This window comes from Planococcus kocurii, assembly GCF_001465835.2.
Taxonomy (GTDB): Bacteria; Bacillota; Bacilli; order Bacillales_A; family Planococcaceae; genus Planococcus; species Planococcus kocurii.
Genome location: NZ_CP013661.2, coordinates 3,362,704 through 3,420,374, shown reverse-complemented (window position 1 = coordinate 3,420,374; position 57,671 = coordinate 3,362,704). Strand labels below are relative to the sequence as shown.

Here is a 57,671-nt window from a genome sequence, read left to right as displayed (position 1 = left end):
AACAAAGAAGCAAATCCAGCTTCTTCTGCTTGTTTCGCTAGTGTCATTTGTGAGGCTATGTCCATTGCAAATGGATTGTCTCTAGCCGATTCTAGAGGAAACGAAATTCCAAGCGTTAATTTATTTTCTTTGAACGTTCGTGCAAAGCCGTTATGAGATTGAAAATCTTTCATTTGTATTCCACCTGTCTGGTACATTTCCTAGTTATGTAAACTGGCCAATAGTAGGCCAGTTATTGCTGTTTTTTCGTGCATGTACATCATCTTTTTTATGAAAAACGAATGTCTCCCAATGTAGATAATATCTATCCACATTAGAATAACATGATTATTTTTGAATGTACATTTTTTTGTCGTTTGCTCACAGGATGCTGGATTTTCTCTTGACCCGTTCACTTTTCAATGTTAAAAGAAGCTTTTTATAGTACTAATTTTTTTAGCAACTTACTCCACTTTCTCTATATAACTTCTTTTATACCTGTGATCGCAAATCATTCCGACTTAGCCATTCACGAATCACTGCTACATATGCCTGCGGTTCTTCGATTGCTGGCATATGAGAACTGTTTTCGAAAATATGGAATTCTGCACCTGGAACGAGCTTTGCATAACGCTCTGTTGCTTCTGGCGTAGCCTCATCATAGCGACCACATGAAAAAAGAGTAGGGATTTCAATTTGATGCAAGCGTCCAGTTGCATCAAAGTTCTTTAATGTGCCGGTAACGGTAAATTCGGAAGCACCCCACATGAAGTTATAAATTTGTTGGTTCATCTTGACCATGTCTTCTAGCATTTCTTCTGGCCATGGATCAACACGGCATACATGACGCTTATAAAAGACCAGCATTGCTTTATTGTATGCTGCAGAGTCTGTCGTACCTTTTAGTTCACTTTGTTTGATTGTATCCCGAATCTCTTGCGGAAATTGTTTCAAGTAATTGCGCTGGTCGCGTTCCCATCTCTGTGCATCTAAAGCGGGACCAGAAAAAATAACACTGCGGATACCGTCTGGCTTTTCGAACAAATAAGAAGCAGCTAGCATCGTTCCCCAGGAGTGTCCCAGAATATGAACTTCTTCAAGTTTCAATGCTTTAATTACTTGCCCTAGCTCTTCTACATAACGCTCGACTGTCCAAAGTTTCGTGTCTGTTGGTCGATCTGATTTTCCGCAGCCTAGTTGGTCGTAGTGAATCACTCGTCGTTCGTCTCCTAATCGACAAAGTGGACTGTTGTCGCTGCTTTTGCCACCTGGACCGCCGTGCAAAACCAAAAGCGGGATACCGGGACCATCACCGCTGACTTGATACCAAATTCGCCCTCCTGTAACAGAGATAAAACCTTCTATAACGTTTTCCATTAAGCGATCCCTCCTTCTCATTAGCCATTCCTCCTCTTAATTCTCTTTAAGATAAAAAACTCCTTTTTTATCGCTCGCAAGAAGCCTCGTTTTACAGAACCATTCTACAACCCAAACGCAACGGTGGCATGGTCGGGTAATTTAGAACCGGATGTCGTCACAGTCAGTTAGCTTAAGAGCTTGTTCGGCAGAGGCAGCGGTGAATCGGTACAAATGAAGTTTCCAAGCAATGGCTTTGTCTTCGCATAGCCTTTTGAGAAAGTTTACCAAGTACAGCAAAAATAATTTTGCTATTGATTTGAGTAAGTGTATTCGTGAAATTTATGAGTGTAGAAATTCAGAAATAATCACAGATAAAATTACTTGTCTTGATTTTGCAGATTATCTTCAGGAAGAAGTGAGTAGCAGAGAGTAAAAGTACCTTTTAGCTTTTAACTCAGCAAGTAAAAAACCTTCGTTTCCTCATGAAAGGAAACGAAGGAACTTTATTTCTTCGCGCGAGTAGTAAAGTCTTTTTCAATATCTTTTTTCCAACTGCGATCGATCTTTTTTCCAGTTCGAAAAGAAGTGACAGCCTCACTCAATACGTCATAGTTTAACTGAGTTCCTTTAGCGTCTGCATGGTAGTTGACCGCGAATTCCTCATTTACTCCAAATTGACGCGCTGTCGCGACTGCGTCGATATTCGCGCCAAGAAAGATGAATTCCCAGTGTGCTTGTTTTTTCTGCATCGCAATCATTTCATGGATTTTTTTATACGTGTATTCACAGCTGGAGTTTTCTAAGCCATCTGTCGTAATCACAACCATTACTTTACCTGCTCGCTGTTCTTGCACTGTGCTTTTTTGCACATTGCTTATTTTCTGTATTGTCGAACCGATTGCATCCAGTAGCGCCGTCATTCCTCCTACCTGGTAGTCTTTTTCAGCTAGTGGAGAAACACTTTTTAGCGAAATTCTGTCATGCAAGAGTTCGTAGCCTTGATTGAACAATACGGTTGTAACATGGATGTCGCCCGAAAGCTTTCGCTGCTTTTCGATCAATGCGTTAAAGCCACCAATGGTATCCTGCTCTAGCCCAGCCATTGATCCACTTTTGTCGAGAATAAACACCAATTCTGTCGTTTCGTTTTTCATCATCTATTCCTCCTCAAGTTTTCTTTACAACTTAAGAATATGATTTTCAACAATCAAATGGGTCGCTTTTAAAGCGACATCTCACGCACCGAGAAGCATTTGGTCAAACGCGAACAACGCTTCGTTGATTTCATGAATATCGTAATTTTTACGTTCAATAAAATAAAGAATAATCAAATCGAATTTATGGCTACGCGATAATCGATATCCTGCTTTTTCAAGTAAATCCTCTGTTTCAGCTAGATCCAGTTCAAGAGCTATCGCAAAAGCGATAATGGTCTTTTTTAAAGGGGTGTAGTCTGTATTGTTCCGAATCTTGGAAAACAGCTTGCGATCAATATTCGCTTTTTTATAGGTTTCAGTATCTGTCATTTCTTTCTCGTCAATAAAGCGGAGTAGTCGTTGTGAAAAAGATTCATTCATACCTTTAAAAATAGCCTGTAAATGGGATGCTACGTTAACTTCTGCTTCTGGACTAGAGGCAGGTTCTAAACTACTTTTCTTACGATAGCGAGTACTCTTCTCCTCTAGCACACTTGCCTCATTATCATCAATAAAAGCCGAAATGGATCGATAAAGTTTTTTACTGATTCCAAAAGATTGTTTGTCGAACACCACAACAGACACATGCATTTCATGCGCCTTCAAAAATAGGTCAATTGCGGAAATAGCAATCTGCAAAGCCGGTTCTTTTGGATAGCCAAATATTCCAGTGGAAATGAGCGGAAAAGAAATCGACTCACAGCCAAGCTCGTAAGCAAGTTCAAGTGAATTTTTATAACAATCTCGTAGCCTTTCTTCTTCGTTGTGGCTACCCCCTTGCCAGACAGGTCCAACCGTATGGATAATGTATTTGGCATTCAGCGCAAAAGCATCTGTATGCACCGCTCTTCCCACAGCGCAATAACCGATCTGGTCGCATACCTTTTGTAATGCTTGAGCTCCTGCCGCATTAAATACAGCACCGCACACACCGCCTCCCCTTTTTAAATGGCTGTTAGCAGCATTGACAATAGCATCCGTCGTCATCTTCGTAATGTCGTTTCGGACGATTTCTAGTGGCATGCGGACATCTCCTTTCCGTTAAGTTAGTTGGCGAATTCCTCTTTCGCAAAATAAACTTTTAGTTTGTCTTTCATCGCGTCTTTGTTGTCTGCAAACTGCTTATGGCGGTGTCCATTGCCTCCTGAAGGGTGCGGAAAACCTGAGAGAATTTGCTCGCTTGAAATCACTCGTTGCTCTACTAAATAATTCAAGGCATTCGAAACGTTTACACCTAAAGGGATAATCAAAGATTCACTTAAATCCGTTAATTCTTCCGCAAAATTCTCTGTCATGTATTTTTTCAACAGCTTGTTTTTCACTAAATTCGGAGTTGAGCCGCTGTAATTTTTGCCATTATAGAATACCGGATAAGCAATTACGGATGTTGTATGTACCAAGTGGCTAGCTTCCTCGAATAATTCTGAACTAGAACACAAACCCAAATGCTCATTCAACTCCAACTCATCTAGCATCTTTACTAAATTATTTCGCATAGGTCCTTCAAAACTAGAGTTGTTTTTTACTTTCCGAAGAATTTCTTCATCATTGTGTTCTGCCCCTGCTGCATCTATCACCGTTGAAAACGATTTTTTCATTTGATGAAATCCAGGTGTGATGCCCACAATCACTATTTTCGCATCTTTATTCACATACTCAAAAGGCGCATAATAAATCGCTAACTTTTTCTTGTCGTCTCTTGCCAGTAAAAATTCTTCAGTAATTAGTTCTTCTTTTGTATATGATGGTGGAAGCGATTGAATCCTTTTTTTGTATTGCTGAAACTTAGCATAGTTGGTGATTGACATGGATATTGCTCTCCTTTTTACTGAACATACTTGTAACTTACCACTAGTTGGAAAACTGTACTTTAATATCTTAACTTTTCAGAAGTTGTTCAACACTCTTTCAGATTTTACCTTTCCTCTTTTTTACTAATCATTTTAGTATAAAAATGATTTTTTAACATATAGATAAAATTTCTACTAACTTTTTTTAATACTGTGTGAAGTCAATGACACTAGGGTATTCTTATAATGAAGACCCTAGTGTCAAAGTATTGAGTTAATCGCTTGATGACAAACTTCACGGGCTAGCAAAAACAGAAAGGAGGCCCTATGTGGAACAATTCGCTATTATTATTCCTGCATATAAACCAGATCAAAAATGCTTGAATGTAGTCCGACAAATAATCGAAGCTGGTTTCCAAAACATTATCGTTATTGATGATGGCAGCGGCAAAGAATATTCGACTATATTTAAGTCACTGGAATTACATAAAGAAATAACGGTAGTGAGCCATGCCGTTAACCAAGGAAAAGGGCGCGCTTTAAAAACCGCTTTTCACTACATACTCACAAAGAAACTTCCATTTAAAGCTGTCATCACAGCGGATGCAGATGGTCAGCATTCAGCCAATGACATGGTAAAATTAGCGCAATATTTACTCAAGACACCTGATCAAGTTGTGCTTGGTGTTCGAGACTTCACTGGAAAAAACATTCCATTTAGAAGTCGATTTGGCAATCGCTTTACGCGGTTGCTGTTTAGACTTTCAACCGGCGTTGTCCTCTCTGACACACAGACCGGTTTAAGAGGCATTCCGGTCAACTACCTACCCCAAATGCTTACGGTAATCGGTGAGCGATTTGAATATGAAATGAATGTGTTGGCGTATTTAGGAAAAAATAAGATGGGTGTAGGAGAAGTGACAATTGACACCATCTATTTAGATGACAACCAAACCTCCCATTTCCACCCGTTGAGAGATTCCTACCATATTTATAAAGTATTTATCTTTTATGGGTTGTCAGGAGGAGCATCTTTTGCACTGGACATCGGACTTTATTGGGTGTTTATCCAACTGCTTAAAGATCCCGCTCCAGAGCTGTTCATTATTTTAGCAACCATTGCGGCACGCATTTTGTCTTCATTGTTTAATTATTACGTCAACCGCAATAAAGTCTTTAAACAAGGATCCAGCAAGTCGCTTGTTCGTTATTATATACTGGCTGCGTTTATCATGCTAACTTCTGCTGGTTCAGTTCATTTGCTTTATGCCGAGTGGCTCGGACGTGGAGAAATGATTTTGAAAGTTGGTGTGGATGCCATTCTCTTTATCGTTGGCTTTGTGGCTCAGCGTGCTTGGGTATTTCGTAAAGAATAATTTAACGAATTTTACTAGCCAGAACAGAAATGAATTTTCTGTTCTGGCTATTTTTCATGACTGAACGTCGACCTTACACAAGAATTTTTTATTTATTTGCGCGAGAACTATAGTCACTTTCACAGTCTTTTTTCTCGTACGATAAGAAGTGACAGACTCACTCTATACACTATATTTTGACTGAGTTCTTTTAGCGCTTACATGGAAGTCGACCGTGTCACTATTCGCTCCATGAAAGATGATTTCCAAACAGACTTGATTTTTCTTCATCATGCTCATTTCATGGATGTTTTTAAACATATATTCACTGCTGAAATTTCCCATGCCATTTGTCGCAATGACAACCAGTACTTTATCTGCGCGTTGTTCTTTCATCGCACTTTTCTTGCACATTTCTTATTTTCTGTATCGTCGAACCGATCGCATCTAGAAGCACCGTCATTCCCTCTCTTAGTAGTCTTTTTAAGCCAGTGGAGAAACGCTTCTTAGCGATATTTTATCATGCAGTAGTTTGTATCCTAGATCGAGCAGCATCGTCGTAACATAGACTATAACAGAAAGCTTACATGCTTTTCGATTAATGAGTTAAAGCCCACTTGTATCCTGCTCTAACCCAGCTATTAAATTACTTTTGTCGAAAATTATGCAAATTTTTTGAAGTAACGATTAAATGCAATATACCATTCTCTTTCGCATCGGCTTTTATTTCTTCCAGTTTTTGCGTGAAATCTTTTTTTGTAGAAGTCATCAATCTCACCAAATTCCTTAATTATTTTAATCGTTAAATTCTTTAAGTGCAGACTTATTTCTAATTATAAAGAATAATGAGGAGTCAAGAAATCGATAGTTGGCTGGTGGTTCAGTTTACAGACGACATTTGGGTTTGCGAATATCCCGGCATCGTCACCGCAGCTTCTTTTGGCATGGCTTTCAGCCACTTAACACCAACTGTCCAATCTGCGAGTTCTGCATCCTCTTTGTTTTGCTCGATATTCGGCTGTTTTAACGGTTGATCCAAAAGCAACGAACCTTCGTTATCGATTTCAAAATCCTTTACCATCACCGCACTTGACGTTACTTCTCCGGACCCAACGTATCCGTGCCCTTTTAAGTACGCAAGGATGCGATCTCCAGGCTTTAACTTTTTCATGGAACTGCTGTATCTTTTTCCCTACCCAGCACTCATAAAGCCGTATTTTCTGCAGTCTTCCCAGCTTCGGTGCTCTCCATCTCCGACGAGGACAATTCTTTCTGAAGACGCATCCAACTCAGATGCCATAATGACAATGCTATGCTCTTTGTTGAGCTCTTCTGGCAAGGACGTTAAAACCCGTTCAGCAAATGCATCTGCCAGGCTTTTGTCCAAATAGTTTAAAACAATAGACTCGATTTCTTTATAACTAAGGTCTTTCACCCATGACGCATAATCCAATGCCTGTGCCACGACATCCCTCGGCGCTTTGATCTGGATACTTCTTTCAAGCCGGTCGCTTCCACTTTCCTCAAGTTCATATTTATCGTCACTAAGTAAACAAACCTCTCAATTTGAAGATTTTTGGTTTTTTGATCTATAATAGTAGAATATTGTAAATTCTCACTAATCTATTATACCTACTATTCAGTGAAGATATACTTCTTCTTTTCTTTCATCGCCCTTTTGGGATAAAAGAAAACAGCCACCTTCGAAATCAAAAGATTTCAAAGATGGCTGCATAAAGATAGTTATTTAGCTGCTATGTCATTTAGTATATTTTTCAATGATCGCTTGTTTTACTTGGTTGGCAGTTACCTCACCAGTTTCATACTGTTCCAGCAAATTCTGCGTATACGTCGTTGGCTTTCCGCCATCAATAGCAGCCAAGCCAACAGCAAATTGCACTCTTTTTTTGCGCTCTTCATGCGGGTTTGAATTTACTGGTTTCATAAAAATACCCCCATAGTTTAGTTCTTAGAAGCATTCAGCAGACTCTTTTGATTGTGACATTTTATTTCTTTCTAACTCTGCAGCATTTTTATTACTGACTAACTTTTGATTTTAAAGCTTGGAGAAGCAGCTCTCTTCTTTGCTCAATGAATTCTTTGAAATTAACAATGCTTAAGTCTACATGAGGTATAAAATGCTTATTGAAATAATCATTTTTAGATTGGTCATCTTTGTAGACTTTATTGATCCATTCCTCAAAATTCTGATCTGATTTTTCTATATTAGGTATTCCTTCAAGCAGTTGAAGATTAACAATCGAGTCGATATTCTCAATCGCAAAATTGATGTCATCTTCGCTCATACCGCTTTTCACTAAATTCTTTTTCTTCATCAAGTTCTTTGCAAATATATGATCCACGTGGAATATATTTCTAAAATCTAAGCTCGGATACAAAAGTGCTAGCGTTGAGAAAGTTTGCTTTTGACCATATTTGTAAGTAAGTAAATTATGAAGTTCATCTTCATTGAAAGTGAACGATTTAGTGCCACCTTTAAATTTTTCAATAATAAGTTTCAGGGGAAACTCGTTATGATTCCCCATTAGGATTTTTCTAATCGGCACAATGACATTATCCGGTTGTCCACTAAAGGCTTGTTTTAACATCCCTAGTACAAGCCATTTTTTAACAAGTTGCCGATCATCTTTGTACAGCTGAGATTGCAAATACTGATGTGGCGATCCTTTCTTCATCAAATAGTATGCGATGGGAATTATGGCATTATTGGAAGTCAAAGTTTCTTGATTATAGCCAAAACTAGATACTAAATTGACTGCCAGTCTTATTGCCTCTTTAACATCATCCCAGTTTTCTTCAATTTTCCTCATAGCTTTTTTATTGAAATTATGGACTTTAAAAGCAATGTCTCTAAAATCGCCAAGAACTAAACAAGACTTAAGAACGAAATCTTTATTGAAATTGAATCCGTTGCCAATTTGATTTATCTCATCCACGAAAGAATTTATTTCTTGTCGGGCATCCTTGTCTTTCCACTGAGCAGTCGCTATCGAAAGCAACAAATCAGAATAACTTAGCTTTGTCCCACCGCTGTTAACACGTATAAAAATATTTAATACCTTCTCCAAATTCTGTTCTTCTTCTAAAAAGAAATTGATATTAGGCTTTTCATTTATTGACTGATAAAGCTTATGCAATGTTTGATTCGCAAACAGTGCCTTTTCTTTTTCAATCGAACTCAAATCATGTTCAATCAAATACTGAGCAATTTCATAAGTATCGTTAAAAGTTAAGATGTCTGAAACTTTAAACCAATACGCATCTTCATATTCATTAACTGCATCTTCCGCCGTTAAAAATCGGAAATCGTATTTGATATCGTACTCCTCAGAAGGGCCCAACAAATCAACATATAAATGCTGCGTAGGATATGCCAGTGGATTTTCGCGTCTCATTCTAGGTAATTTATATGTATAGGACCCTTTAAGCGCTATATACAAGGAAGTTAATCTTTGTTGTCCATCTAATATAGCTGTTACATCATCCCGTCCACTGACGCTCGCAATTGGGTTGTGACGATTGTTTTTTTCATGATAATTGCGAATGAACTCGTAAAACTGAAACTCTTTACTTTTATCTTTTTCAACGTTCCAAAAAAGGAATGATCTTACAGGATAGCCTTGCATCAATGAATCAAAAAGTCTCTCAACTTGAGCGGTGTCCCAAACAAACTCCCTTTGAATCGCCGGTAGAAGATATTTGTTTTTATGTATATTGTCTACTGCCTTTTTAATTGTAATGGGTGTCTGAAATGACATGGAAAGTCCTACCTTCTCTTATGTTTTTAAAATAAATAAGCTGAAATTCTTTATTATGTATTTTAGTAAATGGTAACATATCCCTAGGTCTTATTGACAAAAATTCAAAATTATCAATTCATTATTTTTCCATATTTCTTAGGAAAGGACTTATGCCTATGTATATAATTTCAGGTTCTACTTCAGAAAAGATTGAAGCAATCAGTTTTTCAGAACTGGATATCACAGAAAATCAAATTGAAGAATTACTGAGGAAAAACATTGAAATGATATGCGATGAGGAAGAATCTATGCTTGTTGTTGGCCAGCAAGTCCGCAACGCTTCGAACGGACGAAGCGATCTGACTGCCGTAGATGATAAGGGCAATATCGTGGTGATCGAAATCAAGCGAGACCGTAAAGATATAGAGAACCGTAAAGAAGCATTTGAATTCTAAGCTATTCGCTATGCTGCCAGTTATGCCACCATCGTGGACATGGAGGATCTAGTGAATAAAGTTTTCAGTCCCTATGTTGAAAAACATAGGTCTGAATATGATTATCCTTCTTTGACAAGCAGTGAACTGGGTACAAGAATTTTAAATAATTTCTTGGAAGTCAATTCAGCAATCGAACAATTTAACAAAAAACAGAAAATCGTCTTGGTTGCTTCTGATTTCGATGAACAGACTTTATCAGCAGTTGCGTGGTTAAATGACAGCGGCGTGGACATCAGCTGTTTTAAATTGATCCCTTACAGAATTCAGGGATCAATTGTTTTGAATGTTGCCAAGATGTTGCCAAGATCTTGCCGTTAAATGAATACACCGATTACTATATAAACTTCTTAGAGAAAAGCATTTCAACCAAAAAACAGAAATCTGGATTGACCAAGCGAGTATTACCTAAGATAGACGCTATGCTTGAATGGGGTGTGGTAAAGCCTGGTGATACCATCAGAGCCAAAGATCGTTCTGAGACAGCGATATTGCTGGACAATGGGCTGGTTGAAACTAACGGGGAGATTTCCTCTATGCAAAAATGGTTAAAAGGTCTATATGGCTGGTCTAGTATCCAAACCTATGTATTTGCTGTCCATGAAGCATCAGGGAAAACCTTAGCGGAAATACGACAGAAGTGTAAGCGTCCAATAGGTTCTTTCCACTGTTAGTTGAATTATCGGTATATTCTGTTATAGTGGAGAAAAAATCATAGGAGAGATGCCCTGTGGAAGAACTCATGACATTACTGGATGAACATCTAAGTTGTAGCGGTATCGATATCTCGGACGATATTATTCGTTTTTCTGTGATTTCTACCCGAAAAGAATGTGTATGTCCTTCTTGCCAACAAACTTCTTCTCGCGTTCACTCTCGTTATAGCCGAAGTTTTCAAGATTTACCCATTCAAGATAAAAAGGTAATCATTACACTTTTGAACCGGAAACTGTTTTGCGATAATATGGCCTGTCACCGGACAACATTTGCCGAAACTTTTCATTTTATAGACCATAATGCGAAGAAAACTCAGAGACTGAAAGAAACGATACTTGAGGTTTCCCTTACTCAAAGTTCTGTTTCGGCCGCGGCCTATCTATCGCAACATGTAGTCGATGTCAAAAAGAGTACCATCTGTAATTATCAAAAAAAAAAGCATTATCCCGATCAATAAAGAGGCGATTAAAGCCATCTGTATTGATGATTTCGCACTAAAAAAAAGACAAAACTATGGAACACTCATGATAGATCTGAAAAATGGCCGGGTCATTGATTTGATTGAATCAAGAGAAAGAAAAGACGTGGCTATATGGCTTTCGCTATTTCCCAATATCCAATTTGTTTCAAGGGACGGTTCTCCGGCTTATGCTGCTGCAATTCGGCAAGCTCATCCCGACGCCCATCATATCAGTGATCGATTTCATTTGATTAAAAGGTTGATCGATGCTCTCACACTCTGTATGCAGAACACGGTAGCTGGACGGATTATTATCCCCTTAACCAAGGGACAGCATGCGATGAACGAACTACTCGTTCATACCCCTTCAAGACGCACAAAAATTTTATTGGTTAAATCTTTGGCGTCCGAAGGACGCACCCTGCAAGATATCCGATCTCAAACAAAATTCAGCCTTCAGACCATTCGTAAATATATGAACATGCGTGAAGAAGACATCCCGGAAGATGCAGCTGATCAACGTGGCCGCGAACATCAAGAAGCTATCCGCAAAGTCATGGAGAAAGCTGAAGAAGTAAGAAGTATGCATAAAAAGGGTTACAGCACGCGGAAGATAGTCGACAAAACAGGCTATACCCATAAGACCATAACCAACTATTTAGCTTCTGATTTCAATCCAATTAATGGTCAATACGGCGTACGGCGGCCTGGGAAATTATCTCCTTTCAGAAATGAAGTGCTGACCTTGCGGACAAAAGGAACCACATATAAAGAAATCCATGCTTTCATTCGTCAGAAAGGATACACGGGCTCAGAAGCGGCGATTAGACAATTCATTGCGAAAGAAAAAAGGCTGGGAAGAGATTTTAAAAAAGAGGCCTCTACTGATGCCACAGAGGTTATTGAGAGAAAGTGGCTAATAAAGTTACTCTACAAGCCACTTAACAAAGTGAAAGATATTTCTTTTGAACAAGTTGAAAATAGTATTCAGCAGTATCCATTGATCGGTACATTACTCGATCTAATTTGGGATTTCAAAAAGATTCTTAAATCAGGTAAGAAAGAGATCCTCCATACATGGATTGCAGAGACGGAAAGCCTAGAATTAGCTGAATTGAAAAGTTTCCTAAATGGAATGAAAAAAGATATCAAGGCAGTTGAAAATGCCTGTACACTTCCCTATAGTAACGGATTAGCTGAGGGCAGTGTCAATAAGTTGAAAACCATCAAGCGAATCATGTATGACCGCAATAGTTTCGCTCTTCTACGAAATAAGCTTCTATTACTAGAAGTCCGCAAATTCAACTAACGTTGGAAAGAACCTATTGGACGCTTACACAGAAGTATATGGACGAGCAAAGTAATATCGAAATTTGATAGATGGCTGTATTATAGAATATTTTTCATTACTTAACAATTGGTCTTTTTGAAAGAATATTAGCTCCCCACAACTCCTCTAAAATCAAAAAAAAAGCCCCTACTGGAAAAAAATTCGTTTCCAGTAGGAGCTTTTAGGCTATGAGAATTCTTTCGATAGTAAGAAAAATGTACAAATAGCTACTTAGAAATTTCACTTTTTATCACATTATTAGTAATTGGTATAATTTTATTAGATTCTTTTAGTACTCTATTTAAAGAGTGGATGTTTTGAGACACTGATTTATGAAAGTCAGCAGAATTTTTATGGCCTTTAATTTTTACTACAGGGGAACGTTTAACAACTACAGATCCTGAACTTTTATAATTGACAGTTTCTTTGTTCATATTCTCCCTCCTATTAATAACCTTATAAAATCTAAAAAATATTCATTTTTATTTATTATAGCATGCTCTATCTCTTCTGCATACGCTATGACCTGTTCTTCTGTCCATTTTTCCTCTAATGAGAAATGGAGACAAAGAACCGATTCACCCAAAGGCTCGGTAATATATAGAGTTTGTTTTTCTTCCCGATATGCAATTAATTTTTCATTCTTAGTGTATGCGTCTACTACGAAAACATTGCTTTCAGTTAATTTAAATGCATTCTGAGCAGAAATATCACCAGCAATTCCAATGCACATTAGACTATCTTCTTGATCGTATGCATAAAGCGAAGCAGCAAAACAACCTGTAATAGTATTAACTATTGTTGGATTAAAAGTAGCCGCCTGGATGATATTCGCAGGTCTATTTAAGAATAAAATTGCTTGAGTTAAAAATTCGGACCAATCATTTTTCCCATTTCTTGTGATAAGGTTTCTTTCGCTCAACATTTCTAAACTCTGTTCTGCATAATTTAATAAATAAGAAGTTTGATTTTGTAATTGTTCTAAAACTTCCCTATTGGCAATTAAATCTACAACTGAACGCAACGAAGTGCTTAGTAATTCGGATATTTTTATTGCATTCTTTTCTGATTCCGAAATATCAAATTCATAAAGCCAATTTCTATCTTTGTAAACATCGAAAAGAAAGGCCCATACAAAAGGGTCTGCTATTTTTAGAAAGTTACTAATAAATCCACCATCATTTAATTCTTTTTCTATCCATTTTTCAAACGGATCAAATGGTGAATCCGGTAAACGGTGGTTAGTTTCTAAGAACTCCTGATTTATTCTTTCTAAATCATCTTTGAGATACATGAAATTCTTCTTTATTTCAGGGGTAACAAACGTTAATATATGCTTTTTTTCTGCTAAAGCTGCTTTGTATTCTAAATATGTTGGAGTAACATTTCCTTGCAACAACTGCTGACCTGCACCAGCCTTTTTATTAACCAAGAGAACAAACACATCGCTCGACTTTACAACAGTCAAACATTGTTCCAACGTATCTTTTTCCCATGATCCGAAATCTCCATCTTCAAAAATCGGCACCTCATGTCCGCTAATTTCTAGATGGGTCTTTATAAACTTTCTTGGTTTCTTTAAATCTTCCTCAAAAGCAGAGCTGATGAATATTCTCGTTTTATTTATCAGTGTTATCCCTCCCTCTTAAATTGAAATAATTCAATTTACCCCCAAAGCCTTATAAACCGCATCAACAGGATCCGAATAAAACACAGGTTGCACTTTCACCAACAAGTCAGGCGGTACCGTCTGCAAGTCCATGACCGATGCAGCTGGGATCAAGACTTTCTTGGCTCCCGCATCTACACACACCTGCAATACATTGGCGAACTCTTCTACTTTCGCAATCGTTCCGCCAACGGTCATGTTCCCAATGACGATGGTGCTTTCTTGGACCGGTTTATCGAGTGCACCTGAACACAGGCCGATCAATTCCGCGATTGCCAGTTCATCGGTAAGGCCGATTCCTTGAAGATCACTGATATGCATCAGGTAATCCTTCGTTTTGATTGCGATGGTATTACTGATGCTTTTGCTGTTGGCTGTAAAGAAACGGAAGGCGGTATCTAAGCTTTCCCTCGCCTCTCGTGAAGAACTTACACCAGACTTATCAAACTTCCCTGTTCCGCTCACCACTTCATTTTCGAGTTTATAGACACCAATCATCCCTGAGTGCCCATGTCCAGCCACGTACACATGGCCCGGCTTGCCCATGCCTTCAGGTATCAGTTTGCCGCCGCCCTGTTCTGGCACTGATGTATATTCTTCCTCTAATGATTCCTTATCGATATAAGAGAACATGACATCGTAAAACTCCATGCCACCGATTTTCTTCAGCTGCTCTTTGACGCGGCGGCGTCCTTCCAAAGCATATTTCAAGATTTCTTCGATGTCTTCTTTTGTATAAATGCCATTTGGATAAATCAATTTGACCATACCAGATACGGTCTTACGGACCGCAATAGTGTCCCGCTGGTTCAAGTTATTCCCTAATTTAAAGTATTTGTCTACCGAATCGGCAAATGAACGTTTGCGCATTTCCCGAAAAAACTCCGCGATATAATCCACAATAAAGCCGTATTTATCCGTAAAGAAATCCGGACGCATTTTCGGAATTTCCCAACCTGGCAGGTAATAATGCATACGGTCAAAGAATGCCGAGTCATTTGCCATCTCTTCAGGGAAAGGTGCAAACAAATGAGAAGTTTTCAATAAAACATCGACGCTTTGGTTGATGTTTCCGACGAAAACCATTGACGCACTGGCATTTTTTTCTTCTTTGCCTCGAGCAAAAGAACCCGATGCCATATAGTCTTTCATGATTTGAATACCGTCTTTGTCTTTGAAACGGATGCCAGCCACTTCGTCAAACGTGACACAATCCCACATGCCAACAAGCCCGATTTTTCGGGATGTCATATTGTAAAACAGATTGGCTACTGTAGATTGCCCACCTGAAACCAAAATAGAGTTAGGTGAAATTTCTTTATAGACATGTGACTTCCCGGTACCTCGTGGCCCCAGCTCACACATATTGTAGTTATTCTCAACCAAAGGTACGAGACGCAGCAACAAATGCCATTTAACACGGTCTTCCAATTGCGTCGGCTCCATGCCTGTCGAGCGGATCAAGACATCAATCCACTCATCCTTAGTAAATTCTTTTCTGCCTTCGAAAATCTCTTGGATATCCATATTCGGCATCTGAATCGGCTGCAGGCTGCTGACGCTGAAAGGATTATTATTACGTGCTTCTTCATCGTAATAATAATCCACTTTCACCATACACCAAATCCCCCCGACCAATAGCTTGTCGAATTCTTTGACGAAATTGGAGCCGACTGGCACCCCTTTTAAGCCTAAATTGGAGAATTCAGCTTCGTAAATATCCAACTTCGGATTCAGAACAACGGAGACTTTATCGATAATGGAGTATTGGCCCAGCTCGCGTATGCGAGATTTAATTTTTTCCGCTTCATCCGGACGGACAAAATTATCTGAAAGGATTTTTTTAACACGTTCAACGCCTTCTTTGATGCTGTCTTCATCATCAGTCGCTGCATACATGCCGAGTAAATACTCCAGCACATAGACCGGCACATTGGCGCCTTCTTTGATTAGCTTGGTCAAGTCTTTTCGAACCACACGTCCCGCAAATGTGTGATTCAGCTTTTTATCCAGATCAACTGTTAAAGACACTTCCGTTTTCCCTTCCATTTACACACCTCTTCTATTAAAAATCAAAATCACTCACTATCCCAAGATTGATGGTAAAAGGTATTTTGTCAGTGACCAATCCTGTTTCAGTATCTTTAATAAGTAAATAATAGCTCTTGTTGCGATCGTAGGTAATGCTTCTTAACACAAAGCGAAGTTTGAATGTGCGATCAGACGGATTCTCAAAAGGACGATCCCCGATAATCGTTTCTTCATTCGATAAGATCGTTCCTTCTTCATCAGTCATATGAATCGCGACGGTCCGTGGTGCCGTTTTGTCTCCGACTTTTTCTGTCTGGAAGAATTCCAAATTGAAGATGCTGTTTGTGATTTTTCTTGTCGTATTCGTTAATTTAATGTCGATCTTCCGAATGGCTTGCGAACCTTTTTGCCCCGTCCGCTTGTTTTTGAACGATATGAGCGGAATGACCACTTCTTGCAAGCTTGCTCCACCGTGAACAAAATTGACACCCGAACCTTGAATTTTATAGCGGATCGTTGCATTCGGTACATACGCTGTCAATTGCTGATCGTTTTTCACTACAGATGATAGATCAATCGCTAATTGACCGGATACATCCCGCTTTTCCTTCGCCAGGATATAACGACGCTTGATTTCCAATGCATCCAAGGATTCTTTATCCATCTTATCGCTTTCTTCCAAAGCATCACGTTGATACAAGAAGCCATGATCAGCTGTGATATAGATATTCGTTCCGCTTAAATCATCTTTGATCATTTTCACTAAGTCATAAAGTTGGTTCAAGGCAGCTTCCACTGCATTGAATGTATAAATTTCTGTTGATGCTTTATCGCCCATCGCATCAATCGTGTCATGATACAGGTAAACCAGCTTTTTCCCCTTAAAGGTTTCTCTGCGCGCAGCTTTATTCATTGAAAAGACATCTTGGAAATGAAATGCAGTACTGTCTTCTATTTGAGATTCGATGATTTTTCTGCGATTCTCCAGCCCCGACGAATCTTTGCCATCAACCAGCACTTTCCCGCCTGCATCAAAATCTAAATTCCGATGAGGTAAAAGAGCGGCCATTCCAAGCTTTGTCACTGAAGGCACAACGCCAAGCATGTTTTGGATTTCAGAAATCCCGGTAGTTTCGGCATTTAAGCGTTCCGCTAGTTCAACCCCTACTTCATATCTCATCGCATCCGAGATAATGACGAATACTCGTTCATTATTCCGCATATGAGGAGCGATGACAGAAGAATAGAAGTTTTGCTGTTTTAGGACTCCCGGCAATGACCAATCTGTAGTTAATGTCGGACGTACTGCTTGTGACCAATGGGAACTTAGCTCCCCCATATACCAATTTGTATACAGGTTTTCGACCATGTCTTTAAGTTTTTTCAACAATTCATGATCGGTTTCGTCATCATAAGCCACATAAAACTTCCGGTAGTACGTATCCATTTTATGATAATCGTTAAGATAAGCTTCATATAAATCTATTGCTTGAGACTGTGGGATACCTTGTTTGTGATTGTTATAAAACTCATGCATTTCTACTGTATAGAATAAGGCCTCATAAACGGCTTCATAGTCATCATAATAATGTTTCACTCTTCTGAGTTTGATCAGCTTTTTGTATTCCTCGTAATCTTCCAGCTTTTCTAAAAGGCTATTGGCAATATGGATAATGATTGCCCGGTCAATATAAGGAAAGATATCCGCTTGTTTAAACTGGTCCAACGGAATCGTCTGGATCACTTTTGGCAGATTGATTTCCTGCTCGACCATCTCGATGTAGTCATTGAATTTAACGTAATCACTTTTGTGATGCATCCAATGATCGACGAAGACCAAAGCGTTGGTTTTACTGCGCTTCGCAATAAAGTCATTCAACTCCGCCAAATATTTTTCATCGACAGAGTGGCTGAATGCCGTTATGGATAGATGAATAAATAGGTTCTTTAAGGTCTTGACTTCCTGCTCATATCCACAGTAATTCGCTACGGACGACCAGAAAACGTCCAAGTCAAAGAACCGCTCAATCAGCGAAAGGTATTTATTTTCAGCATCATCTAAAGTGTCCATTAAGATAGTTTTCAAGACATCTTCAAAATTTGGCGTCTTCAAATTACACAAGACACTCATAATCGACAGTTCGATCAGTTCTTCTGTAAATGAACCAATGCCAAAAGCGGAGAATTTTCTAAAACGATCTTTGTTATTGAAGAAACGTTCGTATTTTTTCACCGTTGCGCGTAAGGAAGGTTCTATATGTAAATCACTCAAAATGAGCGATATGCGATCTGCATAAAATGTTTTCGAATACATGACCGTATCAGCCAGCCAGTTGTCTTCAATCGTTAAGTCCAAATTTGTGTAGATGAGGTATGAAGAAGTTGGATCTTCTTCCTCCAGCAAATACTTTGTATAAAACTGATTTTGATCAGTCAATGTATGGATTTTCGCCTTATCTATTACAAGAGTTTCAATTTCTTCAGTAAACTCATTATCTTTATCCACCCAAAAAACAAGCTTGCGCTGCTCTTCTTCTTTTAGTGGTGCATTAAAAATGTCCGATAGCGCAGACACGATTTGTCCCATGTTCATGGCAGTCACCTGCTTTCTCTTTCCATTATAGAACAAAGATACATCAGAAATCTCTGATGTATCTCTGTTTGTTTATATTTTAGCAACCAGGCCTTCAAACTTCGCATAGTTGACAACAACACCGTCATCCAGGTCAATTTCAATCTGCATATCGGCCATGTGGTGTAACTTCTCATCGTAAGCTTTTAATTCATCGATTTTCTTGTCTAGAACTTTTAGTTCCTTTTTAGCATCACTGATTTCTTTTGTTGAAGAATCTCCGTTAATAATATTCAGTAAATCCTTCTTCTCTGAATCCATACGAATTTGAACTTCATGTAAATAGTCAGTTCGTATACGAGAGAGTGTTGTTTTATCATATCGATGCATATAAACGAGACAGTTAAATGCTTTTTCTTTGCCGGATGTGAATAGCCAATAAATTGGACGTTTCTTATAGACTTGGAGATGATCTTTATAAAAATCATTCAAAAAATAACGACGTAAGGCTTCTCTTACAGTTTCATTGCTCCGTCTACCAAGTGCCTTTGTAACAAAATTGAGATTTTCTTCAAGTACATCTTCACTATAAGTTACACGAACGAATTCAATGAATCTTGCAACAATATCATCCTCAAAATATGATCTTGAAAGCATAGGCAAGATATTATCTTCATCTACTAAGAATTTTCTATAGCGAGAAGAATCAAATTTACCACCTGCATAGATTAGCCCTTCTTCATCAAGCGAATATCGACCAAAAGAACATCCTATTGCATACGATATAAAATTTTTAATTTCTTTTTTGAATTCTGCCCGATTTATAGTCACATTTTTTTCTTCAACTTCAGAATTCATATCATTCTTCAAATTATATGCTTCTATAAAAATACGATTTAACTCTTCTTCGTTTGATTTAAGTTGATTAAATTGTTTAATAGTGAAATTTTCCCAATAGATAAATGAAGATTCCATTGTTTTTGAGGGAAACTTTATTAAAGAATTTTTTTCGAATTTCCATGATGTTTCTTTCGAATTCCAATCACTTTTGGATATTTGAATATTTTGTTTAACTATTTCTTTTGATTCATTATCATTTAATATAGCCCCTGGAAGATTTTTGAAATACCCAACATGGAAATGCAATGTAGGATTAAGCATTTTAATAATAGAATCGAAAAACTTATTATTACAGATTGCCAGTATCTGATAAACATCCACTTCTTCATTTGCAAAACAACAATGGCCTGTTGAGTCAAATATAAATCCTTTTTCATAAAATCTAAAAGCACTACTACTAGAAGTTATATCAGACCACGAAACACTTTCCTTAAAATAATAACCCGGATTTCTTACAACAGCTTTTTTATCATTGAAAATTTCTTCACCATCATTTCCCCATTTTATTACATATTCTTGATTTCCGTACCATTTTCTATAAGCCCCACCTTTGTTGTACGGGAACCACATTTTACCAGATTCTTTAGATTCTTGTCTAGAACCTATATTAAATCCAATATTATTAAAGTTACACTCATACCATAATCTCAAATATTTATTATTGTTCGCAGTTGCACAGCCTTGTTTTGCCTCTATAATATTTCCCAAAGAATCATTTTTTTCAAAAACTTTAATTGTTTCTTCACTTACCCAATAAGCAATTGGACTTCCTGGGATTTTACTAAAATTGTCTTGATCAAATGATGAGCGATAGGAAACTGATGGATTACTAACTGCTTCTATCACTTTAATAGGTTGGTTCAAAGAACCTTTGAAATCTGAAAGTTTTATATATTCACCTTCAAACCCACTATGATAATTTCTCAAGGTAAAAGTGCAAATTGGAACAGTCGCTCCGTCAAAACCTGAATACTCTAGTTGTATTAAACTGCTAAGGGTTCGGTTAGTAATAATATTATCCCGCAACTTTTCAAAGGAAGATATAAACATCCATACAAAGGGAGACATGAATCCAATCTGGCCATTTTCTTTTGTTGCAAAGAAACTATACTCGATAAATGCTGAAAATAAATCTGATTTAACCTCAGGATAATTTTTAGCTAAATAGTTTGAAACTTCTGTTGTAACATATTTGTTCCCAGCATATGGTGGATTAGTAATGAAGATATCATATTGCCGGGCCATAATACTACCTTGTTTAATCAAACTAGCGAATAAGGGGACCAACCTATTTCTCATATCCATTTCGAAAAGATTCCCGTATTGTTCTTCCATTTCTTTCATTCGCTGGTTTAGCCATTCTTTATCGAAAGACTTTAATTTTATTAGTGATCCAATTGATTTAGCATGATGGAATTGTTCTATAAAGTCTTTCATGTTTTCATAATTTTCACCTAACGATTCATTCGCTAAAAATGTGATTTCTTCATCAGTTAGTGAATTTGTCTCTTGTAGAGCTGCTAGGTTCATTTTTAAACCCTCTAATTCAATACTTTGCAAGAAACGTTTGTTATATTCCAATGCCTTCATAACAACTGAAAAGCTGGCCAGTTGATACGAGCGAATATCGATATCTAAACCATACAAATTATTTTCAATGATTAATCTAGGAATTTCTCTCTCAATATAGCCGGCTTTGCTATAAATTTCATATAGAACGTCGAACATATAAACAAGAATATGTCCACTTCCCATAGCAGGATCAAAGCATTTTATCTCTTCAATGTTTAATTTTTTGTTTGCATAGAGAGCTAGATTTTCTTTAAATGTAGGATCAACGTTTTGGTTTTCTAAATAAAACTCCCAATTTTCAACTAAATCATGATCTTCAGGATGTGATTCAATCCAGTAACGTCCTAAAGCATTTTGGACCATGTAACGAACAATCCATTCTGGAGTGAACAATTGTGTAGCAAAAGGCAGTTCTTCTGCTTTATAGCGTTTTTTCGCTTGTATTACACGCTCATTTTCTTCTGAAATATAATATTGATACAGCCAACCAATTACTTCAACTTTTCTCCAATTGTCTTCAGGAAGAATTTCTGTGTTTGTTAGTTCATGGACAAATGCATTAGTCCCAAGTAACCCTTCAGGAAAAAGAATTTCTGTATAATCATCAATCGTCTCAAACATAAATGGCATATAACGATTCAAGTCATTACAATGTTTGATAATAAGATATTTGAAAAGTTCTTCATCTTTATTGTTCATTTTCAGATCGTACACATACTATTTATCCAAATCTAAACCCAGCGTTAGAGCTTCTTTAATCATATCCGGTTCTTTACTCTCTATATTAGAGGAAGATAATACTCTTACTTTGGTTGGAAGATAATCGTTAACTTCCATAAAACGAAGAGCTGTAAAACGGTTAAACCATGTATAAGAAACCTCTTCCATCACTCGGTCAAAACCAATTTCCCGAATACGATTTATTAATTTGTTACGTTGAACTCTTTCTTTTTCACTAAGCTGCTTTCCGTCTACAAATATTGCATCCGAGCTTTCAATCGCTACTTTTTGTATGCCTTCAGAGGTGATACCGACTTTTCTTGCTTGAAGTTCCACTCGTTCCAGCAGCTCTCTTCTGGCTTCTGTAGCAAACTTTTTCAACGCTGGTTTATTCACTGTTTTCCCCCACTTACTTTTGGAATTCTATATGTTTATTATCTTTTATGATTTCTTTTAGTTTCTGAGATAGATTCTTAATATACTCGTCTACTTCATTTTCTGTAGTTAATGGTGTAAGACTAACTAATTCTGATGATTTAATAAATCTTTTCTGAATAGGAGTAGATGGTGAACCTCCTCCCTCTTTAATAGATATATCTTCTTGTTCTTCCTGTTTTTTTCTTAACCATTCTCCAATTTCTCTGTTAATGCTGCTTTCTTCTTTTTCTTTAAAGTTTGTACTTCTTGGAATGGTTGCTTCCACTTTGAATATGTCTGTATAAGACTCTAGAACTTCCAACAAATGAGAATAAAATTTATCGATTTGCTGTTTTGTTTCATCACTTACTCCGTATTGGCTGGCAAACGAGATTAAATTTTCTTGATCTTCTATAATCTTATTTTTAGCATTGTTTTTCTTTTCAAACAAAACCGTTTTGATTTGATTATCGATTATGTGCGCCAATTCAGGAATATCTTTAATCTTTCTATAAGGAAGTGGATCTGCTAGAATCGATTCCAAATCTTCTACTTCATTTTCGATTTCTCCACCGCCTAAATAGGCCTTGTTTTCTTCGTATTTAGCAAATTGCACTAGTCCTTTATCAAATATATTTTTTTGATTGCTTGCGAAGAAGTCCTTTACATAAACTATATCTTTTTCCCAATAGCCAAGGTCTTTTTCCAGCTCTTTTAACTTAGTAAAGAAAGAGGCGTTATCTAATCCATTATGGAATTGATCGAAATATTCAAGGCCTTTATTCAAGAGGCTTTTCCCAGGGTACTTCTTGCCTTCGTATTTGGCTTTTAAATCGTTAATCTCAGCGATTTGTTTTTCAATTAGTAGTTTTAAATCTTTTACTAAACCGTCTTCATCATCTGCTAAATCAACTTTGTTGAACACTTCTTTTGCAACTCGTTTTGCTGCACGAATTAGATCTTCATCTACATGCGCACGTTTAAGGACGATGGCTTTATCTGAGTCAGCCGTTTTGGTGAATACAGAAATCAAGGTATTGGTATTCTGGTCCGGCTCCAAATATTCCGCATTATAGCGTATGCGAATGGCTTGGTCCTTCAATAGCTTTGCAATCATGGCTGCGATGTCTAAAGGTCTCCAACCATAAGGTTTTTCCTGGAATCGATCATAGAGTGTTTTCACACGCACTTGCTTTTGAATGTCACTTTGTAAGCTGATAAAATCGAAGATTTCCTTTTTAGCCAAGTTATTCGCATAGGTATCTTGGGGTTCTCCAAAAGACATCTGCTCATTACCTGGTGACAAGATATGAATTAGTCCTCTTTCGTTTTCTAAATGTTCTTTTACATAACCGAGTTTCGTATAGATGTTATCAACAAGGATTTTAAAAGCTGCATTAAATTTCTCTTTAACAGAGGAACCTTTTATCTCCACTTTGTCGCCATTGATGAAAAAAGATCCGTATTTAATAGCTTCTTCTAACAACTCACGGCTTCTGCGTGTCCGCTCTTTTATCTCTGTTTGTTTACTATTTAAGATATTTTGAATATTTTCGGGAAGTTGCGTAATATTCTTTTTTGCTTTGTAATCTTTAATCCTTAAAGCTTCTTCTATTTCCTCTACATACAACTCACTGCCACCCAGTTTAACGACCAATTCACCGCTGCCACTCGTCATCATCATCAGTTCTTGATCGGATTTTTGATAATGATCGGAAAGAGGCGATATGATGTGGACGCCAATACTTGAAGATTGGTTTCCGTAATTTTTCTCATCCATTTTCTGATTATAAGAGAACAGATATTCATTAGAGTAACGATACTTTTTTTCATCATAAAAATCTTGGAAAACAGTCGTCGCTAACTCTCTTTTAATAACATCTTCTTCAATGTGCAAGGCCTTGATTTCACGGTTAATGTCTTGTTCATCGTCTGTGAGGAAGAGATAGAAATCACCATTCTTCTGAATAAGCGTTTCTGAGATCAACTTTCTTAATGACACTTTTATCTTTTCTTTTAATGCCAATTTATCTTCGTCAATATTTGTAATCATTAATGTCGCAAGATTATCGATGTTGGCCGGCAGCTCTTTGATGTATTTGACCATAAATAAGACTTTCAATAGCTCCATATTAAAAGGATCGTCTTTTAATGAAGGGTTTTCATACGCCCCTTCGATAACACGTGAAATGGTTGGATTTAAAAACTCTCTAACCGTTTCGTAAAATGCGGGAAACGGGATTAGCAAGCCTTCTTCTTCGGTTTTATATCGTAATGCGGTTTCTTTATAAGCGGATAGCATCGAACGTTCACCTTCAGATAAACTCTTGCCTGAAGATCCATGTTTTCTGATCTGCTCGAACACGTTTTGCAGAAGTTTAAATTGATAAGGAACAAATGGATAGACATCCGAAAATTCCTGTTCGTTGTCATAGCCACGCAAATCAGCGGTGCTGTCACGGAAACTGATCAAGTTTTTCAAGATGGCGCTTTTTTCAGGATAAAGTAATCTCAATCTGTCATTTACATAATCCTTTTTCAATAGAATCCGTTTTTTCAATACCTCATCTACAGAAATGGAAGAAAGGGAAAGTCTTGTATCAAAGCGCCCTTGTATCCGCGAAAAGTCGTCGCCTTTTACTTTGACAATACTGTCAATGCTTTCCTGCGAAGTTACGATAACCCATGCTTTTCCTCTAGCATGTGTACCTAGTTCTTCTGTAAGTGTTTGAAGGTTTAACATAAGGCTCCTGCTGTCACCTATGTATTGTCCGATTTCATCCACTAAGAAAATAAGATGGAAGTTCCGGCCTTTTTGTTCGATGTATTCATTAACGTCTTTTGCAAACTTTTCAATACTGATTTCATAATTATTGACCCCATTATCAAACCAGTTACCAGCAGATTCTTCTGTCATTTCTGTAGCTTCGGAGAGGGCTGTAACGATATAATCTCTATCAAAATAAAAACTGTTTCTCCGCTCTTCCCATGACTCGCCTGCCAGATTTCTAAAGGCAGATTTAAACCCTTCATATGTACCTTGTTTGTCCAAGTATTTTTCCATTTCAGCTACTCCTGAAATATCTCCGTAATAACCTCTGTGTTCATAAAATACTTTCATGAAGACACGCAAGATCGCATCTTCTTTTGATTTATTGTCCAGCTGTGCTTTTGCATCAATATTAAAGAGAATAGTCTCTGTTTCAATACCAGCCGTACGCTGCATATTCGCCAGTACAATTGGGTCCTGAATTTTTCCATCAAAGTATTCAACTGCAGTTTTATTTTCTACTTCCTTGTTCTCTAGTAAGTAAGCCAGTATTTTTAGAAAATGCGATTTACCTGATCCGAAGAACCCAGAAATCCAAACACCCATTTTATCGGTTGAACCATTTACGCCTTTTTGGTAATTCTCGTAAAATTTAGATAGGTGTTTCTGAAGTTCCCGAGTAACAACATATTCATCCAATTCCTGTTGAATGCTATCATTATCTGTTTGGGCCACTTTTATGACTCCACGAATATCACGTTCTATACTTTTTTCAAACATGTCCTTCAATAACATGGATAAACCCCCTATTTATTTAGTTGACTAATCGGAATGCACGGTAGTAGTTATCGTCCTTAAACTTGCCGAACAAATGCAAATCTTGTTCACTATATTCACCTGGATAGAACATAATGACTGGCGTCTTATCAATCACTTCCTGTAAATTGTTCAAGATATTATGTGAGCGCACAAAAGGAAAGACCTTTCCTACGCCAGTAATAATGACGATGTTGTGTCCGTCCATCTGTTCTTTAATTCTTTGCAAGAATATCTGCGGATTTGCAAAAGTTCTCAAAGCTTTGAACAAGGCGTCTTTACCCTGCTTTTTTTCCATCTCAAAAATGCGTTCAAAGATTCTTTTATCTTTTGTAATGTCCAACAGCATTTTATATAAATCGAATTCAATAATCTTTCTGTTTGAACCTTCGTAACTGAACTCTTTTTTGATGATTTTTATATAGTCCCGGACAGCTAGTTCGTCTTCCGGTTTATAATCGAAGACATAGAAACTTATCTCATTTCCCAGTCCTCGTCCTTCTATGAATTTATCTTCTTTGATTTTAGGGATAATTTTTTCGAGTCTGCTATTTAGATTAGACATATGCTCCCACTCCTATTCCCCCATTGCCTGTAGATACTTAGAGTCACAAATTTCTATCAGATGACTTTTAATTTCATCATCTATTATAATTCGATTCAGCTCGCCTGATTTCATGTCTTTTAACATGCCGGCATCAATCAGTATTTTTGAATGTACATGTTTTAATTTTTTTATAGTTGCTTCTGTCCAGCTTGCAATACTTTCGTTTTGCTCCGCTTTTGCGGTGAAATACATGTTTAAATCCTTTTTCTCAAGAATATAATTGTTCGACTGTAATTTTTCATAAATTACTTCTTCCATGAATTCAAAGAAAAGGCGATTTGTTTTCATAATCGCATATAGATTAATAATTTTCCCAATCTCAGTTCCTTCTTCAATTACCATACTACGTAATTTTTCATCTAGCACATTAACTCGTCTTAATATATATGGAAGTCCTCTTTTTAAACTAGAAATTTTTTCATGTTGAAATATATTTTCAGTGATAACTTTCGCACGTATTTCTTTGTCAGACAACCCTTGTTCTTTAAGTATCACCACCTGCTTAAATTCATAAAACATGAATGCTGCTCCTGTTAAAGCAGATGTATATTCTAGTCTTGTTTCCATACTTATCAAGCCTTTCATTAATTCAATTCTTTAATTTATATCTAATACTTTTCGAACGATGATTAATCTTCTTTTTCCACATTGTTGTTGAATTACTTTTGTGAAATCATTATTTTTCAACAATTTTTCATGATTATTCTTGTATATATCTTTTAGTCCGATGATTAATTTATGTTCTGTAATTTCTTCTTTCCAATATGCATCAACCAATTGATTTAACGCTGTGGCCAGATCTCGTTGTGTTCGGTAAAACATTTTAATCTCCACATAGTTCCCCTCACATTTAACTTATACTTAGTTCTTATTTTACTTTAGTTTTAAGTTATTGCAATAACAGTTCGTTCTCACGCTAAAATACCTATGTAACCTCTTCATGAGAGATTACATAGGTTAAATTTTAGTCATTTTGAAATTATATGGGTTAATACTTTTGATGATCAATCCTATCGTTTTCTAATTATTAATGACCTCATAGAATCGATCATTCACATAGTCTTTTTTGACCAGCTTAATCTTTCCGGAAGATTCAATATCATTTAAAGCGATGCAGACATCTTTATAGATTTGATATCTACCTGTAGCAAAAGTATCTGATGGAGCTCCGCATTCTTCAACTAAGTATTTACTTACGTTGCTTGCAGAAATTTCTTTTACTTCTCCAATGTATTCATTTATTAGTTCAGGAATTTCATATTCGCCATATTTTTTTGTAATATTAACAAGTTTATTAACCTGTGATTTATCTATATTTATTAATCCCGCTGCTGCTAAAGGTATGTATTCTTTATCTCTTATACGTGCTTCTTTTAAAAAGTGCTTTCTTTGCTGATCTTCTATAAGTGGATCGCTTAATTGTATAGTGTCATCAGCCAACAAAGCGGTAGACATTTTAATCTCATAAGAATCATTTAACGCAAAAGCTCTGTATGGATAACTTTTTTGATCTTTTATAAAACGCTGTACAGTAAAAGTGATATTTGTTTCTGTAGATTTTACGTAATATAAACTGAACGCTTCATAGTTACTTGGAATACCTTGATAATGGTAGTTAAAAATATCAAATAGATTATTTTGAATTTCTAAATCGTTAATATCTTCTTCCCATTTTATATCTTCATCCATTTTTACAGCAATATCTAATTCTGCTTCCCACAAGTGTATAACACGACGCTCCATATCAATAGATTGCTCAGTTTCTTCAACAAACCAAATCGGCTTTAAGTTCTTTGTTTTAAAATATTCGTTTCTTTTTTTTATTTGTTGTACAAGTCTTGAATCTTGAATAGCAGTAACATCAGTCAATATAGTAATTGCAATTTCATTTTTATCATTACCGACTATAATGTCAGGATAGTATTTCCATTTTTCATCTGCTTTTTCAATGTAACCATATTCTACATGGAGATGGTCATTAATCTTTTCTTGCGTTTTCAATTCATCATATATGATTTCCTTCATTACTGAATGTTTCTTAGACTCCCTTTTTATTTGTTTTTGGTAAGTCTCGCTGGCTTCTGAAATAGTACAAGAATTGCTCGGATGAAAGAAATGTTTTTCGTATACATCTCCAGCTTTTAACTTTAAAATCCCACTGCAATATGGGCAGGTAAATGCACCTTTATCCGCAGCTTTCTTGAGCCTCCTCACTTCTTCCTTAGCCGAGCCTTCCATAATTTTATAACTTTGAAGATTAAATCTTTCCCCCTCATAAAGTGCTTCAAACATCTTATATCCTCCTTTAGATTTAACTAGGCTATTTTATCGATTTATTAATTATTGTATATTTATAGTATCATTAAAATCCTAAAATTTTCAATTAAATTAATCTTTATACCTATAAATTTATGAAAAATTTGTATTTGCAATGCTATGAAAAAGATTTATAGACGCTGTTTCATTTAACATAGCTTTATATAATTAAAACTGGCTTTTAAAATAAAAAAGAAGCCTTTCATTTAACTGAAAGACTTCTCTCCAAACTCAAAACCACTACTTAATTAACTGATGACCCCTCACTGGCTCAATCCCAAGTCTATCCAACTGCGCCCAAAGACTTTCCAGCGCTTTCGGCTTATCAAAGTAAAACTCCCTGCCACGCACTCGCCAGAATTTCCAACCTGAACGTTCTAGAGATTCCTGGCGCTTCATGTCTTCTTCGAATTTTTTGGACCGTGCCATTTTTCTCCGTCACATTCAACGGCTAATCGGTCACGAAGTCCTTCAATGACCAAATCGATTCGGTATTGGCCGACCTTGACCTGTGGCGTCACTTTATAGCCTTTTGCCAAAATCATGCGAAGAACGTCGACTTCGAAAGGCGAGTCGCATAATTCTTCCAGGTTTTGTACTTCCGTATTAACACGGGTTGGATTTTGGCAATAGCTTAATAAACTATAGCGTAAATCCATGGAATTAAGTTCTTCTAAATCCACTGAATGATACAACTTCATTTGATTTTTCGCACGGCTGGCAGCTACAGTACATCTTTGCTTGTCGGAAGTCTTTGTCAAAAACATAACTCTTCGGTTTGGTGCTGTCACCATCGACAAGAAGATGATGTCTCTTTCATACACTTGCAGTATAGAGATTTTATAACACTAACAGCATTATTACCGTGCTTTTGTTCCTAATACTACCAACAATTAAAGATATAGAAAAAATGACGTTTTACGTGTTACAAGTTCATTCTGTGTAAAAAAAAAGAGAAACCAAAAAAGTTTTTCACTCTTTTGGTTTCTCTAAAATATGATCTATATAAGTTGAATATATGATTCCGCATGATTTGTTACTCAAGGAGCCCTAGAAGAAAGAGCGGAAGACGGCGACTCCTGCGGAAAAACGGAGTGATGAGACCCCGCAGGAGCTTGCGACGAGGAGGCTCACCGCTTCGTCCGCGGAAAGCGTCCGTCTGAAGCGATTTCTTCGTTTCTCTACCTCATTGAGTTGAAAAAGCTGTTTCTTTAATTCAACTTATCTAGTTTGAGAAATGAAACTATTAAAGTGATTTCTGAAGACCAAGTTAGTTTAGATACCTTCTTCCAACATCTCCAAAAACTCTGCTCTACTCTCAGCTCCCGAATGATCGATTGCACTCAAGCCGTCCGGTCCAGGCAATGCAGGATCTGCTCCGTTTTCCACTAGCAGCAATGCGCTTTCATTTTCACCATAGATCACAGCTGTTCCAAGTGCTGTTGAGTAGTCATCGGCCGTATTGGCATCTGCTCCGGCATCTAATAAATACGCCATCATCGCCAAATCTCCAGAATAAGTGGCGTACATCAAGGCATCTGCTCCTTCAGAATCCCTTGCATTCAACTCTTCCCCATTTGCAATTGCTTCTTCAACTGCTGCAAGGTCACCCATCGAAACAGCAGACATTAAAGCGGTTTGGCCTTCTACTGCGTAATCTTCTTCATAAAGAGCATCTTCAAAATCTGGCAAAAACTGTGAAAACGCAAATGCGCTTCCTGCAAAAAGAGCAACCGTCAGCAAGTAAGCAGCACCGAGCACACCGAGCATTGCTGCAGCACCCAGAACGATTTTGCCGTGAGCAGGCTCGTAAAACTTGGCATCCTTATTATCAAATTGGCTGATAGCCTGAATACGTTTTGGTAAGCGAGGATGCGTCGATAACACTTCACTTAACCACACAACAGCGTTTGATTCTGTAGCGATTTGCTCGCAATAAGCATCTTCGTTTACTTCTACATATGTCTTCTTGCCAATTCCAAGAAGCGTTAATGCACGTTTCGCAGCTAATGCGTTTTGAATCGTAAACGCAGCGTGGCGATCACACGTGTATTCGCAAGAACGGCTATATGCTTCAGCAAGAAAAGGAATAAAACCAGCCGGCATTATTAATAGATTTTTCCAAACGTGACGACGTTTAATATGTGCCAGTTCGTGAGCAATGATAAAGTCTAACTCTTCTTGCCCCTGCTCGCGTGCCAGTTCAAACACTTCAGAATACAAAACGACCATGTCGCGACCGAAGAAACGAGTTGCGAAAGCATTAAGTGCCCCTTCCGATTGAATGACAAAAACATCCGGCACTTTTTTCAGTTCCATTTGTTTCGCTAAAACTTGGACACGCTCATAAACGTCTGGAAACTGCCGCTCATGAATCCGGACTCCATTTCCGCGAATCGAACCAAGCATAATTGCGTTTGTGAAAAGTAAAATGATAAAAATGGTTAAGGCAATGGCAATACCGATAATCGATACAGCTGCTAGTGCGTAAATAACAATGCTGAAAACTAAGCTAATAATAAAATACGCGGTTTCTCTGTTTGACTGAATACTCGTCTGATTCATCGTATACTTCCTTTCAAATTGGAATATCTTACATATAATAGCACATAGTGACCATCTAGAGAATGTAATTTTAAATTATATAAATTGAATTAAAGAATCCAACAAATATGCCGCTTCGGCGCCATGGACAAGCCTTTGCTGGGAAGTGTCTCTGAAGAGATGGAACAAAATAGCGAAAACGCCTTGGGGAGCAAGCGAAGTGCTGAAATCCATTCGGGTGTTTAGCCCGAGTTAGTTCAGCGCGAGCCCCCGGCAAGCGAGCTGTTTTGCGGAATATCGACTGCTATAGGTTTATTAGTTCAACATATATAGTTGAATAATTATTTTCATTATAGATTTCGAGCTTTTGATTAGCATACTTGCAGAAACTTCTAAACTGTAGTAATATTTTAACGTACTTATTATATGCATCTGTATAACCTTAAGGGTATGGCTTAGGGGTCTCTACCAGGAGCCGAAAAATCCTGATTACAGAAAACGACTTGTTCGTTTTTTGTAATCAGGATTTTTTTATGTTTTCTTATAAAAATCTTTGGAAGTTTGATCAATGTACTCAAGAAAGGAAGCGTACGAAAATGAATTTAAAAGTGTATATTTTAGCCTTGTCTACCGTCGCTGTTGGACTTGTCGAATTAATTGTGGGGGGGATTTTGCCGACAATTGCGGAAGAATTCGATGTATCTTTAGCAACTGCCGGACAGCTGATTACCGTATTCGCCATGATTATTGCTATTGCCGGTCCTGTCTTACTTGTTGCTACTAGCAAATTTGAACGAAAAAAAGTTTATTTAGTTTCCATGTTTGTCTTTTTTCTTGGTAACTTACTAACTTATTTCAGCCCTGACTTTACGTGGATGATGATTGCACGCGTGATCACTGCAGCGAGTACAGCACTTATCGTCGTTTTGTCTCTAACCATTGTTGCGAAGCTTGTGGAACCACGTTATCGTGCCAAAGCAATTGGTTTTATTTTTATGGGCATTAGTTCTTCACTGGTTCTTGGTGTGCCGCTCGGAATTCTCATTTCAGACGCTTTTGGATGGCGGTTTATTTTCCTTGGTATCGCCCTGTTGTCAATTGGTTCTATGGTGCTGATTGCACTTTACATCCAACCGATTCCTGGTGGCACTGCAGTTCCACTTAAACAGCAGTTAAAAGCAGTGGCGAGCGCAAAAATTGGCACTGCACACCTTGCAACCTTGTTTATGCTGGCTGGGCATTATACCGTTTATGCTTATTTCACACCCTACTTAGAAGTGAACTTGCAGCTAAACTCGACGTGGATCAGTATTTGTTATTTACTGTTTGGTATAGCGGCAGTAAGTGGGGGCGCAATTGGCGGCGCATTATCTGATTCGATTGGTTCGAAAAAGAGTATCATTCTTGTGATCTCTGCGTTTGCGATCGTGTTGTTTATCCTTCCGTTCACTACATTCTCATTGATCGTCTTCTTACCGGTAATGATCATTTGGGCAGCGCTCAGTTGGACTCTTGCACCTGCTCAGCAAAGCTACTTGATTGAAACGGATCCAGCAACGTCTGACGTTCAGCAAAGTTTTAATAATTCTGCACTTCAAGTAGGTATCGCGCTCGGTTCGGCAATCGGTGGAATCGCTTTGACTCAAACTGGTTCAGTTTCAAGTATGCCGTGGGTTGGCGCTGTTATTGTTCTTGTCGCTCTCGGCTGCGCAGTGTTTTCACTAACACGTCCTGCCATCAAGCGTACTACCGAACCGTCTCCCAATCAAAACTTTAAAGCGAATTTCGAGCGAAAATAAGAAATTCTTATCCAGGTAAAAGAAAGCCCCTTAGAAAATCAGTTGATTTTCTAAGGGGCTTTTGGTTTTTATTTTGCTTAACGCAGAATCCGCTTTTCTTTTGCTTTCTTGAACCACATCTGGAATTCATCCAGCAATTGGCTGTACACCTCTTGATCCGTGACTTGATCGATATCCGGAACATGGAATACTTATCTTTTTAAGTTAAATTATCGAACAGTAAAAACAACCCTGTAAACAGTAAGGTGCCATAGGTAACAAAACGAAATGTACGTTGGTCAATCCACTTGAATAAGAGCTGCCCTAAATACAACCCAGCCAATACAAACGGAATAGCTAAACCACTTGAAATCCAAACAGTTTTGTTTGTACCAGAAAAATAAAGTTGCAATAAGAGACTGATCGAATAGATAAACAGATAAAAAGCGAGCGTCGTTCCCCGTAATTTCTCTTTTTGTATATTCGTTCCTGAAAAGTACAGCAAAAGGGGTGGCCCTGGCATACCAATGCTTGTTGTCAAACTGCCAGACAACCCGCCAAAAAACCTGTCTCTTCTGTTGGTCTGGTTAATCCGGAAAGACAAAATCAACAGCACCGTCAGCAACAAAATAATGAGACTGATTGCTAACTTCAGTTTTTCCAAATCAACTGCCAGAAAAATAACGATTCCGACTGGCATTCCCACGACACTTCCCACAACCAGTCTTTTTAAAACGTCCATACAATGTCAGAGCGAATTTTAAAAATTAATGCTCCTGAAATGACGAGCGAAAGAATCAAATTGATCTGAATGGCATCAGTAACACTAAATAGCAGCAAAAGAAAAGGCGTCGCCAATATCGAGAACCCAAACCCCGTGCTCGTCTGCAATACCGAAGCTCCTAAAATGATGACGATACACAAAATAATTTCCATGACAGCACCTGCTTCTAAAAGATCTAGTTTAAATGGTAACACATCGCGAGAGTCCTACCCAAAAGAGCGACAGCAACTCCCAACAGTATTCTCTTGCACAATTACCATCTCCTTGTCTTCCCTCCGCAGAAAAGGTATGCCTCTTTTGATTAATAGCCTATTCTCTTCACGCATTGTCGACTATTCTACGTCTCCTGTTATAGACTATCCAGACCAGCGGCCATATCTAGTAGCTTAGTCCATTAGGTTTTTTTACTGATTGTCAGCCAGCAAGACGGAATCTCATTACGAGAAATCGTAATTATTCAAAACCCACTTTCTTACATGCTTCTAAGACGTAACGAAGCGCATAAGTTTATCATTCAAGAAAAAAACAACCTCTCAGAAGATAAATCTCAGACACAAGATTTATCTTCTGAAAGGAATTTAGTGGAAAATTTCCGTTTTTCTTACCTTTGTAAATTGCTCATTCTAACGATCTTTCCTATATTAAAGCCTAAACAAGCTGCGGTAAATGGAAAATGATAGCTAGTGTCCAAATAAAATAATATAAAAATTGCTTCAAACTAAACTCTCTCTTGTTATTTCATTAAATAAATCATTCTGATTCATATACGTAAATGGGTGAGAATCATTTCATAAAATCTACTATTACATAATTAGAACTTTCTCCGCCCCGTGTCCATAAGCAAAAACCTTGAAGAACTTCCTTTTTGTACACCTACCAGCTAAAATAATACAGCATTTCGGTTTTGTGGCTTTTCTTTAAAAATCACCTTACCATGTACTTTATGAAAGATCCCATCCGATTTCTTTAAGGAAATCATCAAATGGAGGAAGTTTTTTCTTCAATTGCCGGTTAGGTAAAAGAATTTCTTGCCGGAATTTCATAAATAGGATTGTGTCTATTTCTGGGAATTCCTGATCCAGTCCAAGTTTACTTCTTTCATCAATAGCGCCTAGACAATCAACAATATAGGCTGTCATAATTGGCAATTCTTGCTGAAGGATATTGAAATTAGAATAAAAAGCACTGATATAGCCATTTAGCTCGAAATGAGGTTCAAATGGATTGTAATCACCTGAATACTTTCGTTCATGCTGCGGCACGAACGCCTGGGCACTCCCGGTCTCCCAAATACCGATCATGATAGCAAAAGCCGCAATTGCTGCTCGTCGAATTTCATTATTCGAATCCGTAAAATGAAGGTCATACCGATCAAATTCGAATACCCAGCCCCCGTGGAAATATGTCGGTTCAAAAACTTTTAATACCGTCTCTACTTTTTCTACAATCGGTTTCCCATCTTCTGAATGTTCAACTTCATTAGGAACATTTGCAACAAAATTTTTCATGATATGTTGAACGTCCAGATTGCTTCCTAGATAACTAATCACTCGTTGGTTCAAGAAAATTTCGGAATCCGTGGAGGAATCTAAAAGAGCGTCTGTCATCCAACGCATCGCTTCTCCCGAGTTTCCCAAGTCGTACATGGTAAACGCATAAAAGGCTTTAAGAAGACCCACATCCCAAAATCGCAGCATCCCTTCCATTAAAATCTTTTCAGATTCCATAAACTGCCCCTTTAATCGGTATAATGAGCCGAGTTGGGCATAGGCATTTACCGCTGTCGCTATGGGCAAATCCAGTTCGATTGCCTGTCGGTATAAAGAAATCGCTTTCTCTGGTTTTGCCAAAATATCAAAGCTCCATGCAAGTTCATAATGCAGCATTGCATGTTCTGGATGCTGCAAAACAAGTTTCTGAAGAAGCTGATTTGAATCTAGTAGGTTACCATCCCTGCGCAATTCCAAAGCAGCTTTTAACGATTCTTCCATTCTGCTCAATCCCTTCATCGGATTCAAAAATTTTAGTATACTATTCACAATTTCCACTATAATCTTAGCGGATTATATCAACTTCTAAAAAAAACAAATATCCAATAGTTTTTTAAAAAGAAATTAAAATTGAGATTTTAAAACCTCTTCGTATAACGAATTGAATGTATCATTTTTTCTAGAGAAATGACTTCCTCTTGTTACTCGTCGAATTTCACGAAAACTAGTATTCTGAATGTAACTTATTTACACTTATGTTACCCCTCTTTTTAGAAAAAATGAAACTTTCCTGGAAGTTTATTAGTATATTAAGAAACTAATAAAACTGGAATGAGGAAAACACATGCACTTTATCATTATTTTCTTTAGCATATTAATTCTTATGGTCCTTCTGAATATCGGAAGTGAAATTTTAATCATGAGAAATGGCTTTACCAAAAAGAACACTTGAAAATTTTACTCGCCTCTTTTGTTGGCAGTCTGGTAATCAGTCTTTATTAATATTTTACACAAGGTTTTGAATTTTAAGTGGGTAAACATCTGGTAAAAAAAGGTGGCATAACATTGGGGAAGTACATCGCAGTATTGAGATGGGTTACTTTATTTATGTATTTCTACAACATAGTATTTCCTAAAACGGATTTTACATTGTGATTGGCGTCCCTGTACTGTTAGCTACTTCTTTTTCAATTCTAAAGTTTTTTGAAGAAAGAGAAGTTGTTAAAAATCAAAGATAAGTTGATTACCCATCCAAGAATTCCGAAAGAAAGTTCTTTTTCAAAAAAGGAACCTTCTTTTTAATTTTTTTGATCCCTCTATTCATCTGTAATTTTAATTATTTTAATTGAGTTAGGAAAGAAAAAAGTATATATTTAAGAAAGTAAGAAAGTTGGATTCCATCAAAGTGATACAAAAATGAAAGGTGGTTTATCGGATGCCAAAACTTCAGGAACATTCACAAGACAATGAATTGGGTAAGTATGTCCGTTTGCGGAACAAAGGTCAAATCACGATTCCCAATGAAATACTGGAACAGCTGGAGTTAACCGCGAATACTAATCTAAAAGTAACCGTGGTAGACGGGCGGATCGTTCTAATTCCCATGATTGAAATCGCTAAAGACCAGGCTTGGTATTGGACCAAAACGTGGCAGCAAGACGAAAAAGAAGCCCAACAGGAGATCGACAAAGGGCAAACCAGTGGACCATTGGCGGTAGAAGATGCGCTTGCCTGGTTAGACGAAGAGGAATGAAGGTGACCGTTGCTTGTTTGAACTAGAAATCACGAATAAATTTAAGAAATCCTATAAAAAGTTTCACAAAAATGAGCAAAAGGCCGTCAGTGAGGCCCTTAAGCTCTTGGCAGCTGCACCACCTTTTCAACCTTCTCTGAGAACCAAGCGTATTGAAGGAACAAAAGCCATCTTTGAAGCCAGTGCTAATATGGATATTCGGATTTCGTGGGAATACAGCCAGACAGCTGAACAAACGCTAATTTTGCGCAATTGTGGTCACCACGACGATTTACTAAGAAACCCTTAAAAAACAAGAAGTCATGAAGAAATCCCTCCAGCAATGGAGGGATTTTGAACGTTACTTACTTGCTAATAAGTTACATTCATATCTGATTTTCAAGTCCAGATTTCTCTTACAAGAAATTTTCCCTTAAAATTCCACTAATGAAACTTTTTTCAATTCTAGCCGTCTGCTTCAATGAGTAAATTTTACTCAGACCCTTAAGTACATTGGGAGGAAAATCATGAAAAAATATTTACAAGGTACTTTAGGTATTTTAGTGTTCCTTTTACTCTTGACGGGTTGTCAGAAAGCTGAATCGCAACCGGCTCTTGAAGAGTCTTTTGTCACAGAAGATCAATCACTTCTTTCCGATAAAGCCCCTTTAGAACGCCCGACATCAGAAAAAGGTGTAATGATTAAGACAGAAAAAAGTGAATACCCAACAACAGTTGAAAATATTAAAATTGTAATTACGAATGACAGTACGCAAGAATACTCCACGGGTCTTGATGTATTTCTTGAAAAAAAGGTGGAAGATAGATGGTTTCGGGTTCCAATGAAAGAAGAATTTTTTACGGAACCGGCAATAGTTCACGATCCAGGCACTTCAACTAAAATGACACTTAATGTTGAAGATTTAAACTATGATCTGACTCCTGGAGAATATCGAGCCACTCTCAGTGGATTAGGAGCTCCATTTACAATAATAAATTATTAAAAATGCAACTCATATTAAACTGAATGTAACTTAACTGCACTTAAGTTACATTCAAATGCAGGAATTCCCTGATTATTTCCCCTCTAACTCAGCCGTCCATTTTTCAAACCATTCATGTGGTAATTCAAATTTGGAGAGGCCCGTTTTCATGAGCCTGTTCTTTTTACGAGAATAAAACTCAGAAAAATGCACATCCCATTAAGCTTCAATATCCCGTGCAACACCCAAAGTTAATTGATCCTGGTCATCTAAATCTTCTTCATACCAAGCCATCGTTAAATTATCGCACCACATGCAAAAATTGATTTGAGGAAATTGTTTTTCTTTCTTGCAAACTGTATCCAAAAGAAGCTTAAAATTTTCATGAGAATATAGAAGAATGATGCTTGTCTTATTCCAATTCCATCTCACAGTGCAGTTCTTCCATTTTATACAAGTATTAAGCAAAGTAATCTTGTGATTTTCATTTTTACTAATACTATCCTATCGAAAAGCTACGTATGATGCTGCCCGATATTTCATTAGCAAAAAACATTCGTAAAAGTTTTGAAAACCTGTTTGTTATTCTATGAACTAATTGCTTTGAAGGATTTTCGCAAGCTATTACAAACTATAAGCTCATGAGAAATCACAAAAAAATAACTTTACTTCTCCCCTACTATCAACTTACCAAGCGAGGCGCGTCCACGGGCTCGGGGAAGCACTAAGACAGGTGTTCTTTCCTGACTTAGTGCGAGAGCCATGCCCAAAGCGATCGGAGCGACTTTCACCTGTTTCTCTTTCTTAACCCCCTCTCTCCACTTCTACTGTCTCCAAATCCCCTCTTTACTTCCTCAGTCACTTCCTCTACACTAAACTCATCGGGAACAACCCGAACACAAAAACCGCATACCGTTTTCTGCACTAGGGGTGCCCACTTTGGCTGAGATGCAAGCGCAAGCTTCGATCCCTCAAAACTCGATCAGGATAATACCTGCGTGAGGAAGTGCGGCGCATTTCTGAAATAATTTCTTTTATTAATTATTTGTAGACTATGGCTGCATCTTCACGGATGCGGTCTTTTTTGTGCACATTTTTAAGGAGGAATTATTCATGGACTCACTGCAATGCGGCACGAGCCCAATCGTTGGATTTCGCTTTTCACTGCATCCGATGACTGGCGATTTTATCAAAGTAATTAAAAGGGCGTTAAACGATACCGACACATCGAACGTTTGGATGCATACGGACGACGTCTCTACAGTAATACGAGGCAAGCAAGTTCACGTCTTTAATGTCGCTAAAGCTCTAGCCTTGCAGACGGCAAAGACAGGCGAACATGTCGCACTGTCCGGCACTTTTTCAATTGGTTGTCCTGGTGATTCGTCAGGTGATGTCTATTTAGAAAAAGACGATGTGCTAGTAAATACCGACAACACACAACAATACGTATCTTCACAATTTGCGCTATACCCGATGAACAATCCAGATTACATGGCAGTAATTTACCGTGAAGTCGAGCGCGCTAAACATCAAGGCGTTTTCAACGATTCCATGCATTACGCAAGCGGTATTCATGGCGATATTCATGAGGTATTCGATTTTTATGAAGAAGCATTCACCAATGCCCGCTCTGATAAACATCGCCATTTGGTCATGACCATATCCATGAGCATCAATAGTCCGTCTCATGGAGGTGCATAATATGTTGAAGTCGTGGAAATTAAAAGAAGTGGTATTGATGTCGTTATTTGCGGTCGTTTTCGGCATCGTCTATTTATTGTTTGTTCACGCAGCGAATATTTGGGCAGCTGTAATTGGACCACTTGCTTATGAATGGATGTTCGGTATTTGGTTTATTGTATCAATAATCTGCATGTATATTATCCGCAAGCCGGGTGCTGCCTTTCTTTCTGAAACGATGGCTGCGGCAATTGAAGTCCTAATTGGCAATGCTGTCGGCCCGCGTCTCATTTTATCTGGTGTTATTCAAGGGCTCGGTGCTGAAGCGGCATTTGCATTAACCGGTTATAAGCATTTCACTATTTTGGTGCTTATGCTTGCAGGAATCGGATCAGCTGTTTTCAGCTTTGTTTACGGCTACTTCATTTCTGGTTATGCAGCACTGGATCCATCATTCGTCGCGTTAATGTTTACGATTCGCGTTCTTAGTGGGGCAATAATTGCGGGTATTGGTGGAAAGTATATCGGAGACGCTTTACTTGCGACCGGATCACTCCGCGGTTACGCCATTGCCCGAACGAAAAAAGGTGATATCAATGCCTGAAGAGATTTTCTCTTTAAATGGAGTGTCGTTTCACTTTCCTGAAGACTCTAAAAAAACCTTAGAAAATCTTTCGTTCTCGGTTTGTCGAGGCGAAAAGCTAGTCATTTCTGGACCCAGTGGTTGCGGCAAAAGCACGCTTTTGTATATATTAAATCGCTTGTATCCTGACAACTGCGATGGCTCAATAGACGGTGAAATTCGTCTATTCGGAAAACCAGCTAGTGATTATGCCCCTGGAGAAATCAATCACCGCGTTGCAACAGTTTTTCAAGATCCTGATTCACAGTTTTGCATGCCTACCGTTGAAGAAGAACTGGCGTTTACGTTAGAAAACTTGCATACACCTTTTGAAGACATGGACATTCGCATTACCGCGGTTTTAGAATTGACGGACCTGACCTATCTGCGAAAAGCCGTCATTCAGTCGTTGTCAGGTGGAACAAAACAACGAGTTGCAACTGCTTGTGCGTTAATCATGGACCCGGAAGTGTTATTGCTAGATGAACCGCTTTCTCACTTGGATCCGTATACAGCACAACAATTTGTCGACTGGCTAGAGAAACTACAGACAAGATCTTCTTTAACAATTGTTGCGGTTGAGCACAGGTTAAGCAGTTGGGGTTCCTTTTTCGAACGAGAAATCCAACTGGATGGGGATGGTCGTCTAGTAGTGGACCAGTCTTTTACACAGAGAGAGCCGGTTTTATTCCCCAAACGCTATTCTGCAATACGAGAGACCACAGCATTACGAGCTGAAGAACTGTCATTCACGATTAACAACCGCCAATTGCTGTCGTCTTTATCCTTTTCAGTTGAACGCGGTGAAATAGTCGTTATTGCGGGACCTAATGGCAGCGGTAAATCCACACTCGTCAAATCACTATGTGGTATTTACAAAAAGTCGACCGGTACTGTTGAGTCAAAAGGCATTGGCTATGTTCCACAATCTCCTGAGTATTTGTTTTTGACGCAACAAGTCGCTCAAGAAGTCGCTTATTCAGGAGCCTCTAGTCGCTCAGAACTCGATAGATTAATGACAAACTTGCGTCTAGATGAAATTCACAACGCTCATCCTTTCGCCATTAGCCACGGACAAAAACGCCGTGTAGCGATTGCCGCTATGCTCGCCGATAAACGCCCAGTACTATTGATGGACGAACCGACTTCTGGGCAGGATGCTGCCGCGCTGCTCGAACTCTTTGAATTGATTGACCAGCGCTCTCGGGAAGGTACAACGCTTTTGATTGTGACACACGATATGGAATTTGCGGCGAGCCTTGCTGATTCGGTGCTACTCATTAAAGGTGGCGAGCTGACAGGTAAATTTGCAGCAAAAGACGTATGGCAGAACGAAAGACTGCTAACGTTACACCATTTACTAGCACCAAAAGGAGTGGCTGACCTTGCAAAATCTTTTGCATGACATGAATCCTTCAATCAAATTTATCTTAGTGACGATTTCAATGCTTATTATTGCGTTCTTTTTTAATCCGTGGACGCCCCTGTTGTTTTGGCTAGGCATCATTCTTTTACAACTCACAATGAGTCGTACAAATTGGAAGCTATGGTTGGTCTTCATGCTCCCTTTTTCGATTGGTGCTTTTGGTTATTTATGGACTACTGTCGTATTCGGCGCAAATACTGGCGGTACCGTTATTTGGTCATTTGCTGGAATTGATGTGACTGATACACAATGGGCATACGCTTTGTCACTAGCTTTTCGCGTTATGGCGTTCTCGACTTTGTCTTTGTTATTCGCTTTTACGACCGATCCGGTTAAGTTTATTATGAGTCTCATGCAACAGTTAAAGCTTTCCCCGAAGCTTGCGTATGGTGTAATGGTCGGCTATCAATTTTTACCGGTTATGAAAGAAGAATTTTTACAAATCCAACAAGCTCAAAGACTGCGCGTTGTTGAAACGAAGAAATACAGTTGGCAACGAATACTAGCTATGCGCCGTGTGTTAATTCCCATGCTTGCTGGAGCCGTTAGAAAGGCTGAACGATCAGCATTTGCTATGGAAGCACGCGGGTTTACAGGTAACATTAGAAGCGCTTATTACTGCCCCATTCGATTAGGTCGCATAGATATCTTCATGTCTGGTGTTTTTATGACGATTTTACTTATTAGCTGTCTTGGCGGCGTTTGGTTGAGCTAAAAATCTTTTCAAAAAAGGAAATCTCTTTAAAGAGAATTTCCTTTTTTTCGTCTTTCTTGTATTGCATGTTTTTTGTTTTGAATTTCAATTAATAACCTTATGTAATATTTTACATAGTAAATAAAAACAGAGCCTCTGTAACTTTTCAGTTGATTTGTATGGGATAAATAGGCTCTTTTGAGTTCACATAATATTATTATTAACACATTTGACTGTATTGCTTTTCAATTAAGAAATTCTTTCGCTTTCATTACATAAAAAAAAGAGAGCTGTATTTCAGCTCTCTAACGGCCCATATGTGATAAGGTCTTCATCTCTTGCATTAACGCCATTTTTGACATGGACAATAGTTCGTAAAATCAATTTAGCTTTTGGGTGTTCTAACATCCAACGCTCATCTGGAACAATTTCAAATTGCTGCATGACCGTGTCTTTTGACTTGACCGATCCTGCAAACTCCATTGATTGTTTCGCAATGATGGTTTCAAAAAAATCAAAGTCGCTGTCATCTCGTGTATCTTCAACGAGTCTTATGACATTCAATTCGATAAAATCAATTGTCTGTTCTCCGTCCCCACCATCAAGATAAATCGTACCATTCAGTGTTTCGCCTTCTTCTAAATGTGGCATTTCAACCACTGTATTCACTTTTAGTGACCCAATGCCAATAGATGATAAAAAATCTTTAAACTTCATATCGTGGAAACCCCCAACTTTTGTTAGTACTTATATACCACAATTCGATCATTTTGAAACACGACTAAAAATCTGTATAATCGTATTGATTTTCTAAATTGATTTCGTGTCGATTATAGCGACGTTTAAACAATTTATAAAAATGAGAAACCAATACCCGCACTAAAGCGTACATCGGTATTCCTAGAATTACACCGACGACGCCAAACAAGGAACCTGCTGTTAATAAGACGAAAATAATTGTCACTGGATGGATAAACATGGTCTTGCCCATGACTTGCGGTGAAATCAAGTTGCCTTCAACTAATTGTACAACAGTCCAAACAACCGCCAGCTTGACGAGCATGAATGGTGACGTTACTAAAGCAATAATAGCAGCTGGTGCAATAGCAATTGCCGGACCGATATAAGGAACAACACTCGTAACCATTGCTAGGACTCCTAATAATAATGCATACTCCATACCGATAATCAAAAATCCAATATAAACCATGACACCAATACAAAATGCAACAATTAACTGACCTTGAATATAAGCACCTAGTTGCTTATCTGCTTCTGCGAATACTTCACGTGTATCATCGCGGAATCTTGGCGGCAAAAGTTTCAAGAAATAATCCGGCAATTTTTCGCCATCTTTTAAAAGATAAAACAAGATAAATGGAACAATAACAATCGACAAAATAACGCCCGTAATCGTCGAAATTAACCCCGTAATCCCAGTAATGACACTGGTTACTGTATTTTGCAACGTATCTGCTATATTTGCAGGCAACGTAGCAAGTAAGGTATCAATCGTGAAATTAGATTCACTATAGTAGTCGCCGACAAATGATGTTCTCAAAAATCCATCTACATTCGTCAATAATTGCATAAAATATGTTGGGAAATCAACGATTAATGTTTCAAATTGGGAGCGTAAAAAAGGAAAAACCAAGACGATTAGTAAGGTGATTAGTCCAATTACGCCAAGAAAAATAATAACGATTCCCCAAATACGCGCTATTTTAAAATTCTCCAACATACGCAAAATCGGTCGCAATAAATAGAAGAAAACCAATGCCAATACAATCGGCAGCACGACTGTTTTCATGAAAACGCTAATAGGATGAAACAAGAATGAAACTTCTCTAAAAATATATACCACCAATCCGAGCAAAAGCAACGAAATTAGCGTGAATAGGGTGTTTCTTCCCCCTAAAAAGCGAATATAACTAGTAGCAAAGAATGATGGCTTGTCCTCTGACTGCATAAGCTTCCTCTTTTCTGAATAAACTTTATAGTCTCATATTAGCATAATTATAACAAAGTTAGTCTAAGGGTTGCGACAAATATTCGCGTAACGCCTGTTTGTTTTGTTCAACATCGATATCCAAAACTGAGCCCGCGTGAGAATAATTCCCATAGCTATAGCTGTTTTCAACCGGCAAAGTCAATCGTTCAACTTCCCCGCCTCCTCCAGTTGCTAATTGCGCCGCTAACTTCACTTGGTCCAGTAACGGCATATCGGTTTGGACATAACCTTGTAATGCTCCAGCTAACTTAGGAAGTTTTGGAATAGCCGTAACACTAGCCATTTCATCTTTCATCGCTGTAATAACTTGCTGTTGACGACGTACTCGTCCAAAATCTCCTTCGTTATCGGCACGAAAACGAGCATATCCTAAAAGTTCTTTACCAGTTAATTTTTGAACACCTGGTGTTAAAGAAACACCGATATGTTCAGACATTTCTTTTTCGACATCAATTTCCACACCATTTGGTGCAGCTACATCAACAAGACTTTCAAAACTCGAAAAATCGATCAGTGCATAGTGATGAATTTCTACACCAAACATACCTCTTAACGTTTCTGCAAGTAAATCAACACCGCCCAAATAATAAGCGGTATTAAGTTTATAAGATTGATAGCCCGGAATATCTGCATAAATGTCCCGCATAAATGAAGTTAATTTAATTTCGCCGTTCACTTTGTCATGTGTTACGAGCATCATCGTATCTGTACGAGACTTCTCCTCCCCGCGTGAATCCACACCTAGCACTAAAATATTTTCATATTCTCCATTTGCTTCGTCTTCATTGAAGATAACAGGGTCTTGTTGTGATTGATCTGCCAAACTTTCACCATTTTTAAATTGTATGAATGCATAAGTACCAATAGCGACCAAGACAATCAGGAGCAGGAAGATGATACCACGCAGTCGAAATCTTCTTTTTCTGCGTCTTTTTCTTTTAATGGGTTGTAATTCTTCTTCCATAAGGAATGCACTCCTTTCTAAACTTTCACGTCAATAAGACGTTATCGTGATTATTAAGTTTCGACATTTTTTAAATAGCGCAGCTGGACATAAAATAAATAGTGCTGGTCCCCATTCCGTGAATATACTTGGCGGTCGTTCACCATCAGCACATTATTATACCGAAATTCAGTAAGCTAAAGGAAGCGTTCCACTGCTAGTATTAATAGAGAAGACATTTTCATTGTCGGAAATCCACTAGAGTGGTAAGATTCTTCTTATCAAGCTGACAGGAGACGATTAAATGACGGAAAAAGCGACATTTGCTGGCGGCTGTTTTTGGTGCATGGTCAAACCGTTCGATCAGTTTGACGGCATTGAACAGATCGTTTCAGGCTATAGTGGGGGACATGTTGAAAATCCTACATACGAACAAGTAAAATCTGGAACAACAGGTCATTTGGAAGTTGTGGAAATCACTTTCCAACCTGATGTCTTTTCTTACGAACAATTACTCGATATTTTTTGGCAACAAATTGATCCGACAGACGACGAAGGTCAATTTCAAGACCGTGGTCCCTCTTATCGTGCATCCATCTTCGTTCATAATGAACGCCAACGTGTGATTGCGGAAAAGTCAAAGCAGGAACTCAACGACAGCGGACGTTTCACTAAACCGGTTGTCACTGAAATCCGCGAGGCCACACCTTTTTACCCAGCTGAAGATTATCATCAAGACTTTCACAAGAAAAATCCCGAACACTACAAAAACGACCGAGCAGCATCTGGTCGCGATGAATTTCTTACCTCTACTTGGGAAAAAGTTGACGCTTAATGTGTCAGCTTTTTTTACCCATTAAAATAAACTGATTATTCAACTAATAAAACAATTGATTTAGATTTTCTTACTTTATTCTTCGTTTTCAGGGAGGTACTCGATTGAAGTTTATTGAATCTATTGACCCAATCATTATGCAATTGCTAGTCGTTCCCATCATTGTTATTGGAATCGGAATTTTGCTGTCCATTTTCACTAGACGAATCTACATTGGACCGATTGCAACATTGATTTTAACTTTGAGCTATAATTATTGGTATTTCACAACTTTTTTTCCAGATTCAGAATTGTCATTTACGATGGTCTCGTCCTGGTGTATCATCTTTCCTTTAATATCTCTTTATCTTTCTTGGCTTGTTTCGATGCAATTTAAATCCATAAAAGCTTTGTTTGAGATGGAACCTGGAAAAATCGATTAATCTTTTTTATTGTGCAATAAGAAAAACAAGATAGCAATTATCGCTTTCTACTAAACATGATAAACAAGGCATTCAGAAAAATTCCGCATAGCGAAATAGCAATTACTAAACTCGGTAAGTTACCGACTGCGATAAACGATGCTAGTCTGTTATCATGAAATTTACATAAAAAGGCCTAACTTTTAAGAATTTTAGCAATAATTTATGTGAAAGCAATCCTTTCAAAAAATGTTGGTCAGCATCATTTCTCTATCTTCACTCAATTCTATTATAATCCTACTATAATTTTTATTTTTTACTCAAACTTTCTTTATTTTATAAATGAATACAAACTTGTGTTCCCACCGTCTGTTCATTTAAAATAGAGGTGTGAAAGGCGGGTTGTCAATGAAACTCGTAAATTGGAGTTACGCAAAGCGCTATAATATAAAAGCAATTTTCGATGAATTTCCTCATGTCGTCGTTTTATTCCGTCAAATTGGTGGCTATTATTTTATCTATTCGATGAAAGGCCTGACCCAAGAGCATATTCCCGGTCGACGTGATTATGTTCAGATGGAATACTTATTAAATAAAGAGCTAGGTATGTTGGAAGCTTATTTAGAACGCAAATCCAGATAAAACCTGCTTCTATTTTTAGTTTATCCGAGACCACGGGCGATTGCTATCGATTTCCGTGGATTTCGTGGTATACTAATCTTATTGTGAAATTTGGGAGGTACGTATAAATGATAGCAGTAAACGATGTGAGTCTTCGCTTTGGTGATCGCAAACTATTCGAGGATGTAAATATTCAATTTAACCCTGGTAATTGCTACGGATTAATTGGTGCCAATGGTGCTGGTAAATCGACATTCATCAAAATTCTTTCTGGTGAACTTGAAGCACAGTCTGGAAATGTCTATATGGGTTCTGGTGAACGCTTAGCGGTATTAAAACAAAACCACTTTGAGTACGAAGAGCACGCTGTCCTTGAAACAGTTATTATGGGCCATAAAAAATTATATGAAGTCATGTCTGAGAAAAACGCTATTTATATGAAAGAAGATTTTTCTGACGAAGATGGCATGCGCGCAGCTGAACTTGAAGGCGAATTCGCTGAACTTAACGGATGGGAAGCAGAATCTGAAGCAGCTATTCTTTTGCAAGGACTTGGCATTTCTGAGGATCTTCACGACAAAACAATGGCTGAACTTTCAGGGTCAGATAAAGTAAAAGTGCTTTTGGCACAAGCTTTGTTTGGTAAACCAGATGTTCTATTACTGGATGAGCCAACAAACCATCTAGATTTGAAAGCTATTCAATGGCTAGAAGACTTCTTAATGAACTTCACGAACACAGTCATCGTTGTATCACATGACCGTCACTTTTTGAACAAAGTGTGCACGAATATCGCCGATCTTGATTTCGGTAAAATTCAGCTGTATGTAGGTAACTATGATTTCTGGTACGAATCAAGTCAATTAGCGACGCGTTTAGCATCAGATCAAAACTCGAAAAAAGAAGAAAAAATCAAAGAACTTCAAGCCTTTATCGCCCGCTTTTCTGCCAATGCATCTAAATCGAAGCAAGCGACATCACGGAAAAAAATGCTTGATAAAATTGAGCTGGATGATATTCGTCCGTCTTCTCGTAAATACCCGTTTGTTAACTTTACGGTCGGCCGTGAAATCGGCAACGATGTGTTGACAGTTAGAGATCTTAGTCAAACTGTAGACGGCAAGAAATTGTTAAACAACATTAGCTTTAATATGAGCAAAGAAGACAAAATTGTCTTGATTGGCGATCCACTTGCTAAATCCGCGCTTCTTCGTATTCTTGCTGAAGAAGACCAACCCGAAACAGGCGACAGCCGTTGGGGTGTGACAACGTCACGTGCTTACTTGCCACTCGACAACACATCCTACTTTGAAGGCAGCGAAACATCCTTAGTAGACTGGCTTCGTCAGTACTCACCTGAAGACGAAAGCGAAACTTTCTTGCGCGGCTTCCTTGGTAGAATGCTATTCTCCGGTGAAGAAGTGAAAAAGAAACCTTCTGTTTTATCTGGTGGCGAAAAAGTACGTTGTATGCTTTCGAAAATGATGCTTTCTCATTCTAACGTTCTATTATTAGATGAGCCAACAAACCACTTGGACCTTGAATCGATTCAAGCATTAAATAACGGCATGATTGCTTTTAAAGGCGCCATGGTCTTTACTTCTCATGATCATCAGTTTATCCAAACCGTTGCAAACCGTGTCATTGAAATCCGTGAAGACGGTTCAATTCTTGATAAGCAATTAGGCTACGATGAATATTTAGAATGGAAAGAAACGCAAGGCATTGCAAACTAATCAATCGTTTAGTTGACTTAAAACAGGCTCCTCTCGCACGACTGAGGGAGCCTGTTTTTTTCTGTTAGGCAAAAAAAAGCTGAAGATCTGTACAGATCTTTAGCTTTTTTTATTGTTTATTTGGTGAAACGTTTTACTAATCTACCTGCAGGTAATTTGGAAACGTATTTGTTTCCTGAATTTGATACTTTTTTAACAAGCGCTAATAGATCTTCGTCGCCTGCCCAGTGGTCGGTAATGACTTCTGTTGGGAATTTGTTTAACATCGTATTGATAACGAATACCGCAACAACAACATCATCCAAAAATCCACCAGGTCCTACGAGAATCTCTGGCAAGAAATCAATGGGTGCGATAAAATACATAATCCCAGCACCAATAGCCGCTTTACTTTTCGAATCAATTCGGCTATCTAGCATTAACCTCGTTAACAAATGGAACAAATCAGGAGCAAACAAAACATACCCGCTCACTGTTCCGACAACCCCCGGTTTACTATCTACCCAGTTCTGCACTTTTAACCGTAACTTCTGGTAAAAGTCATGCTGCTTTTCTTCACTTGGCATCGGTTTTTTCAAATACTCATTCGTCATTTGCTTGTCCCCCTTGGGCATTCTGTTAACCATTAAAATACTAAGGTAATATTAGTGGCTACACGTTCTTTATCAGCTACACCTTCAAAAATGGTGAATTTTACTGGTTGACCTGGATTCAATTTTCGGAATCCTTCTACGTTAATATTCATTTCCTCGAAAAAAAAGTCTTCCCCGTTGTCACCTAGGATCATACCGATCCCTTTATTTTCATCAAATGATTTCACTTTGCCTTCCATTTTGAAAACCTCCCATATCGTCTTTATCCAGTCATCTTTTTATACCCTTCTGACACTTAATAAAAACCTTACCGATTAAAGCTAATCAATTGCTAACGGACATTACCTTTTTTCATTCCATTAAAAAGAACCGCTCCCGAAAGAGCGGTTCTTGGTTATTATGCTTTAGTTACGTTTGTCGCTTGTGGTCCACGGTTGCCTTCTTCTACTTCGAATTCAACACGTTGCCCTTCGTCAAGCGTTTTAAAGCCGTCACCTTGAATTGCTGAGAAATGTACGAATACATCGTCTCCGCCTTCAACTTCGATAAAACCAAAGCCTTTTTCTGAGTTAAACCATTTTACTGTTCCTTCTTGCATGTAAATTACCTCCTGTAGTAAGAAAAATTTTAATATGGAATCTTTTTCAATAAAAAAATTCACATATTCCCTAAAGTACCATTACTTGCTGATCACTTTTGGGAATATGTGAATAGCTGTGATTGGTCAAGATTTCATATTGTTTCATTTATTATATCAAATTGACTACAAATGTCAAACAAATCTAAAAACTTGTTTGAGGATTCCCATTAAATAACCAAATCAAGCCGTGAAATATTTGCAAATCTTCTTCACATGATTCACAGTACTCTACTTCTTCTTCATTCCAATAGCAGGAAAAAGCTACCTCTCTTTGCTCATTTTCAGCAAATCGTTGGCTGAATTCTTTTTTTAATTCTTCAAGGCAGTTTCTAGCGTTTTCCGCTAAAGTGAACTGTTGTTGCGAAATAATTTGATCTTGCCATCCCTCAAACATCCACCACGGTTCAAAATTTGCTCTTATGTAAATAATGTCATGCATGCAACAGCCTCATTTCTCCCTAGTTAGCATTGTGCCAAATCTTAATAGGCTTGTAAAGTGTTTCATTCATTTTTTTACGAGTTTCGAAAGTTTGTATTGACTTCTTGTTTCACGTAAAATATAGAGTAGCAAGTGCAGTGAAATGAAACTTTTCAATGCGCAGGACGTATAGATTAAGTAGCAGTGAAGGAGGTCCTTTGCATGAAGCCCTTAAAGCCAATTGAAAATTTTATTAAGAGACAATCCGTGAGCCTGCCGATAATGGCTGTGATGTTCCCAGTCCTTTATTTAGGTGCAGAAATTGGGTTGATTGCTTCTGGAGCAGTTGCAGCCGGAACTTATATCGCTAGCAACAGCACCCTTAAGCAAGTTCAAATTTCTACGGACTCCAAAAGTCTTGGCATGACGCGCAGCGAGTTAAAAAATGTGCGAACCCAAATAAAAGAAGGCAAAGAAAAAATCAAACAGTTGCAAGGCAATTATTATAAAGTTCGTTCGATTTCTTCTTTTAAGCAGTTGATGGATATGACGAAAATTGCCAATAAAATCATACTCATCGTGCAACAAAACCCAAGGAAGTTCTATTTAGCTGAACCGTTTTTTTATTCTCATTTAGATTCAGCAATTGAATTGACAGAAAAATATACGTTGCTTGTTGGACAACCAGTTAAAGACCAAGAAATGCGCATTGCTTTGCAAGACACACGGGAAATGCTGCTATCACTTAACAAAGTAATGGAGCAGGATTTAAAACGTGTGTTGTCCAGCGACATTGAAAAATTGCGTATGGAATTAGATTATGCACAATTGGCTGTCGACCAGCATAACAATCAGAAATTACTCGTTCAGCCAGAATCTGAACATGAGGGAGACGTGGAAGATGACAGAAAAACCTTCAACTCGAAGTGAGTTAGATGATTTATTGGAATCCCCTTTTGGTATGCAAATGAAAACGCAGGAACAAACACTTGGAGAGATAGCAGAAGAACGTCCTGTTACGTTGATGGATCGTTTATCAAAAGACGAGCAAGCGAAAGCGCGTGAGCTTGCTAAACAAATTCCTATTGGGAACAATGAAGCGATTCTTACTTATGGTGCCAATGCTCAAAACCAACTCAGCCAGTTTTCGCATAAAATGCTTGATCATGTGCAGAGCAAGGACATTGGTCCTGTCGGTGATGTGTTAAATGATTTGATGAAAAAGTTACAAGAACTGAATCCTGAAGAGTTGACACAAAGTAAAAAATCAGGAATTCGCAAGATTTTTTCAAAAGCTAAGTATTCGATCCAAGAAATGATGACGAAATACCAAAAGCTTAGTAGTCAAGTGGACCGCATCAGCATCCAACTGGATCATTCCAAACGTGGACTTCTCGATGATGTGCAAATGCTCGAACAGCTTTATGACCAAAACAAGACTTATTTCCAAGCATTAAATGTCTACATCGCTGCTGCAGAAATTAAGCGTGATGAAATTATGAGCGAAACGATTCCAGCACTACGTAAAAAAGCAGAAATGTCACAGGACCAAATGGTTTATCAAGAAGTTAATGATATGGTTCAGTATGTAGACCGTTTGGAAAAACGCCTTTATGATTTACAATTATCACGCCAAATTACCATTCAAAGCGCGCCACAGATTCGTATGATTCAACAAACCAACCAGACGCTCGCAGAGAAGATTCAGTCATCTATCATGACATCCATTCCATTATGGAAAAATCAAATCGCCATTGCTTTAACTTTAAACAAACAGTTAAAGGCTGTTGAAGCTCAAAAGCAAGTCACTGCAACTACCAATGACTTACTGTTGAAAAACTCTGAAATGCTGAAAATGAATTCAATCGAAACAGCTCGTGAAAATGAGCGCGGCATTGTTGAAATTGACACCTTGAAAAAAACACAAGAAAATCTATTAGAAACAATTGAAGAAACCTTAAAAATCCAGTCAGAAGGTCGCAGAAACCGGAAAGCTGCTGAGATTGAAATCGGTCGCATGGAAGAAGATTTAAAACAGCGATTGCTCGCCATTCATGATGGTCATGAATCAAATAACAACTGACAAAAATGCCTCTGAAGCTAAAGCTTCAGAGGCATTTTATTCTATAAGGTCGTTTGGACAGTATTTCATCTAAATCCGACAGTATCAGGCTCTATTCCGACAGTATTTCAGCTAAACCCGACAGTATTTGTGTCTGGTCGGACAGTATATCCAATTAACTGGAAATCACTACAATCCATTATACGAAAAAGAGTCAAAAAAGCACTTGCGCTTAGCTTTATACGCCTTCAGCCTGTCTGAATTACCAAATGTAAGCTTCGCTTCAACAAACGCAACGTTTGTTCAACAAACTGTTCTAAAGAATCGGCACTAACGGATTTATTGCCATACATCATCTGATAAAATGCTGCCTGCTCTTCAGAAATCGATTCACTACTTAAAAACAGATGCAACACTTCAATGCCTTGTTTTTTTGCTTCTGCTACAGCGTTTGCTGTATCCACTATGCCGTTCTGCGCGTAATTATAGGCAGATGGCTCACCATCGGAAAAGACCAGTAAAAACCGGTGTTTTTCAGTCCGGCGCTTTAGCCGACCATTCATCCAGCGAATAGCAAATCCATCCCGATTATCTTCATGGGCTTCAAAGGAAGCGATTTCTTTAGCATGGTCTATGCCGCGGTCTTCAAATTTATGCATCCACTCAAAATAGTTCGGCTGCTCAGCATCACTTGCTTCGTATGCATCCTCATAAAACAGCACAATTTCATGTGGCACATTCAAGCCACGCAACACGTCATGAAACAACAACACAGCTTGTTTGGTTTCTTCTAACTTATCAAGCATTGAAGCAGAGCCATCAATCAACAAACAAAAAACCGCATCTAATTCTTTAGAAGGTGCTGTTTTTCGGTAAAATGGTTTGGGTCGTTCTTCGATAGCAAGCGGCACTAACTTTTTTGATAACCTGCCTGCGTTCAGATTACTACGCACACCCTCTTGCCTTTGTGTCATTCGTTTTTTTAATTCTTTTAATAACGCACGTACGTAAGGCGCTTGTTTTTGACGCCAGTCTTCAATTTCTAAGCGATGATCGCCGTCTACTTGACTCCGCGATTCGTAATAAACCACTTGATCATTCGCTGAGCCAAATTGACCTTCTGCTTTTTTAGGCTTGCTTGTCATTTGTCGGTCATCTGCATCACCATCTTCTAAATGTTCGCCTCTTGAATCGCCTTTTGCCGTCTGTTCCACGTCTCCTGTGCCCTCTTCTTCCCTGCCACCTTCAGCAAGCTGCGAGTCGCCACGTTCAAGCTCAAACTCCATCGCAGAGGCCTCACTCATCTCGGTTTCTCGGTGCCAAGACTGAAACCATTCTTCAATGGTGTCAATTTCTTCTGGTTCTTCTGCTCTGTCACTTTCAATCCCTTCATGGTAATGAAAAGGTGGCACTTTTTCCAGCGCTTCGCCAAATGTATAATAGCTGTGGATTGCGTCTGTTTCAAACATAAATTCAGCACGGTCCATTATTTGATCTACGACTCTTATAGAATCCATCGTTGTTTTCGCATCATACAATTCAGTCCAAATTAAAGATAATGCCCGAGGCAGGCCCTCCATTTCTATTTCAACATTACGCAAACGCAAATAGGCCGCATTGATCAAAAAATCCGCTTTAAAGCCTTTTTTAAGATTTTGTTTGGATTGGTCTTTGTGGTATTCCTTATAAACCATGTCTCTTATGTCAAAAGCTGCCACTGTTCCTGGTCGAGCCGCCTTGATCTTTTCAGATAACCGAAATTCTTCTGCACATAACAGTAATTGTTCCCTTAAATTGGGCAAAGTCGTCTTACTTTTCTTAAACTCGCGCCACGCAGCTAAACTGAAATCACGCCAAAATCCACCCGCCATTAAATAAATATCCGATAAATAACCGTTGCGTTCGACTCGCTTAGAACGATGACGCCAAAAGACACTAATCGACATAGCAGCTTCTGACGGTCGCAACTCTACTAGTTTACGGGTTGTTACTTTTAAATAAGGTGCATCGGCCAGTGCACCCGCAAGCATTTCCATTTGGTGAAGCAATTTCGTATCGATGGTTTCATTATTAAACTGAATAAAGCGGTTAACTGATGCCATCATTTCCACCTACTTTTTCCAAGTATGAGCCAAGTCCATGAACAAATCACGTTCACTTTCATCATCTAATTTTTCTGCAATGGCGTATTGTACTGCGCGCAGAGGGTCCATATGTTGAGATAGAGCCGTTGCATCTAGCAAACTTCGAATCGAAGCCGCTTCTTCTGATAATAAGCCATTTTTTACTTGTTTCATTAAATCCTCTGCTAAATTCAGGATAAACGATTTCAAACTTTCTTCTGCATCTGGGAATTCGCGGTCCCATAAGTCAGCTAATTGCTGACCCGTTAAATATGGAATCGGATAAGCAATAAATCGATTTTTTAATGCTTCATTCATAGGAGCAGTCCCAATGTAGCCTTCATTTATCGCTGAAATCACACCGAAATCAGGATGAGCTTCAATCACTTCTCCTGTAAACGGATTGGTCATCATTCGACGATGGTCCAAGGCGCTGTGGAGAATTGGTAAAGTTTCTGCTTTAGCCATATTGATTTCATCAATATAAAGGAAATGGCCTTTTTTCATCGCTGTCACGACAGGTCCTTCAACAAACTCGATGATGCTTTGTCCGTCTCGCTGTACCAACGTTTTAAATCCTAAAAGCGCTTCTGCATCAAGATCTACGGAACAATTGATACTTTGCATCGGCTGGCCAAAAAGCGATGAAATACTTTCTGCAAGCTTTGTCTTGCCGGCGCCCGTTGGTCCTTTTAATAGAACAGGCTTCCGTAACACAATTGCAGATAAAATGTCTTGCCAAAGATGGTCGTCCGGTGCAATATATCCTGACTTACCAATCAATTTATCGTATTCTTCATGATTTCGTTGTTGTCTATTTGCAATATCTTGCTCAATCAATGACATTAGGATTTCCTCTTTTCCACACAAAAAGCCGATGTACGCCATCGACTTTTCATCATTCTATTATGATTCGAAATAAGTTTTATAGAACCCACCAATTTTTCCGGTATTGTCCACTACAAAAATGAATTCTTCGGTTTCGTTTTTAACTTCATATTCTTTACCTGCAGTTAGTACATTCGAAACCAAAAATTTAGCTGCGTCTGTATGCTTACATGTAACGGTTTTGATTGTTTCTTTTGCTAACCATTCGTTATGAATCATTGTCCTCATCCTTTTCTATCTGTCTCTCTTCAGTATAAGGAAAAAGCAGGTTAATTTCAAACAGACTCTTACTAGATGGATATCCTTGTTACTTTTTCGTAAATTTCGCAAGATACAAATAACGCAATAGCACAACCATTACAACAACAAACGACAGTAAAATTAGAAACACTTGTACGTGCTCGAGAATTGTCTCATAGGCATAAGGAAATGTTCTGCCGACATTAAAATAAACGAGCAGCCAGACAAATCCAGCTGTATAGGCAAACATCATATAACGCATAACCGGAAAGCGGTTAGCCCCCACAACATAAGGCATGGCCCAACGAATACCCGGCAGGAAAAAACTAAGAGCAATTGCCCATTCTCCTCTTTTTTCCAGAAACTCACTAAATCGACTGATAGGTTGCTTCAGACGGGTGCCGCTTAATCGCATTAGCAAGCGATGCCCTAAGCTACGACCGATAAAATAAGCAAATGTATTGCTAGTAATCAATCCTGCATACGCTGATAAAAAAGCATACGTTGGCTTAAAGTCACTAATTTCTGTTAACACGCCTGATAAAGCCGCTGCTACTTCATTTGGAACGGGTAAGCCAAATAACAGAAGCCAGTTGAATATGAACATGCTTATGTATCCATGCTTTTGTATCAATTCGATTAAAAATGAAATATCCATAGAACATTCCCGCCTTTAAACTACTCTTTCCTTTATCATGACAAAAAAAAGATAGTCCTGCAATGCAGGACCATCTTTTACATCATTTATTAAGATTCTAGCAATAGATCTTCTGGGTTTTCGATCATGTCTTTGACCATTTTTAAGAAACCAACAGAATCGCTTCCATCAATTACACGGTGATCGTATGAAAGAGCCACGTACATCATTGGACGAATTTCAACTTCATCACCAATAGCTACTGGACGTTTTTGAATTGAGTGCATTCCAAGGATACCTACTTGCGTACCATTTAAAATCGGTGTAGATAGTAATGAACCAAAGACGCCACCGTTCGTAATTGTGAATGAACCGCCTGTCATGTCTGCGATTGAAAGCTTTTTATCGCGAGCTTTTTTAGCAAGTTCGCCAATTGTTGCTTCAATTTCAGCAAAGTTCTTTTTGTCCGTGTCGCGAACGATCGGTACCACAAGTCCTTCTTCAGTTGAAACCGCAATTCCTACATCGTAAAACTGTTTTAGCAATACATCTGTACCTTCTAATTCAGCATTAACATATGGGTATTTTTTTAGTGCAGCAGTAACTGCTTTTGTGAAGAATGACATAAAGCCAAGTTTCACATCGTTATTTTTAAGGAATTGATCTTTTTTGCGGCTACGCAATGCCATAACATTTGTCATGTCGATTTCGTTGAATGTTGTCAACATTGCAGTCGATTGTCTTACTTCAAGAAGACGTTTTGCAATTGTTTGACGGCGTCTTGTCATTTTTTCACGAACAACGCGACCATTTTCTTCATCAGAAGAAGGTTTAGCAGTTTTAGGTGCTTCTGCTTTTGCAGCAGGTGTACTAGCTACAGGTTTTGATCCGTGAGCTTCAACATCTTGAACGCGTACACGGCCCATCGGATCTACTGGAGAAATCGCAGCCAGATC

Annotated in this window: 56 protein-coding genes, 3 pseudogenes and 2 riboswitches (2 of these 61 only partly in view); of the genes and pseudogenes, 22 read left to right on the top strand and 37 right to left on the bottom strand. The window is 38.1% G+C overall.

The window, feature by feature from the left end; all coding sequences use genetic code 11:
• A protein-coding gene (locus tag AUO94_RS16695; RefSeq protein ID WP_058385297.1) for a TIGR03571 family LLM class oxidoreductase crosses the window boundary here: on the bottom strand, positions 1-173 show its 5' portion. The gene continues 814 nt to the left of window position 1, outside the view; the window shows 173 of its 987 coding nt (coding positions 1-173); the start codon lies at positions 171-173; its stop codon lies beyond the left edge, outside the window.
• 298 nt (positions 174-471) lie between these two features.
• Complete coding sequence (locus AUO94_RS16690) at positions 472-1,356, bottom strand: proline iminopeptidase-family hydrolase (protein WP_058385296.1); 885 nt, start codon at positions 1,354-1,356, stop codon at positions 472-474.
• Between the two features lie 102 nt (positions 1,357-1,458).
• On the opposite strand from AUO94_RS16690, the pseudogene AUO94_RS17680 reads away from it, so the two are divergent.
• A pseudogene (locus AUO94_RS17680) lies at positions 1,459-1,605 on the top strand (AIM24 family protein); the annotation flags it as partial.
• Between the two features lie 236 nt (positions 1,606-1,841).
• On the opposite strand, the gene AUO94_RS16685 reads toward AUO94_RS17680, so the two are convergent.
• From AUO94_RS16685 to AUO94_RS16675, 3 genes are all read right to left on the bottom strand, one after another.
• Positions 1,842-2,492, bottom strand: a complete 651-nt coding sequence (locus AUO94_RS16685) for a vWA domain-containing protein (protein WP_058385295.1) — start codon at positions 2,490-2,492, stop codon at positions 1,842-1,844.
• Positions 2,493-2,573: 81 nt separating this feature from the next.
• Positions 2,574-3,557, bottom strand: a complete 984-nt coding sequence (locus AUO94_RS16680; protein WP_058385294.1) for a macro domain-containing protein — start codon at positions 3,555-3,557, stop codon at positions 2,574-2,576.
• A gap of 23 nt (positions 3,558-3,580) precedes the next feature.
• Positions 3,581-4,342 carry a uracil-DNA glycosylase family protein gene (locus AUO94_RS16675; protein WP_058385293.1) on the bottom strand — a complete coding sequence of 254 codons (762 nt, stop codon included), beginning with the start codon at positions 4,340-4,342 and terminating at the stop codon, positions 3,581-3,583.
• Between the two features lie 311 nt (positions 4,343-4,653).
• On the opposite strand from AUO94_RS16675, the gene AUO94_RS16670 reads away from it, so the two are divergent.
• Positions 4,654-5,700, top strand: coding sequence for a bifunctional glycosyltransferase family 2/GtrA family protein (locus tag AUO94_RS16670; protein WP_058385292.1), 1,047 nt, complete (start codon positions 4,654-4,656; stop codon positions 5,698-5,700).
• A gap of 162 nt (positions 5,701-5,862) precedes the next feature.
• On the opposite strand, the gene AUO94_RS17510 is transcribed toward AUO94_RS16670, so the two are convergent.
• A complete protein-coding gene (locus tag AUO94_RS17510) occupies positions 5,863-6,093 on the bottom strand; it encodes a hypothetical protein (RefSeq protein WP_179946123.1) in 231 nt (76 codons plus the stop codon).
• A 454-nt stretch (positions 6,094-6,547) separates the two neighbouring features.
• Between AUO94_RS17510 and AUO94_RS17840 the strand changes: the two genes are divergently transcribed.
• The gene (locus AUO94_RS17840; RefSeq protein WP_418054990.1) at positions 6,548-6,706 is read left to right on the top strand and encodes a Cas8a1 family CRISPR/Cas system-associated protein; all 159 of its coding nucleotides are present in this window, start codon (positions 6,548-6,550) and stop codon (positions 6,704-6,706) included.
• Between the two features lie 165 nt (positions 6,707-6,871).
• Here AUO94_RS17840 and AUO94_RS16655 read toward each other — a convergent pair whose 3' ends face one another.
• The 3 genes from AUO94_RS16655 to AUO94_RS16645 all read right to left on the bottom strand — a co-directional run bounded on the left by AUO94_RS16655 (position 6,872) and on the right by AUO94_RS16645 (position 9,458).
• Positions 6,872-7,144, bottom strand: coding sequence for a hypothetical protein (locus AUO94_RS16655; protein WP_058385289.1), 273 nt, complete (start codon positions 7,142-7,144; stop codon positions 6,872-6,874).
• Positions 7,145-7,438: 294 nt separating this feature from the next.
• The gene (locus AUO94_RS16650; RefSeq protein ID WP_058385288.1) at positions 7,439-7,624 is read right to left on the bottom strand and encodes an antitoxin VbhA family protein; all 186 of its coding nucleotides are present in this window, start codon (positions 7,622-7,624) and stop codon (positions 7,439-7,441) included.
• A 91-nt stretch (positions 7,625-7,715) separates the two neighbouring features.
• Positions 7,716-9,458: a GmrSD restriction endonuclease domain-containing protein gene (locus tag AUO94_RS16645; protein WP_058385287.1), complete on the bottom strand. Its 1,743-nt coding sequence runs from the start codon at positions 9,456-9,458 to the stop codon at positions 7,716-7,718.
• 152 nt (positions 9,459-9,610) lie between these two features.
• On the opposite strand from AUO94_RS16645, the gene AUO94_RS17675 reads away from it, so the two are divergent.
• From AUO94_RS17675 to AUO94_RS16630, 5 genes are all read left to right on the top strand, one after another.
• Entirely contained in the window at positions 9,611-9,895 is a 285-nt protein-coding gene (locus tag AUO94_RS17675) for a PDDEXK family nuclease (protein WP_237150148.1), read from the top strand.
• A 51-nt stretch (positions 9,896-9,946) separates the two neighbouring features.
• Entirely contained in the window at positions 9,947-10,255 is a 309-nt protein-coding gene (locus tag AUO94_RS17670; RefSeq protein ID WP_237150147.1) for a hypothetical protein, read from the top strand.
• Positions 10,256-10,323: 68 nt separating this feature from the next.
• Positions 10,324-10,608 carry a hypothetical protein gene (locus tag AUO94_RS17665; RefSeq protein WP_237150146.1) on the top strand — a complete coding sequence of 95 codons (285 nt, stop codon included), beginning with the start codon at positions 10,324-10,326 and terminating at the stop codon, positions 10,606-10,608.
• Between the two features lie 56 nt (positions 10,609-10,664).
• The gene (locus tag AUO94_RS16635) at positions 10,665-11,108 is read left to right on the top strand and encodes an ISL3 family transposase (protein WP_058385286.1); all 444 of its coding nucleotides are present in this window, start codon (positions 10,665-10,667) and stop codon (positions 11,106-11,108) included.
• A complete protein-coding gene (locus tag AUO94_RS16630; protein WP_058385285.1) occupies positions 11,050-12,420 on the top strand; it encodes an ISL3 family transposase in 1,371 nt (456 codons plus the stop codon). The genes AUO94_RS16635 and AUO94_RS16630 overlap by 59 nt, the downstream gene beginning before the upstream one ends.
• Before the next feature lie 248 nt (positions 12,421-12,668).
• Here AUO94_RS16630 and AUO94_RS16625 read toward each other — a convergent pair whose 3' ends face one another.
• The 13 genes and pseudogenes from AUO94_RS16625 to AUO94_RS16570 form a co-directional block, all read right to left on the bottom strand.
• Positions 12,669-12,875 carry a hypothetical protein gene (locus AUO94_RS16625; protein WP_058385284.1) on the bottom strand — a complete coding sequence of 69 codons (207 nt, stop codon included), beginning with the start codon at positions 12,873-12,875 and terminating at the stop codon, positions 12,669-12,671.
• Entirely contained in the window at positions 12,872-14,002 is a 1,131-nt protein-coding gene (locus AUO94_RS16620; protein ID WP_237150225.1) for a hypothetical protein, read from the bottom strand. The genes AUO94_RS16625 and AUO94_RS16620 overlap by 4 nt, the downstream gene beginning before the upstream one ends.
• Before the next feature lie 99 nt (positions 14,003-14,101).
• Entirely contained in the window at positions 14,102-16,159 is a 2,058-nt protein-coding gene (brxL, locus tag AUO94_RS16615; protein ID WP_058385282.1) for a protease Lon-related BREX system protein BrxL, read from the bottom strand.
• Between the two features lie 16 nt (positions 16,160-16,175).
• The gene (gene pglZ, locus AUO94_RS16610; protein ID WP_058385281.1) at positions 16,176-18,734 is read right to left on the bottom strand and encodes a BREX-1 system phosphatase PglZ type A; all 2,559 of its coding nucleotides are present in this window, start codon (positions 18,732-18,734) and stop codon (positions 16,176-16,178) included.
• Between the two features lie 72 nt (positions 18,735-18,806).
• Positions 18,807-21,884, bottom strand: a complete 3,078-nt coding sequence (gene pglX, locus AUO94_RS16605; protein WP_237150145.1) for a BREX-1 system adenine-specific DNA-methyltransferase PglX — start codon at positions 21,882-21,884, stop codon at positions 18,807-18,809.
• A gap of 18 nt (positions 21,885-21,902) precedes the next feature.
• Positions 21,903-22,301: a BREX-1 system adenine-specific DNA-methyltransferase PglX gene (locus AUO94_RS17660; RefSeq protein ID WP_237150144.1), complete on the bottom strand. Its 399-nt coding sequence runs from the start codon at positions 22,299-22,301 to the stop codon at positions 21,903-21,905.
• Between the two features lie 13 nt (positions 22,302-22,314).
• Positions 22,315-25,887, bottom strand: coding sequence for a BREX system P-loop protein BrxC (gene brxC, locus AUO94_RS16600; protein ID WP_058385280.1), 3,573 nt, complete (start codon positions 25,885-25,887; stop codon positions 22,315-22,317).
• Between the two features lie 19 nt (positions 25,888-25,906).
• Positions 25,907-26,473: a DUF1788 domain-containing protein gene (locus AUO94_RS16595; RefSeq protein WP_058385279.1), complete on the bottom strand. Its 567-nt coding sequence runs from the start codon at positions 26,471-26,473 to the stop codon at positions 25,907-25,909.
• A gap of 12 nt (positions 26,474-26,485) precedes the next feature.
• On the bottom strand, positions 26,486-27,100 hold the full coding sequence (locus tag AUO94_RS16590) for a DUF1819 family protein (protein WP_237150143.1): 615 nt from the start codon (positions 27,098-27,100) through the stop codon (positions 26,486-26,488).
• Positions 27,101-27,112: 12 nt separating this feature from the next.
• On the bottom strand, positions 27,113-27,349 hold the full coding sequence (locus tag AUO94_RS16585) for a TIGR04540 family protein (protein ID WP_058385278.1): 237 nt from the start codon (positions 27,347-27,349) through the stop codon (positions 27,113-27,115).
• A 186-nt stretch (positions 27,350-27,535) separates the two neighbouring features.
• Entirely contained in the window at positions 27,536-28,807 is a 1,272-nt protein-coding gene (locus AUO94_RS16580) for a competence protein CoiA family protein (protein ID WP_058385277.1), read from the bottom strand.
• 264 nt (positions 28,808-29,071) lie between these two features.
• Positions 29,072-29,376, bottom strand: a pseudogene (locus tag AUO94_RS17655) (DUF559 domain-containing protein).
• Positions 29,377-30,106: 730 nt separating this feature from the next.
• On the bottom strand, positions 30,107-31,396 hold the full coding sequence (locus AUO94_RS16570; protein WP_058385275.1) for a M48 family metallopeptidase: 1,290 nt from the start codon (positions 31,394-31,396) through the stop codon (positions 30,107-30,109).
• A 391-nt stretch (positions 31,397-31,787) separates the two neighbouring features.
• Positions 31,788-31,887: riboswitch (purine riboswitch) on the top strand.
• Positions 31,888-31,971: 84 nt separating this feature from the next.
• Between AUO94_RS16570 and AUO94_RS16565 the strand changes: the two genes are divergently transcribed.
• On the top strand, positions 31,972-33,174 hold the full coding sequence (locus tag AUO94_RS16565; protein WP_058385274.1) for an MFS transporter: 1,203 nt from the start codon (positions 31,972-31,974) through the stop codon (positions 33,172-33,174).
• Between the two features lie 77 nt (positions 33,175-33,251).
• Here AUO94_RS16565 and AUO94_RS17150 read toward each other — a convergent pair whose 3' ends face one another.
• The 3 genes and pseudogenes from AUO94_RS17150 to AUO94_RS16555 all read right to left on the bottom strand — a co-directional run bounded on the left by AUO94_RS17150 (position 33,252) and on the right by AUO94_RS16555 (position 35,928).
• Entirely contained in the window at positions 33,252-33,323 is a 72-nt protein-coding gene (locus tag AUO94_RS17150; protein WP_237150224.1) for a hypothetical protein, read from the bottom strand.
• A gap of 50 nt (positions 33,324-33,373) precedes the next feature.
• Positions 33,374-34,089: pseudogene (locus AUO94_RS16560) on the bottom strand (sulfite exporter TauE/SafE family protein).
• Between the two features lie 789 nt (positions 34,090-34,878).
• Entirely contained in the window at positions 34,879-35,928 is a 1,050-nt protein-coding gene (locus AUO94_RS16555; RefSeq protein WP_058385273.1) for a tetratricopeptide repeat protein, read from the bottom strand.
• Positions 35,929-36,862: 934 nt separating this feature from the next.
• Between AUO94_RS16555 and AUO94_RS16550 the strand changes: the two genes are divergently transcribed.
• The 7 genes from AUO94_RS16550 to AUO94_RS16515 all read left to right on the top strand — a co-directional run bounded on the left by AUO94_RS16550 (position 36,863) and on the right by AUO94_RS16515 (position 42,588).
• Entirely contained in the window at positions 36,863-37,180 is a 318-nt protein-coding gene (locus AUO94_RS16550) for an AbrB/MazE/SpoVT family DNA-binding domain-containing protein (RefSeq protein WP_058385272.1), read from the top strand.
• Between the two features lie 13 nt (positions 37,181-37,193).
• Positions 37,194-37,469: a type II toxin-antitoxin system RelE/ParE family toxin gene (locus tag AUO94_RS16545; protein WP_058385271.1), complete on the top strand. Its 276-nt coding sequence runs from the start codon at positions 37,194-37,196 to the stop codon at positions 37,467-37,469.
• Between the two features lie 217 nt (positions 37,470-37,686).
• Positions 37,687-38,163: an immunoglobulin-like domain-containing protein gene (locus AUO94_RS16540; protein WP_058385270.1), complete on the top strand. Its 477-nt coding sequence runs from the start codon at positions 37,687-37,689 to the stop codon at positions 38,161-38,163.
• 895 nt (positions 38,164-39,058) lie between these two features.
• Positions 39,059-39,164, top strand: a riboswitch (TPP riboswitch).
• A gap of 91 nt (positions 39,165-39,255) precedes the next feature.
• Entirely contained in the window at positions 39,256-39,846 is a 591-nt protein-coding gene (locus tag AUO94_RS16530) for a YkoF family thiamine/hydroxymethylpyrimidine-binding protein (RefSeq protein WP_058385268.1), read from the top strand.
• Position 39,847: 1 nt separating this feature from the next.
• Positions 39,848-40,429, top strand: a complete 582-nt coding sequence (locus AUO94_RS16525) for an ECF transporter S component (RefSeq protein ID WP_058385267.1) — start codon at positions 39,848-39,850, stop codon at positions 40,427-40,429.
• Positions 40,422-41,852 (top strand): ABC transporter ATP-binding protein, encoded by a 1,431-nt coding sequence (locus AUO94_RS16520; protein ID WP_058385266.1) that lies wholly within the window; start codon positions 40,422-40,424, stop codon positions 41,850-41,852. The genes AUO94_RS16525 and AUO94_RS16520 overlap by 8 nt, the downstream gene beginning before the upstream one ends.
• Entirely contained in the window at positions 41,833-42,588 is a 756-nt protein-coding gene (locus tag AUO94_RS16515; RefSeq protein ID WP_149456826.1) for an energy-coupling factor transporter transmembrane component T family protein, read from the top strand. The genes AUO94_RS16520 and AUO94_RS16515 overlap by 20 nt, the downstream gene beginning before the upstream one ends.
• Positions 42,589-42,864: 276 nt before the next feature.
• On the opposite strand, the gene AUO94_RS16510 is transcribed toward AUO94_RS16515, so the two are convergent.
• The 3 genes from AUO94_RS16510 to AUO94_RS16500 form a co-directional block, all read right to left on the bottom strand.
• Positions 42,865-43,284 carry a sporulation protein gene (locus AUO94_RS16510; RefSeq protein WP_058385265.1) on the bottom strand — a complete coding sequence of 140 codons (420 nt, stop codon included), beginning with the start codon at positions 43,282-43,284 and terminating at the stop codon, positions 42,865-42,867.
• A gap of 64 nt (positions 43,285-43,348) precedes the next feature.
• Positions 43,349-44,536, bottom strand: coding sequence for an AI-2E family transporter (locus AUO94_RS16505; RefSeq protein WP_058385264.1), 1,188 nt, complete (start codon positions 44,534-44,536; stop codon positions 43,349-43,351).
• A 58-nt stretch (positions 44,537-44,594) separates the two neighbouring features.
• Positions 44,595-45,542: an LCP family protein gene (locus AUO94_RS16500; protein ID WP_058385263.1), complete on the bottom strand. Its 948-nt coding sequence runs from the start codon at positions 45,540-45,542 to the stop codon at positions 44,595-44,597.
• A 283-nt stretch (positions 45,543-45,825) separates the two neighbouring features.
• Between AUO94_RS16500 and msrA the strand changes: the two genes are divergently transcribed.
• From msrA to AUO94_RS16480, 4 genes are all read left to right on the top strand, one after another.
• Positions 45,826-46,356, top strand: a complete 531-nt coding sequence (msrA, locus tag AUO94_RS16495) for a peptide-methionine (S)-S-oxide reductase MsrA (protein ID WP_058385262.1) — start codon at positions 45,826-45,828, stop codon at positions 46,354-46,356.
• A gap of 104 nt (positions 46,357-46,460) precedes the next feature.
• Entirely contained in the window at positions 46,461-46,778 is a 318-nt protein-coding gene (locus AUO94_RS16490) for a hypothetical protein (protein WP_058385261.1), read from the top strand.
• A 387-nt stretch (positions 46,779-47,165) separates the two neighbouring features.
• Positions 47,166-47,399, top strand: coding sequence for a hypothetical protein (locus AUO94_RS16485; RefSeq protein WP_058385260.1), 234 nt, complete (start codon positions 47,166-47,168; stop codon positions 47,397-47,399).
• Positions 47,400-47,506: 107 nt separating this feature from the next.
• Positions 47,507-49,114, top strand: a complete 1,608-nt coding sequence (locus tag AUO94_RS16480; RefSeq protein WP_058385259.1) for an ABC-F family ATP-binding cassette domain-containing protein — start codon at positions 47,507-47,509, stop codon at positions 49,112-49,114.
• A gap of 116 nt (positions 49,115-49,230) precedes the next feature.
• Here AUO94_RS16480 and AUO94_RS16475 read toward each other — a convergent pair whose 3' ends face one another.
• The 4 genes from AUO94_RS16475 to AUO94_RS16460 all read right to left on the bottom strand — a co-directional run bounded on the left by AUO94_RS16475 (position 49,231) and on the right by AUO94_RS16460 (position 50,786).
• Entirely contained in the window at positions 49,231-49,707 is a 477-nt protein-coding gene (locus AUO94_RS16475; RefSeq protein ID WP_058385258.1) for a YkvA family protein, read from the bottom strand.
• Positions 49,708-49,739: 32 nt separating this feature from the next.
• A complete protein-coding gene (locus tag AUO94_RS16470; RefSeq protein ID WP_058385257.1) occupies positions 49,740-49,946 on the bottom strand; it encodes a cold-shock protein in 207 nt (68 codons plus the stop codon).
• Between the two features lie 158 nt (positions 49,947-50,104).
• Positions 50,105-50,305 carry a cold-shock protein gene (locus AUO94_RS16465; protein WP_058385256.1) on the bottom strand — a complete coding sequence of 67 codons (201 nt, stop codon included), beginning with the start codon at positions 50,303-50,305 and terminating at the stop codon, positions 50,105-50,107.
• 184 nt (positions 50,306-50,489) lie between these two features.
• Positions 50,490-50,786, bottom strand: coding sequence for a DUF1033 family protein (locus tag AUO94_RS16460; protein WP_058385255.1), 297 nt, complete (start codon positions 50,784-50,786; stop codon positions 50,490-50,492).
• Positions 50,787-50,987: 201 nt separating this feature from the next.
• On the opposite strand from AUO94_RS16460, the gene AUO94_RS16455 reads away from it, so the two are divergent.
• Together AUO94_RS16455 and AUO94_RS16450 are read left to right on the top strand one after the other, a co-directional pair.
• On the top strand, positions 50,988-51,695 hold the full coding sequence (locus tag AUO94_RS16455) for a 5-bromo-4-chloroindolyl phosphate hydrolysis family protein (RefSeq protein ID WP_058385254.1): 708 nt from the start codon (positions 50,988-50,990) through the stop codon (positions 51,693-51,695).
• Positions 51,667-52,848 carry a toxic anion resistance protein gene (locus tag AUO94_RS16450; protein ID WP_058385253.1) on the top strand — a complete coding sequence of 394 codons (1,182 nt, stop codon included), beginning with the start codon at positions 51,667-51,669 and terminating at the stop codon, positions 52,846-52,848. The genes AUO94_RS16455 and AUO94_RS16450 overlap by 29 nt, the downstream gene beginning before the upstream one ends.
• Positions 52,849-53,075: 227 nt before the next feature.
• Here AUO94_RS16450 and AUO94_RS16445 read toward each other — a convergent pair whose 3' ends face one another.
• The 5 genes from AUO94_RS16445 to odhB all read right to left on the bottom strand — a co-directional run.
• On the bottom strand, positions 53,076-54,929 hold the full coding sequence (locus AUO94_RS16445; protein ID WP_058385252.1) for a vWA domain-containing protein: 1,854 nt from the start codon (positions 54,927-54,929) through the stop codon (positions 53,076-53,078).
• Between the two features lie 9 nt (positions 54,930-54,938).
• Entirely contained in the window at positions 54,939-55,796 is an 858-nt protein-coding gene (locus tag AUO94_RS16440; protein ID WP_058385251.1) for an ATP-binding protein, read from the bottom strand.
• A 60-nt stretch (positions 55,797-55,856) separates the two neighbouring features.
• Positions 55,857-56,057: a DUF6501 family protein gene (locus AUO94_RS16435; RefSeq protein WP_058385250.1), complete on the bottom strand. Its 201-nt coding sequence runs from the start codon at positions 56,055-56,057 to the stop codon at positions 55,857-55,859.
• Between the two features lie 88 nt (positions 56,058-56,145).
• A complete protein-coding gene (locus tag AUO94_RS16430; protein ID WP_058385249.1) occupies positions 56,146-56,736 on the bottom strand; it encodes a DedA family protein in 591 nt (196 codons plus the stop codon).
• A gap of 89 nt (positions 56,737-56,825) precedes the next feature.
• Positions 56,826-57,671: the 3' portion of a 2-oxoglutarate dehydrogenase complex dihydrolipoyllysine-residue succinyltransferase gene (gene odhB, locus AUO94_RS16425; RefSeq protein WP_058385248.1), read on the bottom strand. Its footprint extends 414 nt past the window's final position; only the last 846 of its 1,260 coding nucleotides appear in the window; its start codon lies off the right edge, out of view; the stop codon is at positions 56,826-56,828.

What these genes read in the sequence shown, in the direction of transcription:
- AUO94_RS16630 (WP_058385285.1), top strand. Translation starts at nt 11,050, where the DNA reads ATGTCAAAAAGAGTACCATCTGTAATTATCAAAAAAAAAAGCATTATC.
- AUO94_RS16505 (WP_058385264.1), bottom strand. Translation starts at nt 44,536, where the DNA reads ATGCAGTCAGAGGACAAGCCATCATTCTTTGCTACTAGTTATATTCGC.
- AUO94_RS16690 (WP_058385296.1), bottom strand. Translation starts at nt 1,356, where the DNA reads ATGGAAAACGTTATAGAAGGTTTTATCTCTGTTACAGGAGGGCGAATT.
- AUO94_RS17510 (WP_179946123.1), bottom strand. Translation starts at nt 6,093, where the DNA reads ATGTGCAAGAAAAGTGCGATGAAAGAACAACGCGCAGATAAAGTACTG.
- AUO94_RS16550 (WP_058385272.1), top strand. Translation starts at nt 36,863, where the DNA reads ATGCCAAAACTTCAGGAACATTCACAAGACAATGAATTGGGTAAGTAT.
- AUO94_RS16675 (WP_058385293.1), bottom strand. Translation starts at nt 4,342, where the DNA reads ATGTCAATCACCAACTATGCTAAGTTTCAGCAATACAAAAAAAGGATT.
- AUO94_RS16580 (WP_058385277.1), bottom strand. Translation starts at nt 28,807, where the DNA reads ATGTTTGAAGCACTTTATGAGGGGGAAAGATTTAATCTTCAAAGTTAT.
- AUO94_RS16445 (WP_058385252.1), bottom strand. Translation starts at nt 54,929, where the DNA reads ATGGCATCAGTTAACCGCTTTATTCAGTTTAATAATGAAACCATCGAT.
- AUO94_RS16540 (WP_058385270.1), top strand. Translation starts at nt 37,687, where the DNA reads ATGAAAAAATATTTACAAGGTACTTTAGGTATTTTAGTGTTCCTTTTA.
- AUO94_RS16485 (WP_058385260.1), top strand. Translation starts at nt 47,166, where the DNA reads ATGAAACTCGTAAATTGGAGTTACGCAAAGCGCTATAATATAAAAGCA.
- AUO94_RS16625 (WP_058385284.1), bottom strand. Translation starts at nt 12,875, where the DNA reads ATGAACAAAGAAACTGTCAATTATAAAAGTTCAGGATCTGTAGTTGTT.
- AUO94_RS16685 (WP_058385295.1), bottom strand. Translation starts at nt 2,492, where the DNA reads ATGAAAAACGAAACGACAGAATTGGTGTTTATTCTCGACAAAAGTGGA.
- AUO94_RS16570 (WP_058385275.1), bottom strand. Translation starts at nt 31,396, where the DNA reads ATGAATCAGACGAGTATTCAGTCAAACAGAGAAACCGCGTATTTTATT.
- AUO94_RS16520 (WP_058385266.1), top strand. Translation starts at nt 40,422, where the DNA reads ATGCCTGAAGAGATTTTCTCTTTAAATGGAGTGTCGTTTCACTTTCCT.
- AUO94_RS16470 (WP_058385257.1), bottom strand. Translation starts at nt 49,946, where the DNA reads ATGGAAGGCAAAGTGAAATCATTTGATGAAAATAAAGGGATCGGTATG.
- AUO94_RS16510 (WP_058385265.1), bottom strand. Translation starts at nt 43,284, where the DNA reads ATGAAGTTTAAAGATTTTTTATCATCTATTGGCATTGGGTCACTAAAA.
- AUO94_RS16430 (WP_058385249.1), bottom strand. Translation starts at nt 56,736, where the DNA reads ATGGATATTTCATTTTTAATCGAATTGATACAAAAGCATGGATACATA.
- AUO94_RS16595 (WP_058385279.1), bottom strand. Translation starts at nt 26,473, where the DNA reads ATGTCTAATCTAAATAGCAGACTCGAAAAAATTATCCCTAAAATCAAA.
- pglX (WP_237150145.1), bottom strand. Translation starts at nt 21,884, where the DNA reads ATGAACAATAAAGATGAAGAACTTTTCAAATATCTTATTATCAAACAT.
- pglZ (WP_058385281.1), bottom strand. Translation starts at nt 18,734, where the DNA reads ATGAACATGGGACAAATCGTGTCTGCGCTATCGGACATTTTTAATGCA.
- AUO94_RS16645 (WP_058385287.1), bottom strand. Translation starts at nt 9,458, where the DNA reads ATGTCATTTCAGACACCCATTACAATTAAAAAGGCAGTAGACAATATA.
- AUO94_RS16525 (WP_058385267.1), top strand. Translation starts at nt 39,848, where the DNA reads ATGTTGAAGTCGTGGAAATTAAAAGAAGTGGTATTGATGTCGTTATTT.
- AUO94_RS16450 (WP_058385253.1), top strand. Translation starts at nt 51,667, where the DNA reads ATGACAGAAAAACCTTCAACTCGAAGTGAGTTAGATGATTTATTGGAA.
- AUO94_RS16680 (WP_058385294.1), bottom strand. Translation starts at nt 3,557, where the DNA reads ATGCCACTAGAAATCGTCCGAAACGACATTACGAAGATGACGACGGAT.
- AUO94_RS16555 (WP_058385273.1), bottom strand. Translation starts at nt 35,928, where the DNA reads ATGGAAGAATCGTTAAAAGCTGCTTTGGAATTGCGCAGGGATGGTAAC.
- msrA (WP_058385262.1), top strand. Translation starts at nt 45,826, where the DNA reads ATGACGGAAAAAGCGACATTTGCTGGCGGCTGTTTTTGGTGCATGGTC.
- AUO94_RS16435 (WP_058385250.1), bottom strand. Translation starts at nt 56,057, where the DNA reads ATGATTCATAACGAATGGTTAGCAAAAGAAACAATCAAAACCGTTACA.
- AUO94_RS16440 (WP_058385251.1), bottom strand. Translation starts at nt 55,796, where the DNA reads ATGTCATTGATTGAGCAAGATATTGCAAATAGACAACAACGAAATCAT.
- AUO94_RS16500 (WP_058385263.1), bottom strand. Translation starts at nt 45,542, where the DNA reads ATGGAAGAAGAATTACAACCCATTAAAAGAAAAAGACGCAGAAAAAGA.
- AUO94_RS16590 (WP_237150143.1), bottom strand. Translation starts at nt 27,100, where the DNA reads ATGAAAGGCTTGATAAGTATGGAAACAAGACTAGAATATACATCTGCT.
- AUO94_RS16460 (WP_058385255.1), bottom strand. Translation starts at nt 50,786, where the DNA reads ATGCATGACATTATTTACATAAGAGCAAATTTTGAACCGTGGTGGATG.
- brxC (WP_058385280.1), bottom strand. Translation starts at nt 25,887, where the DNA reads ATGTTATTGAAGGACATGTTTGAAAAAAGTATAGAACGTGATATTCGT.
- AUO94_RS16480 (WP_058385259.1), top strand. Translation starts at nt 47,507, where the DNA reads ATGATAGCAGTAAACGATGTGAGTCTTCGCTTTGGTGATCGCAAACTA.
- AUO94_RS16465 (WP_058385256.1), bottom strand. Translation starts at nt 50,305, where the DNA reads ATGCAAGAAGGAACAGTAAAATGGTTTAACTCAGAAAAAGGCTTTGGT.
- AUO94_RS17675 (WP_237150148.1), top strand. Translation starts at nt 9,611, where the DNA reads ATGCCTATGTATATAATTTCAGGTTCTACTTCAGAAAAGATTGAAGCA.
- AUO94_RS16650 (WP_058385288.1), bottom strand. Translation starts at nt 7,624, where the DNA reads ATGAAACCAGTAAATTCAAACCCGCATGAAGAGCGCAAAAAAAGAGTG.
- AUO94_RS16475 (WP_058385258.1), bottom strand. Translation starts at nt 49,707, where the DNA reads ATGACGAATGAGTATTTGAAAAAACCGATGCCAAGTGAAGAAAAGCAG.
- AUO94_RS16455 (WP_058385254.1), top strand. Translation starts at nt 50,988, where the DNA reads ATGAAGCCCTTAAAGCCAATTGAAAATTTTATTAAGAGACAATCCGTG.
- brxL (WP_058385282.1), bottom strand. Translation starts at nt 16,159, where the DNA reads ATGGAAGGGAAAACGGAAGTGTCTTTAACAGTTGATCTGGATAAAAAG.
- AUO94_RS16530 (WP_058385268.1), top strand. Translation starts at nt 39,256, where the DNA reads ATGGACTCACTGCAATGCGGCACGAGCCCAATCGTTGGATTTCGCTTT.
- AUO94_RS16565 (WP_058385274.1), top strand. Translation starts at nt 31,972, where the DNA reads ATGAATTTAAAAGTGTATATTTTAGCCTTGTCTACCGTCGCTGTTGGA.